Source organism: Pedobacter insulae, assembly GCF_900113525.1.
Taxonomy (GTDB): domain Bacteria; phylum Bacteroidota; class Bacteroidia; order Sphingobacteriales; family Sphingobacteriaceae; genus Pedobacter; species Pedobacter insulae.
In genome coordinates this window covers 346029-403699 of the sequence record NZ_FOPP01000003.1, presented here as the reverse complement: position 1 = coordinate 403699, position 57671 = coordinate 346029, and the positions used below count along the sequence as shown (strand labels likewise).

Annotated in this window: 58 protein-coding genes, 1 tRNA gene and 1 pseudogene (2 of these 60 cut by a window edge); 26 read left to right on the top strand and 34 right to left on the bottom strand. The window is 37.9% G+C overall.

Annotated features, from left to right (window positions below):
• Together BM207_RS07020 and BM207_RS07015 are read left to right on the top strand one after the other, a co-directional pair.
• A protein-coding gene (locus BM207_RS07020; RefSeq protein ID WP_090992858.1) for a hypothetical protein crosses the window boundary here: on the top strand, positions 1-1293 show its 3' portion. It extends 792 nt beyond the left edge of the window; 1293 of the gene's 2085 nt are visible here — the last part of the coding sequence; its start codon lies off the left edge, out of view; its stop codon occupies positions 1291-1293.
• On the top strand, positions 1293-1904 hold the full coding sequence (locus BM207_RS07015) for a trimeric intracellular cation channel family protein (protein ID WP_090992857.1): 612 nt from the start codon (positions 1293-1295) through the stop codon (positions 1902-1904). The genes BM207_RS07020 and BM207_RS07015 overlap by 1 nt, the downstream gene beginning before the upstream one ends.
• 5 nt (positions 1905-1909) lie before the next feature.
• Here BM207_RS07015 and BM207_RS07010 read toward each other — a convergent pair whose 3' ends face one another.
• The 7 genes from BM207_RS07010 to carA all read right to left on the bottom strand — a co-directional run bounded on the left by BM207_RS07010 (position 1910) and on the right by carA (position 7879).
• Positions 1910-2404 (bottom strand): hypothetical protein, encoded by a 495-nt coding sequence (locus BM207_RS07010; RefSeq protein ID WP_090992856.1) that lies wholly within the window; start codon positions 2402-2404, stop codon positions 1910-1912.
• Between the two features lie 40 nt (positions 2405-2444).
• A complete protein-coding gene (locus BM207_RS07005) occupies positions 2445-2747 on the bottom strand; it encodes an FtsB family cell division protein (RefSeq protein WP_090992855.1) in 303 nt (100 codons plus the stop codon).
• Between the two features lie 120 nt (positions 2748-2867).
• Complete coding sequence (eno, locus tag BM207_RS07000; RefSeq protein WP_090992854.1) at positions 2868-4163, bottom strand: phosphopyruvate hydratase; 1296 nt, start codon at positions 4161-4163, stop codon at positions 2868-2870.
• Between the two features lie 112 nt (positions 4164-4275).
• Entirely contained in the window at positions 4276-4839 is a 564-nt protein-coding gene (locus BM207_RS06995; RefSeq protein WP_090992853.1) for an NADPH-dependent FMN reductase, read from the bottom strand.
• A 25-nt stretch (positions 4840-4864) separates the two neighbouring features.
• The gene (locus tag BM207_RS06990) at positions 4865-5956 is read right to left on the bottom strand and encodes an ABC transporter permease (RefSeq protein ID WP_090992852.1); all 1092 of its coding nucleotides are present in this window, start codon (positions 5954-5956) and stop codon (positions 4865-4867) included.
• Between the two features lie 15 nt (positions 5957-5971).
• The gene (locus BM207_RS06985) at positions 5972-6733 is read right to left on the bottom strand and encodes an ABC transporter ATP-binding protein (RefSeq protein ID WP_090992851.1); all 762 of its coding nucleotides are present in this window, start codon (positions 6731-6733) and stop codon (positions 5972-5974) included.
• 33 nt (positions 6734-6766) lie between these two features.
• The gene (carA, locus tag BM207_RS06980) at positions 6767-7879 is read right to left on the bottom strand and encodes a glutamine-hydrolyzing carbamoyl-phosphate synthase small subunit (protein ID WP_090992850.1); all 1113 of its coding nucleotides are present in this window, start codon (positions 7877-7879) and stop codon (positions 6767-6769) included.
• A gap of 332 nt (positions 7880-8211) precedes the next feature.
• Here carA and panB point away from each other — a divergent pair, with 332 nt between their 5' ends.
• Genes panB through BM207_RS06965 form a run of 3 tightly spaced genes read left to right on the top strand, consistent with a single transcriptional unit; the run spans position 8212 to position 10265 of the window.
• Positions 8212-9027 carry a 3-methyl-2-oxobutanoate hydroxymethyltransferase gene (gene panB / locus BM207_RS06975; protein WP_090992849.1) on the top strand — a complete coding sequence of 272 codons (816 nt, stop codon included), beginning with the start codon at positions 8212-8214 and terminating at the stop codon, positions 9025-9027.
• Between the two features lie 38 nt (positions 9028-9065).
• A complete protein-coding gene (locus tag BM207_RS06970; protein WP_090992848.1) occupies positions 9066-9752 on the top strand; it encodes an RluA family pseudouridine synthase in 687 nt (228 codons plus the stop codon).
• Positions 9753-9797: 45 nt separating this feature from the next.
• Positions 9798-10265 carry a hypothetical protein gene (locus BM207_RS06965; protein ID WP_090992847.1) on the top strand — a complete coding sequence of 156 codons (468 nt, stop codon included), beginning with the start codon at positions 9798-9800 and terminating at the stop codon, positions 10263-10265.
• Between the two features lie 60 nt (positions 10266-10325).
• Here the strand turns inward: BM207_RS06965 and BM207_RS06960 are convergent, their stop codons facing one another.
• From BM207_RS06960 to BM207_RS06935, 6 genes are all read right to left on the bottom strand, one after another.
• The gene (locus BM207_RS06960; RefSeq protein WP_090992846.1) at positions 10326-10772 is read right to left on the bottom strand and encodes a hypothetical protein; all 447 of its coding nucleotides are present in this window, start codon (positions 10770-10772) and stop codon (positions 10326-10328) included.
• Between the two features lie 46 nt (positions 10773-10818).
• Positions 10819-12273, bottom strand: coding sequence for a glycoside hydrolase family 30 protein (locus tag BM207_RS06955; RefSeq protein ID WP_090992845.1), 1455 nt, complete (start codon positions 12271-12273; stop codon positions 10819-10821).
• A complete protein-coding gene (locus tag BM207_RS06950) occupies positions 12263-14581 on the bottom strand; it encodes a glycoside hydrolase family 3 N-terminal domain-containing protein (protein ID WP_245768051.1) in 2319 nt (772 codons plus the stop codon). The genes BM207_RS06955 and BM207_RS06950 overlap by 11 nt, the downstream gene beginning before the upstream one ends.
• Before the next feature lie 362 nt (positions 14582-14943).
• Positions 14944-15411 carry a hypothetical protein gene (locus BM207_RS06945; RefSeq protein ID WP_090992844.1) on the bottom strand — a complete coding sequence of 156 codons (468 nt, stop codon included), beginning with the start codon at positions 15409-15411 and terminating at the stop codon, positions 14944-14946.
• Entirely contained in the window at positions 15411-15764 is a 354-nt protein-coding gene (locus BM207_RS06940; RefSeq protein ID WP_090992843.1) for an MmcQ/YjbR family DNA-binding protein, read from the bottom strand. Before BM207_RS06940 ends, BM207_RS06945 begins: the two co-directional genes overlap by 1 nt.
• Positions 15765-15778: 14 nt before the next feature.
• The gene (locus BM207_RS06935) at positions 15779-16558 is read right to left on the bottom strand and encodes a DNA alkylation repair protein (protein ID WP_245768050.1); all 780 of its coding nucleotides are present in this window, start codon (positions 16556-16558) and stop codon (positions 15779-15781) included.
• Between the two features lie 174 nt (positions 16559-16732).
• Here BM207_RS06935 and hemA point away from each other — a divergent pair, with 174 nt between their 5' ends.
• The 15 genes from hemA to BM207_RS06860 all read left to right on the top strand — a co-directional run bounded on the left by hemA (position 16733) and on the right by BM207_RS06860 (position 30761).
• On the top strand, positions 16733-17959 hold the full coding sequence (hemA, locus tag BM207_RS06930; protein ID WP_090992841.1) for a glutamyl-tRNA reductase: 1227 nt from the start codon (positions 16733-16735) through the stop codon (positions 17957-17959).
• Positions 17960-18060: 101 nt separating this feature from the next.
• Positions 18061-19632 carry a hydroxymethylbilane synthase gene (hemC, locus tag BM207_RS06925; protein WP_090992840.1) on the top strand — a complete coding sequence of 524 codons (1572 nt, stop codon included), beginning with the start codon at positions 18061-18063 and terminating at the stop codon, positions 19630-19632.
• Positions 19633-19661: 29 nt separating this feature from the next.
• Positions 19662-20630 (top strand): porphobilinogen synthase, encoded by a 969-nt coding sequence (gene hemB, locus BM207_RS06920; protein ID WP_090992839.1) that lies wholly within the window; start codon positions 19662-19664, stop codon positions 20628-20630.
• A gap of 99 nt (positions 20631-20729) precedes the next feature.
• A complete protein-coding gene (hemL, locus tag BM207_RS06915) occupies positions 20730-22100 on the top strand; it encodes a glutamate-1-semialdehyde 2,1-aminomutase (RefSeq protein WP_090992838.1) in 1371 nt (456 codons plus the stop codon).
• A complete protein-coding gene (locus BM207_RS06910) occupies positions 22097-22963 on the top strand; it encodes a sensor histidine kinase (protein WP_090992837.1) in 867 nt (288 codons plus the stop codon). The genes hemL and BM207_RS06910 overlap by 4 nt, the downstream gene beginning before the upstream one ends.
• A 1-nt stretch (position 22964) precedes the next feature.
• Entirely contained in the window at positions 22965-23678 is a 714-nt protein-coding gene (locus tag BM207_RS06905) for a response regulator transcription factor (RefSeq protein WP_090992836.1), read from the top strand.
• Positions 23671-24189: a tetratricopeptide repeat protein gene (locus BM207_RS06900; protein ID WP_090992835.1), complete on the top strand. Its 519-nt coding sequence runs from the start codon at positions 23671-23673 to the stop codon at positions 24187-24189. The genes BM207_RS06905 and BM207_RS06900 overlap by 8 nt, the downstream gene beginning before the upstream one ends.
• Before the next feature lie 7 nt (positions 24190-24196).
• Positions 24197-25222, top strand: a complete 1026-nt coding sequence (gene hemE, locus BM207_RS06895; protein WP_090992834.1) for a uroporphyrinogen decarboxylase — start codon at positions 24197-24199, stop codon at positions 25220-25222.
• 7 nt (positions 25223-25229) lie between these two features.
• The gene (locus BM207_RS06890; protein WP_090992833.1) at positions 25230-25778 is read left to right on the top strand and encodes a CopD family protein; all 549 of its coding nucleotides are present in this window, start codon (positions 25230-25232) and stop codon (positions 25776-25778) included.
• Complete coding sequence (locus BM207_RS06885) at positions 25771-26340, top strand: hypothetical protein (RefSeq protein ID WP_090992832.1); 570 nt, start codon at positions 25771-25773, stop codon at positions 26338-26340. Before BM207_RS06890 ends, BM207_RS06885 begins: the two co-directional genes overlap by 8 nt.
• Before the next feature lie 30 nt (positions 26341-26370).
• Positions 26371-27486, top strand: a complete 1116-nt coding sequence (locus BM207_RS06880; protein ID WP_090992831.1) for a hypothetical protein — start codon at positions 26371-26373, stop codon at positions 27484-27486.
• 96 nt (positions 27487-27582) lie between these two features.
• On the top strand, positions 27583-28152 hold the full coding sequence (locus BM207_RS06875; protein ID WP_090992830.1) for an RNA polymerase sigma factor: 570 nt from the start codon (positions 27583-27585) through the stop codon (positions 28150-28152).
• Positions 28133-28855: a hypothetical protein gene (locus BM207_RS06870; RefSeq protein ID WP_143095924.1), complete on the top strand. Its 723-nt coding sequence runs from the start codon at positions 28133-28135 to the stop codon at positions 28853-28855. The genes BM207_RS06875 and BM207_RS06870 overlap by 20 nt, the downstream gene beginning before the upstream one ends.
• A gap of 32 nt (positions 28856-28887) precedes the next feature.
• Positions 28888-29694 carry an outer membrane beta-barrel protein gene (locus tag BM207_RS06865; protein ID WP_090992828.1) on the top strand — a complete coding sequence of 269 codons (807 nt, stop codon included), beginning with the start codon at positions 28888-28890 and terminating at the stop codon, positions 29692-29694.
• A gap of 74 nt (positions 29695-29768) precedes the next feature.
• Positions 29769-30761 carry an ABC transporter ATP-binding protein gene (locus tag BM207_RS06860; protein WP_090992827.1) on the top strand — a complete coding sequence of 331 codons (993 nt, stop codon included), beginning with the start codon at positions 29769-29771 and terminating at the stop codon, positions 30759-30761.
• Positions 30762-30766: 5 nt separating this feature from the next.
• On the opposite strand, the gene BM207_RS06855 is transcribed toward BM207_RS06860, so the two are convergent.
• Positions 30767-31183 (bottom strand): hypothetical protein, encoded by a 417-nt coding sequence (locus BM207_RS06855; RefSeq protein WP_090992826.1) that lies wholly within the window; start codon positions 31181-31183, stop codon positions 30767-30769.
• Between the two features lie 82 nt (positions 31184-31265).
• Between BM207_RS06855 and BM207_RS06850 the strand changes: the two genes are divergently transcribed.
• Complete coding sequence (locus BM207_RS06850) at positions 31266-31643, top strand: hypothetical protein (protein ID WP_090992825.1); 378 nt, start codon at positions 31266-31268, stop codon at positions 31641-31643.
• Positions 31644-31648: 5 nt separating this feature from the next.
• Here BM207_RS06850 and BM207_RS06845 read toward each other — a convergent pair whose 3' ends face one another.
• The 16 genes from BM207_RS06845 to atpD all read right to left on the bottom strand — a co-directional run bounded on the left by BM207_RS06845 (position 31649) and on the right by atpD (position 50512).
• The gene (locus tag BM207_RS06845) at positions 31649-31996 is read right to left on the bottom strand and encodes a cupin domain-containing protein (RefSeq protein WP_090992824.1); all 348 of its coding nucleotides are present in this window, start codon (positions 31994-31996) and stop codon (positions 31649-31651) included.
• A 12-nt stretch (positions 31997-32008) separates the two neighbouring features.
• On the bottom strand, positions 32009-33253 hold the full coding sequence (gene ilvA / locus BM207_RS06840; protein WP_090992823.1) for a threonine ammonia-lyase IlvA: 1245 nt from the start codon (positions 33251-33253) through the stop codon (positions 32009-32011).
• 3 nt (positions 33254-33256) lie between these two features.
• Positions 33257-34315: a 3-isopropylmalate dehydrogenase gene (leuB, locus tag BM207_RS06835; protein ID WP_090992822.1), complete on the bottom strand. Its 1059-nt coding sequence runs from the start codon at positions 34313-34315 to the stop codon at positions 33257-33259.
• 45 nt (positions 34316-34360) lie between these two features.
• Positions 34361-35878 (bottom strand): alpha-isopropylmalate synthase regulatory domain-containing protein, encoded by a 1518-nt coding sequence (locus BM207_RS06830; RefSeq protein ID WP_090992821.1) that lies wholly within the window; start codon positions 35876-35878, stop codon positions 34361-34363.
• Positions 35879-35913: 35 nt separating this feature from the next.
• Complete coding sequence (gene leuD / locus BM207_RS06825; protein WP_090992820.1) at positions 35914-36510, bottom strand: 3-isopropylmalate dehydratase small subunit; 597 nt, start codon at positions 36508-36510, stop codon at positions 35914-35916.
• A 17-nt stretch (positions 36511-36527) separates the two neighbouring features.
• Entirely contained in the window at positions 36528-37934 is a 1407-nt protein-coding gene (gene leuC, locus BM207_RS06820) for a 3-isopropylmalate dehydratase large subunit (RefSeq protein WP_090992819.1), read from the bottom strand.
• A gap of 13 nt (positions 37935-37947) precedes the next feature.
• Positions 37948-39111 (bottom strand): 2-isopropylmalate synthase, encoded by a 1164-nt coding sequence (locus BM207_RS06815; RefSeq protein ID WP_090992818.1) that lies wholly within the window; start codon positions 39109-39111, stop codon positions 37948-37950.
• Positions 39077-40573: an ATP-binding cassette domain-containing protein gene (locus BM207_RS06810; protein ID WP_177217074.1), complete on the bottom strand. Its 1497-nt coding sequence runs from the start codon at positions 40571-40573 to the stop codon at positions 39077-39079. The genes BM207_RS06815 and BM207_RS06810 overlap by 35 nt, the downstream gene beginning before the upstream one ends.
• Before the next feature lie 9 nt (positions 40574-40582).
• The gene (locus tag BM207_RS06805) at positions 40583-41344 is read right to left on the bottom strand and encodes a class I SAM-dependent methyltransferase (protein ID WP_090992967.1); all 762 of its coding nucleotides are present in this window, start codon (positions 41342-41344) and stop codon (positions 40583-40585) included.
• Positions 41345-41404: 60 nt separating this feature from the next.
• The gene (gene ilvC / locus BM207_RS06800) at positions 41405-42886 is read right to left on the bottom strand and encodes a ketol-acid reductoisomerase (RefSeq protein ID WP_090992816.1); all 1482 of its coding nucleotides are present in this window, start codon (positions 42884-42886) and stop codon (positions 41405-41407) included.
• Positions 42887-43018: 132 nt separating this feature from the next.
• Entirely contained in the window at positions 43019-43657 is a 639-nt protein-coding gene (ilvN, locus tag BM207_RS06795) for an acetolactate synthase small subunit (protein ID WP_090992815.1), read from the bottom strand.
• A 23-nt stretch (positions 43658-43680) separates the two neighbouring features.
• Positions 43681-45423, bottom strand: coding sequence for a biosynthetic-type acetolactate synthase large subunit (gene ilvB / locus BM207_RS06790; RefSeq protein WP_090992814.1), 1743 nt, complete (start codon positions 45421-45423; stop codon positions 43681-43683).
• An 18-nt stretch (positions 45424-45441) separates the two neighbouring features.
• Positions 45442-47124 carry a dihydroxy-acid dehydratase gene (gene ilvD / locus BM207_RS06785; RefSeq protein ID WP_090992813.1) on the bottom strand — a complete coding sequence of 561 codons (1683 nt, stop codon included), beginning with the start codon at positions 47122-47124 and terminating at the stop codon, positions 45442-45444.
• A gap of 49 nt (positions 47125-47173) precedes the next feature.
• Positions 47174-48064: a branched-chain amino acid transaminase gene (locus tag BM207_RS06780; protein WP_090992812.1), complete on the bottom strand. Its 891-nt coding sequence runs from the start codon at positions 48062-48064 to the stop codon at positions 47174-47176.
• A gap of 583 nt (positions 48065-48647) precedes the next feature.
• Positions 48648-48893 carry an ATP synthase F1 subunit epsilon gene (gene atpC, locus BM207_RS06775; RefSeq protein ID WP_090992811.1) on the bottom strand — a complete coding sequence of 82 codons (246 nt, stop codon included), beginning with the start codon at positions 48891-48893 and terminating at the stop codon, positions 48648-48650.
• Positions 48894-49009: 116 nt separating this feature from the next.
• On the bottom strand, positions 49010-50512 hold the full coding sequence (gene atpD / locus BM207_RS06770; RefSeq protein WP_090992810.1) for a F0F1 ATP synthase subunit beta: 1503 nt from the start codon (positions 50510-50512) through the stop codon (positions 49010-49012).
• Positions 50513-50852: 340 nt separating this feature from the next.
• Here atpD and BM207_RS06765 point away from each other — a divergent pair, with 340 nt between their 5' ends.
• The 5 genes from BM207_RS06765 (at position 50853) to obgE (ending at position 54450) form a co-directional block, all read left to right on the top strand.
• Positions 50853-51761: an SDR family oxidoreductase gene (locus BM207_RS06765; protein ID WP_090992809.1), complete on the top strand. Its 909-nt coding sequence runs from the start codon at positions 50853-50855 to the stop codon at positions 51759-51761.
• A gap of 255 nt (positions 51762-52016) precedes the next feature.
• Positions 52017-52481 carry a redoxin domain-containing protein gene (locus BM207_RS06760; RefSeq protein ID WP_090992808.1) on the top strand — a complete coding sequence of 155 codons (465 nt, stop codon included), beginning with the start codon at positions 52017-52019 and terminating at the stop codon, positions 52479-52481.
• A 102-nt stretch (positions 52482-52583) separates the two neighbouring features.
• Positions 52584-52657 (top strand) — tRNA-Arg (locus BM207_RS06755).
• A gap of 210 nt (positions 52658-52867) precedes the next feature.
• Positions 52868-53437: an adenylate kinase gene (locus BM207_RS06750; protein ID WP_090992966.1), complete on the top strand. Its 570-nt coding sequence runs from the start codon at positions 52868-52870 to the stop codon at positions 53435-53437.
• 17 nt (positions 53438-53454) lie between these two features.
• The gene (gene obgE, locus BM207_RS06745) at positions 53455-54450 is read left to right on the top strand and encodes a GTPase ObgE (RefSeq protein ID WP_090992807.1); all 996 of its coding nucleotides are present in this window, start codon (positions 53455-53457) and stop codon (positions 54448-54450) included.
• Between the two features lie 73 nt (positions 54451-54523).
• Here the strand turns inward: obgE and BM207_RS19440 are convergent, their stop codons facing one another.
• The 4 genes and pseudogenes from BM207_RS19440 to BM207_RS06730 form a co-directional block, all read right to left on the bottom strand.
• Positions 54524-55147: a carbamoyltransferase C-terminal domain-containing protein gene (locus tag BM207_RS19440; protein WP_394332967.1), complete on the bottom strand. Its 624-nt coding sequence runs from the start codon at positions 55145-55147 to the stop codon at positions 54524-54526.
• Positions 55148-55201: 54 nt separating this feature from the next.
• Positions 55202-56236: pseudogene (locus BM207_RS19435) on the bottom strand (carbamoyltransferase family protein); the annotation flags it as partial.
• Between the two features lie 11 nt (positions 56237-56247).
• Entirely contained in the window at positions 56248-56832 is a 585-nt protein-coding gene (xrtY, locus tag BM207_RS06735; protein ID WP_090992805.1) for an exosortase Y, read from the bottom strand.
• Positions 56833-56852: 20 nt separating this feature from the next.
• Positions 56853-57671, bottom strand: the 3' portion of a protein-coding gene (locus BM207_RS06730; protein WP_090992804.1) for a glycosyltransferase family 2 protein. It continues 30 nt past the right edge of the window; only the last 819 of its 849 coding nucleotides appear in the window; its start codon lies off the right edge, out of view; its stop codon occupies positions 56853-56855.

Below are 57671 nucleotides of genomic sequence, written 5' to 3'. Positions count from 1 at the left end.
GTTGGGGTTCAAAAATATAACGTTTCTGTTTCAAGCTTGAAAAATGAAATAACAACTAAAAATAACAGTCAGACTATATTTGTGGAGGTTATCGATGGTCGACAAAAGATTTTAATAGTTTCAGGAACTGCTCATCCAGATGTTACAGTTTTAAAACAGGCAATAGAAATAAATAAGCACTATGAAGTAGCGTTAGCTTTACCCGACGACTTGAATCAAGTTGAACTAAATAAGTATAGTTTAGCTATACTTTATCAATTTCCTGGCGACAACAATTCCAGTCTTAACCTTCTCAATCAAATCAAGGGTTCGAGGATCCCGATCTGGTGCATTCTAGGTGCGCAAACAGACATGAGTGGTTTGGCGCAACTACAGGGCTTAGTGAAACTAAATAGAGCCACTGGTGCTATCCAGGAAGTGTTTCCTTTAATAGCGCCTAATTTCACTTTATTCGCCCTTGAGACGAATGCTGATGCTCAACTAAAGGATTACGATCCTTTGCAAATGCCTTTTGGTAATCTGATTATAAATGGAAGCTATTCGGCCATCTTGAACCAAAAGATAGGTAAAGTTAATACGCAGTCGCCATTATGGTTTTTTATGGACAATAATGGTCGTAAAATTGCTTTCTTATTGGGTGAGGGTATTTGGAAGTGGAAGCTGGAAGAAGCAAAGAATGTACAAAGCTTCCCGTTGGTTAATGAACTTGTTTCAAAAACGCTACAGTATCTTTCTGTTAAGGATGATAAGCGAAAGTTTAAAGTGTATGCGAATAAGTCGACTTTTGACGAAAATGAACAGGTGATATTGAATGCTAGCTTATATAATGATGCGTATGAGCCAATTAATACTTCGGAGGTTGCCATTAAAATTAGACCAGAAAATGGTAAGATATTTAACTATAATTTTTCAAAATTTGGATCTAGTTATCGTTTAGATGCAGGGTCATTGCCCGAAGGGAATTATACTTTTATAGCTACCACCAATCTGGGCGATAAAAAATATAGTTTTAATGGTTCGTTCTATGTAAAAGCATTAATTACCGAATTTCAACAAACCACAGCTAATCATCAATTGCTGTACACTATGGCACAGCAAAATAACGGTAAGATGTTAATGCCTAGCAACTTGTTAAGTGTCTTGGATGAAATAAATAAAAATGAGCAGATTAAAACCATTCGGTATGAAGATCGTAAATATGAAGAGCTTATTAATTTTAAATTCTTGTTCATATTTATTTTACTTTTACTAAGTCTCGAATGGTTTTTAAGAAAGCGTAACGGGGAAGTATAATGGAAATAACAACTACCTATGCCATTGAAACTTTAGGAACTATAGCTTTTGCTATTTCTGGCTCTTTTGCCGCCATGCAAAGAAGGCTAGATCCTTTTGGAGTGTTGATCATTGCTTTCGTAACTTCTATTGGTGGAGGTACTGTTCGAGATCTTTTGTTGGGAGATACGCCTGTTGCATGGATGAGGGATGTAAATTATTGCCTGTTGATTTTAATTACCTCACTATTGACTATTTTTTTTAAAACCCATATCAAAAAGTTTAAAGTAACGCTCTTTTTGTTTGATTCGCTAGGTTTAGGGCTGTTTACCTTAGTGGGAGTCCAAAAGGGGATTGTGTTTGGGTTAAGTCCTGGTATTTGCGTAGCACTAGGTACGATAACGGGTTGTTTTGGAGGAATAATTAGAGATACTTTGCTCAACACAATTCCACTAATATTTAGAAAGGAAATTTATGCAACCGCTTGTATTTTAGGAGGAGTTTTATATTTTGCTTTAGTTTACTTTAACGTAGAGGCGGATTTGGCTAAAGTTTTGGTAATTGCTTTTATTTTTACCCTAAGAATTGTGGTTGTTAAATATAAGTTGGCACTACCTAAATTTGGATATTAGTAATTTTATAAGTCTAAAAAATCAACTAGTTTTCCATTTTTATAGGAATCAACTAGTTGCCAAAGTTCTTTTGACCAAGATTTCTTATGCTCTTGCTTGTCGAGGTATGGCAAAACCAACTGCATAGCGCCTATCACCTTTTCTTTCTGATTAGTTACTGATTTATTTTGTAAGGTAAACTTGGTAAGCGCTGCCATGTACATCAGCATTAATTCAGTGTCCGTATTGAAGAAATTTGTTTGTTTTTCCTCTAAATAGAAGGTATCGTATGGCGTACCATTCATCCATTTTAGTAAAAACTGACCTGCCTCTCTTCGCGAATCATTCTTTTCACTTACAGTAGTGCTAAACAAGTAGTCAGTTACCTTCAGAACTAAGGGGTCAATGTCTTTATAATGAGATTTCTTATTTAGTTTGATGTGCTTTAAGTTGGGTAATTCTTGGGCAACAATTGAAGAGTTAACCAAAATAAAAAGAGAGAATAGTAAGATTTTTTTCATCCGGATCAATTTATTTTGATAGGTTCTCTAACTAATAAGCTTAGTTTTCTTTTTTTGAACTTTTAATAACAATGAAAACATCTTCGTTGTCTTTTTTCATAAAATATTTTTCTCGAGCAAATTTTTCTATGGAATTTAAGTTGCTATCCAGTTCTGTTAAATCTTTTTTAACAGCAGCAATTTGAGTAAGATAAAAACCTTTTTCTTGTTGAAGTTTATTTACTTGCGAACTGTAACCATACTGGGAAACCATATCATTTCTATCAAAAAATAACATCCAAACCGCAAATATAATCACTGCTAAAAAATATTTATTTTTAAAAAGAGCTAATAAATGTTTCATAATTACACTGTTATATGCAAATATAGTATTAAAATAAAAAAAAACATCAAACAGTTTGACACTGCTAAGTTGTCATACTATTTGATGTCTTACAAATTTGTTTATCAACTTATTAACACGTTATTTCTTCGCGTATTTGAAGTTCTTGCCAATAAAACGGGCAGCATCTCCAAGTTCTTCTTCAATACGTAGCAATTGATTATATTTTGCAATCCTATCCGAACGTGACGCAGAGCCAGTTTTAATTTGACCGCAATTCAATGCAACAGCCAAGTCTGCAATTGTAGTGTCTTCAGTTTCTCCACTACGGTGGCTCATTACCGAAGTATAGCCACTATTTTGCGCTAAACTAACTGCATTAATCGTTTCAGTTAAGGAACCAATTTGATTAACTTTTACTAAGATTGAATTAGCTGTATCTGTATCAATTCCAGTTTGTAAACGTTTAACATTCGTTACAAATAAATCATCTCCAACTAATTGAACTCGGTCTCCAATTTTTTCGGTTAATGTTTTCCATCCTGCCCAATCATTCTCGTCCATGCCATCCTCAATAGAAATGATAGGATATTTTGCCGAAAGATCTGCTAAATATTGCGCTTGTTCTTCACTAGAACGAACGGCTCCTTTCTCGCCCTCGAATTTAGCATAGTTGTATTTCCCGTCTTTGTAAAATTCAGAAGATGCGCAATCCAAAGCTAAATAGATATCTACTCCTGGTTTGTAACCAGCTTTTTCAATTGCTTTCAAAACAGTTTCAATTGCATCTTCAGTGCCATCAAAAGTAGGAGCAAAACCGCCTTCATCACCTACAGCTGTAGATAAGCCCCTATCATGTAATATCGCTTTTAAGTTATGGAAAACTTCAGTACCCCATCTCAAAGCTTCAGAAAAAGAAGGAGCGCCCACAGGCATGATCATAAATTCTTGGAAAGCAATTGGAGCATCTGAATGCGAACCTCCATTAATAATGTTCATCATCGGGATTGGAAGGGTGTTTGCATTTACTCCCCCAATGTAGCGGTATAAAGGCTGTCTGCTCTCTTGTGCAGCAGCTTTAGCAACAGCTAAAGACACTCCTAATATCGCATTTGCACCTAATTTACCTTTATTTTCAGTGCCATCTAAATCAATCATTAACTGATCAATTAAGTTCTGTTCAAAAACATCAACGCCTTGCAACGCCTTAGCAATTGTAGTATTTACATTATCTACTGCTTTTAAAACGCCCTTACCTAAGTAGGTCTTTTTATCGCCATCACGAAGCTCAACCGCTTCATGTTGCCCAGTACTCGCTCCAGATGGAACGGCAGCACGGCCTAAATTGCCATTTTCTGTAATTACTTCAACTTCTATTGTGGGATTACCTCTCGAATCGAGGATTTGCCTTGCATGGACATCAATTATTAAACTCATTTTATTTTCTATTATGATTGTAAATTACCCTTAGTGTAAAAAGTACAATTAGCTAGGGGTTTTCCAAAGTTAAAATAATTTTTAAATTATCAGGATGGATGAGATCTTTTTTTTAACCAAGTTCTTGTTTTGCTTTCGCTTCCATCCACCAAATCAATTCTTTAATGAAATTAGCTACTCTTTTATTGGTTGGTTCAGGATCTGTAGGTTGGCCTTTTTCATCAAAGGTTTTATCTACCGTTGCAACTGGAAACATTGCCGGAATAACTAATGCTCCTATTTTCCATAAACTGAATTGGAGTGAGGTAATAACCTGCGAACCGGCAAAGGCGCCTTCTGAAACAGTGCTAATGGCAATTGGCTTCCGTTTCCATTCTGCATATAGCAAGTCGATCACATTTTTTAAACTTGCAGGATAACCACCATTGTATTCTGGTGTAACAATGATAATTCCATCAGCTTCACTTACTGCCGCTGCAAATGCTAAAGTTTCTTGATTAGGTTCGGGAATAAGCCTTAATCGTTCTTCAAAAATGGGAAAGTTACACGTTGCTAAATCTATGATATTAACATTACCTAAATTGTTTTCTTCTAAATAATTTTTAAGAAATAAGGCTACACGATGACTTTTTCGACCTAACCGTATACTTGATGAGATGATAGAGATGTTTTTCATGCACGAATATAACTCAAACTACTCACTATTCCCACTTGAATGTTTTAACAGCTACGCTATAAATTACAATTCCCCAGATCAAAATAATCAGCATTTGGTGTCTTACTTCCCAAAGACCCGCTCCCTCAAAAGCAACTTTGCGCATAGCGTCATTTAAGTAAGTAAGTGGCAATGCCCTGCTAATGGGTTGTAGCCAAGTCGGAAAGGCCTCAATACTAAAAAAAGTACCAGAAAGCAGAAATTGTGGTAAGGTAATGATATTCGAAATTGGAGGAATTGTACTTTCACTTTTTGCGATCCCTGAAACAACAAAACCAAAACCCATAAATACAATCACGCCCATTGTTGCTAAAATAAGCATATTGGCAACGGTGGTAACTCCATTTACCAATGTGAAACTAAAGAAGAAATGTCCAATTAAGATGATGAATAATGCCCCTAGTAATGCAAAACCAATTCTTGCAATTGCCTCACCCAATACAATACTTGAGCGTTTTACTGGGGTTGCAAAAAAGCGCTTTATTACAAGATTCTGGCGCAGACTAAAAAATACAAAGGCAGTACCAAATACTCCTGTACTTAATAAAGAAAAACCTAACTGACCAGGCAGAATAAAGTCGATAGTCCGATATAGTCGCCCATTAACGGTGCTGGATCTAATTTCTGTGACAGTAGGCTTAATATTTTGGCTGTTTAAATTGTACGAGAGTTCGTTAAGGATTGATTTTAAAATATTTCCTTTATCTAATGATGCGGAAGTATATTTAACCGTGGTAAAATACGCAGGAACCCCATTTTTGTTTCTTTCAACAGTAATCAACGCATCGTAATTTCCTTTTTCCAGCGCTTTAAGAATGTTGCCTAACTCATCATTTTTTGTGAGCCGGATCACCGGCATTTTTTCGAGTGAAGCAATTACTGGGTTTTGGAGATCAGAACCTGGCGCAACGGCTATATCAAGTTTAGTACCACCACCACCTAAAAAACCGAATACCAAAATGAAAATTAAAGGAAATGCCAAGGTAAACACTACCGCAGAAGGGCTACGCATGATAGATCTAAAGCTAGCTTTGGCTAAGGCTAATGTAGCTCTGGTGTGACTATAAGGTGATTGCATTTTCTTTGTTATAATTTAATTTTCTCTCCACTCTTTTCCAGTGAGGTTGATGAATACATCCTCCAAATTGGCTTTTTTCACTTCTTTTTTTCTTTCAAAACCATTCGCAATCAAATTATCAATTAACTGATCAGGTGTGTCTAACGCAATAATTTGTCCCCGCTCTACAAAGGCAACCCTATCACACAACTGTTCTGCTTCATCCATATAATGTGTAGTGATTACCACTGTTGTACCGTTATCCCGTATTTGGGTAATTAAGTCCCATAAATTTCTCCTTGCCTGAGGGTCTAAGCCAGTTGTTGGCTCATCTAAGAATATAATTTTAGGTGAATTAATCAGGGTTGTAGCGATGGAAAAACGTTGTTTTTGGCCGCCAGACAGCGCTTTATATTTTGCTTTTGCTTTTTCCTGTAAGTTTACTTTTTCAAGCATTTCCATAGGATTCACCATCACACCGTACAAGCCGGAAAAGAGCTCCAATAGCTCTACTAGGTTTAAATTGGGGTAATATCCCGCTGCTTGTAGTTGAACTCCAATAATTCGTTTTATAGCACTCGCATCCTTATCGATAGAAAAACCATCTACTGTTACTTCTCCAGAAGTTTTTTGACGGAGGGTTTCAATTATTTCTAAAGTGGTAGTTTTTCCAGCGCCATTGGGACCTAATAATCCAAAAATTTCGTTTTCATAAACCTCAAAACTTAATCCTTGAACAGCTTTAAAATCATCATAATTTTTTACGAGATTTTTTACGTCAATAATTACCTTGTTCATAAACTAGGATTAAAAAATCATTAGAATTATGGACTACCAAGCAAGCTTACCCTTAACCAAATCAACAAAGTCATCAAATAAATAACGAGAGTCGTGAGGACCTGGAGAAGATTCAGGATGATATTGAACCGAAAATGCTTTCTTGCCCTTTACGCGTATGCCTTCAATAGAATCGTCGTTTAAGTTAATATGTGTAATTTCTACTTTGTCAGATTTTCTTACCTCTTCAGGTATTACGCCAAAACCATGATTTTGAGAAGTTACTTCACAATGATTTTTGATAATGTTTTTTACCGGGTGATTTAATCCTCTATGGCCATTGAACATCTTCATTGTGCCAATTCCATTAGCTTCGGCTAGTAATTGATGTCCCAAACAGATGCCAAACATAGGTTTATTCGCGTCTAGGATTGATTTAACAGTTTCTATTGCATAAGGCATTGCTGCGGGATCACCAGGGCCATTGGAAATAAAATATCCATTCGCTCCCCATTTATCCATTTCGGCAAAGGTAGTTTTAGCCGGATATACTTTTACATAGATATCTCTATCGTCGAAATTTCTTAAGATATTTTTCTTAATTCCCAAATCTAGGGCTGCTATTTTATAGCTGGCATCCGGGTTTCCATAATAATAAGGTTCTGTAGTAGAAACTTGTGATGAAAGTTCCAATCCATCCATAGAAGGAACTGCAGCTAACTGTTTTTTTAATTCTTGTAAATCTGTGATCTCAGAAGAAATAATGGCATTCATTGCACCTTTATTTCTAATATGACGAACTAAGGCACGGGTATCTATTTCAGAAATACCCACAATGTTTTCATTCTGAAAATTATCTTGTATAGATTCTGTTGCTTCTTTTCTGCTGTATATAATGTTGTAATTTTTACAAACCAGGCCAGCAATCTTAATAGATCCAGATTCTATTTCATCTTTGTGCATTCCATAATTGCCAATATGAGCATTGGTTGTTACCATAATTTGCCCATAATAAGATGGGTCGGTGAAAACTTCCTGATAACCTGTCATCCCAGTATTGAAGCAGATTTCCCCAGTTGTTGTGCCGATTTTTCCGGCAGCTTTGCCATAGAAAACAGTGCCGTCGGCCAATAACAATATTGCAGGTAACTTGGTGTAGTTAGTCATGTGTATTACGATAAATTTTCAATGTAAATAATTGTTTCTCGCCAGAGAAAATGTTTGATGGATTCCGTAAAAAATGAAAATTGGGAACGGTTAAGCCCTTTTGATTCGGAGATAAGTAACGCTGATTGAACTCATTCATTTCAGGATACAAAGATATAGAATTTTAAGTGTTTCTCAAGAGAAAAGATGTTTTTTTTCGTTGAGCGTTCGGTGTACTTCCGGTATTGCGACGATTAATTGTATTGCAGTTAAAAATCTCCTTACAAAACGCTTTTCGCTTTAACACAAAAATCTCAATTCTAAAACCTAATTTTGTACTCAAATCAAAGCACATGTCTGTAAATAAGGAAATAAAAAGAGTAACCACCCATATCTTGCAAGAGATGAAGCAGCGTGGAGAAAAAATTGCTATGCTCACTGCATATGATTATTCAATGGCAACTATTTTGGATGATGCAGGTTTAGATGTTTTATTAGTTGGTGATTCAGCTTCAAATGTGATGGCTGGGCATGAAACTACGCTGCCTATTACGTTAGATCAAATGATTTACCACGCACAAGGGGTAGTGCGTGGAGCGAATCGGGCTTTTGTAGTAGTTGATTTGCCTTTTGGTTCTTACCAAGGGAATTCGAAAGAAGCATTAAATTCTGCAATAAGGATCATGAAAGAATCTGGTGCACACGGCGTTAAGCTGGAAGGGGGGAGTGAGGTGTGCGAATCAATTCAGCGGATTATTACTGCTGGAATTCCCGTAATGGGACATCTGGGTTTGACCCCTCAATCTATTTATAAATTTGGCACTTATACCGTTAGAGCAAAGGATGAAGAAGAAGCTAATAAATTGAAAGCGGATATTTTAGCCTTACAAGATGCTGGCTGCTTTGCTGTTGTGCTAGAGAAAATTCCAGCAAAATTAGCAAATGAGGTAACTAAGAGTGTAAATATTCCAACCATAGGGATAGGAGCTGGAGCAGATTGCGATGGGCAAGTTTTAGTTGTTAATGACATGATTGGATTAACAAAAGGATTTAAACCTCGTTTTTTGCGTCAGTATATAAATTTATACGATGGGATTTTAGGAGCTGCAAAAGCTTATATCGATGATGTAAAAGGAAATGATTTTCCTAATGAAAAGGAACAATATTGATTAGCTAATCAGCTAATTCGAAAATTAACTAGTTATAGATGCCAATTACTGAAGCAGACATATTATATGAAGACAATCACTTAATCGCTATTAATAAACGGTCGGGTGACATTGTTCAAATTGATGAAACAGGCGATGAGCCATTAGATGAGAAGGTGAAAAAATACATAGCTGCGAAATACAATAAACCAAACGGTGCTTTTTTAGGGGTGGTGCATCGACTGGACAGGCCCGTAAGCGGGGTAATTCTCTTTGCGAAAACAAGCAAGGCCCTAGAAAGGATGAACGCCATTTTTAAAAACAGGGAAGTTAGTAAAACCTACTTTGCCGTGGTGCGCAATAAACCAGCGCTAACGGCAGGTAAATTGGTTCACTGGCTAATTAAAAACCCAAAAAAGAACTTGGTCACCGCTTATAGCCAAGAAGTTGTTGGAAGTCAGCGCTCAGAACTCGACTACAAATTGATCGGAGAAGTAGGGGGTTTTTATTTACTTCAGGTTAATCCGTTAACTGGTAGATCACATCAGATAAGGGTTCAACTTTCTACCATGGATTGTCCGATTGTTGGCGATAATAAATATGGATACCCTCGCGGAAGTAGAAAAGGAAGCATCTGTTTACATGCCAGAAGATTAGAATTTGTTCATCCGGTTCAGAAAGAACCTGTTAAAATTTTTGCACCCCTACCTATTGATGGTTTTTGGGAAAGATTTGAAAAATTTTAACAAATAAGTATTTTTGCAAAAATTAATTTAATAGATTATAAGCACATGAAAAAAGTATTATTTTCACTAGTAGCGATAAGTTTTCTTGCTACAACAATCATTTCTTGCCAGAGTAATCAAAAAGGAACTGCAGAATCTGATGCTGATTCAACTAAACCAGACTCTCAGGTAATTGACACAACTGCGACACAAGCCAAAACAACATCGGAAAACAAGGTTAAGTCTATCTTGGATGTTTCTCCAACTGTTAAAGTAAAAACGCCACAGTTTTCTAGTGAGGAAGTAAATGAAGGCTTTGAGAAATTTGAGCCGATTAAACAAGCTTATATCGCAGCTATAAATAGCAAGGATGCTGTAAAAATAAAGGATGTAACTGCTGAATATTGGAAATGGGTGGAGTCAGCTTCAACATGGGGAAAGAAATTAACAAAAGATGAAAATCAGATTTATATTGATCATTACACTAAGCTAGTATCCCAATGGGATCAGCTAACCCCAAAAGTTAAAAAATAGTAGTTTAAAATGCTCAGTAAAATGCCCCATATAGCTTATAGCTGTTTGGGGCATCGTTTTTTATTGACAATTTACTTCAGTAAATATAATCCCATCTCCAAATTTCAGTGTTGAAATGTCGTTAAAAATAATTTTACCCTGCTTCTCAGTTATTTCTCCATAGCCCTCAAGCAATTTCCCACCCTTTTTAAGAAATGCAACCTGCCGGGTTGATTGTCTTCCTTCTGAGTCGAAAAGGTAATCAGCAACTAGGGTATCTCCTCTCATTTCTCCTTTCATAGTGCCTTTGTTGCCATCTTTTTCAAATAGCCGATAACTTAATTCACCCGTAATAACGTGTCCACTAGTGATGATGGTTAAACTAGCGGTGTCTTTATTATTAAAATAGGCATAACAAGACTGCTTGGTGGTGGAAGGTGTCTTATGATCGACAGTCTTACTTTCTCGAGGCTGACAGGCGGAAAAAATGCCAATTATGGCAAATGGTAAGTATTGATGTAATTTCATTCGCGAATTTTTATATACCAACAATAAATTTTAGCAAATGTTTGCTTTACCAAACGTAGGTGCCTACAGCGCCCCCCGGTAAACTACTGGTTACTATTTTTCCGCTATGTTTGATGTTGAAATTTTGAGAATCTGAACTCGTATTCATCACTATCAGTACTTTTTTGCCATCTGGTGTTTTAAAAGCCACATTGCTAAGTGTTCCGACGATTGGCGATCCTATGCGCACAGAACCTGGTTTAACAAATTTCGATGCGTGCGCAATAACATAATAAGCAACATTTCTGCTAATTGCTGGAGCAATAGTAATGGCTCCCAAGCAGGTAGTGCAGCCACCATCTGGGGTATGAGGATTATAATTTGCATCTGCAGCCAGGTTCCATTCTAACACATTTCGACTCCAATTCCTTGTAGCACCCACAATTAGTGTAGAAATATGCCATTTTAAATCCTCTGCAAAATTTCCTGGACCCCCAACCCATTGCTCAGTAAAATAGATATGCTTTGTGGGATAGGCATTATGAACAGTGGACAAGGCCGAAATATTACCGCCATATAAATGAAAGGCCGATCCATCCACATACGCATTCGCCACAGGATCCGCTAAAATAGACATTGGGTAATCTGGCCTATCAGCATTATGATCATACAATATTATTTTAGTCTTAATACCCTCCGCTTCAAATGCAGGCCCCAAGGCAGTTTTAATAAAAGCTGCTTGCTCTGCAGCCTCCATAAACATACTTGGTGTATTTCCAGGGTGTAGCGGTTCATTTTGAATAGTTATAGCATCTATGATAATCCCCTCAGCTTTCATAGCCTGAATATATTTTACGAAGTATTTTGCGTAAGATTGATAATATGCTGGTAATAAACTCCCGCCTTTGAAAGCTTTATTGTTTTTCATCCAAGTAGGGGCGGTCCATGGCGACCCTAAAATCTTTATTGTGGGATTAACTGCTAAGATTTTTTTTAGCACGGGGATTAGATCAGCCTTCTCCACTTGTATAGAAAAGTTATCTTGGTTTTCGTCAGTTTGCCCCAAAGGCCTTTCATTATAAGTAAAAACATTTGCACTTAAATCTGAAGCTCCAATGCTAACTCTTAAATAACTAACACCTATTGCCCCCTCTTCTGTGGAGAATAATTCCTTAATTAACGCATCTTTTTCAGTTGCCCCTAAATTATTTATCAAGGTGGCGCTTCCTCCGGTTAAGGTGTAGCCAAATCCATCTATGGATTGATAAACCTGCGATTCGTCGACCTCAATTGTAGCATTTGCATTATTGCCAGCCGTAAAATTCAGTGCAACATTTTGCTTTGCCAATAAGGCAGATCGATCGGCTTTAGTTAACCATAAGCTAACATCACTCGCTAATTGTGGAACCTCAATAGGTGGCGTTTCGTTTTTAGATGTAGGTTTCGTTCCTTTTTTACAGGCACAAGAAACGGCAATAATGGTGAATACACAAAATGTTGGAAGTAGCAGCTTATTGTTCATAGTTAAATTTTATTTTTTTATCGGCCAATTGAACAGAGAATTCTCCTGCTTCTGTAACCCATTTATTAGCGGGGTTTACATACGCTATATTGTCTGAGTTTATTTTAAAACTAACCGTTTTCGTTTCTCCTGCCTTAAGTTCAATTTTTTCGAACCCTCTTAATCTTTTAACATCCGGACTAATATCATTAGCAACTAAGTCGGAAATGTATAATAATACAGCCTCTTTGCCACTTACTTTTCCTGTATTGGTAATGTTAACAGTAATGGTCAAATTCTCTCCTTTTTTAAGAATGTTGTTACTTAATTTAATATCGCTGTATTTAAAAGTTGTATAACTTAAACCGTGTCCAAATTGATATTGTGGGTTATAGTCCGCATCGTAATTGTATACTCCTTCAGTTGTTTCTCTGGCTTCAGATGGCTTATGGTAATAAGTAAATAAGGCATTTGGGTATTGGGGATAGGTATATGGCAGTCTGCCTGAAGGATTAACGTCACCATATAAAATATCGACCAATGCATTGCCGCCAAAGTTCCCAGGTAGATAAGTTTGAATAATAGCATTCATTTTCTTTTCGAATTTGCTAATTACCCTTGGCCGACCCTCATTTAAAATCAAGATGATTGTTTTTCCAGTGGCAGCAAGCTTTTGGGCAAACTCGGTTTGAAGGTCACTTAGGTAAAGGTCGCTTAAATTCCCTGGTGTTTCTGTATAGGAGTTTTCTCCTAGACATAGTAAAACGACATCTGCATTTTGGGCTGCTGCAATCGCTTCTTCCATCTGATCACTATATTCTTCCCAATATTTTCCATCCATTTTATAACTCACCCCCGGAACAAAGGAAACATTTTCTTTTCCTATCTTGTTTTGCATGGCCTCTAAAATGGTGTTGTATTGACCGGCAAATTCTTCAACTTTCTCCCCTTGCCAGGAATAGGTCCAAGCGCCATTCAATGTCCTCATTGAATTCGCATTTGGGCCGGTAACTAAAATTTTTGAAGACTTATTTAAGGGTAGCACATTGTTGGAATTTTTCAATAAGGTGATTGATTCTGCCGCAGTATTTTGTGCGGCTTGTTCAAACTTCTTACTCCCAAACTCAGGATAATCCCTAATGTGTGTAGTTGGCCTATTGAAAAGATCTAGTTCAAATTTTAGCGTTAAAATTCTTCTAACGGCATCATCAATGCGTTCCTGTTTTACTTTTCCTTCTTTAACCAGGGCAATTAGATTATCGCAAAATGGCTCATAGTTATAAGCAATCATACTCATGTCAATTCCAGCATTAATAGCAATCTTAACTGCCTCCTTATGGTCTTTTGCCACATGATCTCTGGTATGCAGATTTTCGATATCACCCCAATCGGTAATGACCAAGCCATTAAAGCCAAGGTCCCCTTTCAAAAGTTTAGTTAATAATTTGTAATTTGCATGCACGGGAACACCATTAATTAAACCAGAATTAATCATGATCGTTTTAGCCCCCGCTTTAATTGCTGCTTTAAAAGAAGGTAAATGATATGCTATTAATGCTTGGTCCGATATAACCGCAGGTGTCCTGTCTTTGCCCGAAAGGGGTACCTGATATCCTAAGAAATGTTTAATTGAACTAGCTACTTTATAAGGATTGGATATCTCATTATTTTCACCTTCCAATCCTTTAACCATTTGTATTCCCAACTCCGAAACCACATAAGGATCTTCGCCAAAGCTCTCCCATTGGCGAGGGAAACGAGGATCGGCACCTAGATCAAGCAAGGGAGAAAATGCCCATGGAATAGAACTTGCGCGGGTTTCATACGCTGTGATTTCGGCACCTTGTCTGACTAAAACACGATTAAATGTTGCCGCTTGACCAATTTGCTGCGGAAACATCGTTGCTCCGGCGGTGTAGGTTTCCCCATGAATAGCATCAATTCCATATAAAACCGGAATACCATTCTTATTTTTAGACATTGCGGTCTTTTGAATTTTGTCGATGATATTGAACCATACTTGGGGTGTTCTGGCTCTATTATTTGAAGTATTTAAAACAGATCCCAATTTGTATTGAACCAAAGCTTTTTCCAAGGCTTTATCATCAAGCGTAAAAGGCTCGTCGCTGCTGAAGCGATCTTTTCCTTTGCCTATCACATCTAAAGTAATCTGTGCCATCTGACCAACCTTTTCTGCTAAAGTCATCCTTGCCATTAAGGCATCAACCTTTTGTTGTAGGGGAGTAGTAGGCTTTGTCTTTTGCGCGAGCGTTTGGAAACTTGTTATAATAAGCAATAAGGAAAAGCTGTAATATTTAAACTTCATCATCAATTATATATTTTGCATAGTAAACCGCTAAATTAATTGGATTTTACGTTAAAATCTAGCTAATGCTCCCTCTTTAGCACTGATAAATGTTTGATTTTTAATAGATTATGAAGTTTTTGATACGCTTATTCCGCAGTAAATAATAAGAGTTACTGATTGATAATCAGTACTTAACAGTTTCGTAATAGCATTTTATCGGCTTGATATTAATCCTAATGAATAGCAGTGCTTGTTGTGGTAAAATGCAGGTGCTTTTTAGGAGAAAAATCGGGAAACTTTTGAACAAACTAACTAAAAGGTTGGTACAGTTGGTGAAGAGATTTTAATTTCTTTAATAAATATAAGATATATATTGATTTTACTTAGTTATTTTTACGGTTAGGTATAACGGTTCCTGCATAAAGTGAAAGCGGTATTCCAATGCACACTATTAATATTAAGATTGCGGTTATTGCGCCTTCAACTTTAAGTTTCATAATGGGTGCACGTGATAAGGGCACGATTACAAATTGCATCGTTAGCCAAATAAATAGGCCATAAAGGGACCCTAAAAAGAATTTATTTTGAATGAGCGCTTTTAACTTAGGATATAGTACAAAAAACAGTAAGGTGAAACCTAATGCAATAAGATAATGAAACAACAGTCCAAATGCAGCCATTTTGTTTCCACCAGAAAAAGCTTCTTTCCCAAAAACTCCGCTTGCAATAAAATTTAATACTGTAATGGGATTCTTCTGGGTTTTAAGGTAATACTGAACCAGTGCCGCTAGTATATCAAACGTACCAACCAATACCCCAAATTTGAGGGTGTTAAAAGCTAGATTCTTCATTATATGTTGTTTAGGTTTTTGAGATAAGGTTCTGCTAATCTTTTTGGTGCAACCGTACAAAACGCTGTTGTTAGTGCGTCTGTCAACAAGTCATACTCCATTTTGTCCAGTTCTATAATGGTCCATCCTTGTTTGCCCCACTTATTTGGAACTGGGTAAATACTTGGTTTTCCTGCGATAGCAAAAACATCCTGATCTACTAGCGACAATTTAATGCAGGCTTGATTCTTTTGCTCGTTCAGTGTAACAAAAATCTTTTTTGAAACCTTAAATGCAATGTTCTCAAAGTGCTTATGTTCTTCTGTTTCAGGAAAGCTCAAAGCCAACACTTTAAATTCTTTTAATTGGATCATTCTTCAGGAGTTAGTCACTTTGATCTTAGTTTTTTTAAGCTCAAATAATATTTACGTTGTTCCTTAGGTAGTTTTTCTATTGTATATCTTAGCATGGTTCTAGGCATCGTTGCCGCAAAGGCGTCTAAAAAAGCTAGCAAACGAAATTTGTCCTTATCGCCTGCAAATCGTAACATCCAGCCAACGCCTTTATGAATTAAATCTTCTTTGTCTTCTAATAAAATCTCTGCAAGAGCAAAAGTGTCTTTTACATCTCCCTTTTTAATGAAAAAACAAGTTCCCAAAATAGCGGTTCGCCTCTCCCAAATAGAGTTAGACTTCGCTAGCTCATAGAGTATAGTTCTTGGTTTGTCAAATAAATAGCTTCCAGTCATATATAAACAGCCCAAATCAACCAAATCCCAATTATTTATACGGTCATGCCTGCGGATATATAGCGCAAATAAATCTTTTAAACGTTCTGGGCTTATTTTTTTGTCCCTAGATGCCTTATCCATTATGCTAACCGCTCCCGTTCGGATTTCGTGGATTGGACTTTCAAGCATTTTTTCCAATTCCGCTACCGGCATATCTATAAATTCTTTCGCCGTTTGAAACACCAGCCCCATTTTTACCCCCATAAATTCATCACCTTCCCCGTATTGGCCCTCGTCCGACTTAAAATAGCGCTGAATCTTCTTTAGTTCTTCATCCGACTGATAGGTGGCCAGTTTATCCGTAAAAGCAGCAGCTGTTAAAAATTGGGTCGACATTTTATTGATCTGTAAATCTTTAGTTAAAGATAAATATAACACTTATACGGTAAATTTATAACTTGAAATTGTTCTAGTATGCTGTAAAGCAATTACTTTACTAAAACAGCATTAATTTAAAATCTTTCTAAATTAGCCTAAATTACAGGGTAATGACAGTGATATGAACCCGCGTTGTTACTTTTGTTACGCAAAAAATAATAGGCTGTACCCATTTTGGAATATTTAAAAATTATTGCATTTACACATAAGCAAATTGATCTAAAAGCATTAGGTAAATTAGTGATATGTGATCAGACGCTGGATGATAGGTTGAGGAATATTCAATCAAAGTTAAATATTAAGGAAATATTTTACGTTGGTACTTGTAACCGGGTGGAATTCATTTTTACTTCTGTTGATGTAGTAGATAAAGCTTTTATCACACATTTTTTGACAGTTTTAGATATGGGCCTCCCAGCAGAGTACATGGATCAGTTTGTTGAGAATGTATCTACTTATGAGAAAGGTGAGGCCTTTAATCATTTGCTTCGTACTTCTTGTTCTTTAGAAAGTTTAGTTGTAGGGGAAAAGGAAATCTTAGCTCAGGTACGCAAAGCCTATGAAGCATGTAGAATTGCAGGATTTACGGGTGATTATATGCGGATGATTATGAATAGGGTTGTTAAAACAGCTAAAGAAGTCTACACGCATACCAATATTTCAAAAAACCCTGTATCAATAGTTTCTTTGGCTTACCGTAAGCTCCGCCAATTAAACATGAGCGCTAATTCCAGGCTACTGATTATCGGAGCCGGAGAAACTAACAGAAATATCGCTCAATATCTAAAAAAGCATAAGTATGCTAATTTTTCTGTTTTCAACAGAACTTTAGAAAAAGCCGAATGCTTAGCTAAAAGCTTGAATGGTAAAGCGTATCCATTGGCTGATCTGCAAAGTTTCGACAAAGGCTTTGATGTAATCATAACTTGTACGAGCTCGGTGGAGCCCATTATCACAGAAGAAGTTTATGCTAAATTGCTGAACAATGAAACTGGTAAAAAGGTAATCGTAGATTTAGCAATTCCAAACGATACTGATGCAAAGGTTATCCGAAATTTTCCAGTACATTATATCGAAGTAGAATCTTTAAAAGAAATTGCCCGTAAAAATATTCAGGAGCGTTATGATGAACTTGTTCACGCAGAACATATCATTGATGCCAATATCAAAGACTTCGAATTGGTATTGAGACAGCGCAAAATTGAGATCGCTATGAGTGACGTTCCTAAGAAAATAAAGGAAATCAAACATACTGCAATTAATGGCGTTTTTGCTGAAGAGATTAATACCCTGGATGATAATTCCAGAGCTGTATTAGAGAGGGTGATGGACTATATGGAGAAAAAATGCATTAGTGTTCCTATGGTTATGGCGAAGGAAATACTTGTAAAAAATAGCTAACGTTAACCGTTGGGCGCTTGGCGATGATAAGATTTTTCGCAAACGTTCATACCTAAGATCCTTTAAAAAAAATCATTAAATTTGTCGAAAAACTACTTAAGGTGAAAAAGATAATTATTGGTACGCGCGGAAGCGATTTAGCATTATGGCAGGCTAACTATACGAAAGATAGGTTAGCAGAAATAGGACTTGATGCAGAACTAAAAATCATTAAAACGCAAGGCGATAAAATATTGAACCTTCGCTTAGATAAACTTGAGGGTAAAGGTTTTTTTACTAAGGAGTTGGAAGAAGAATTGTTGAATGGCTCCATCGATATTGCTGTTCATTCCCATAAAGATTTACCCACAACAAACCCGCCGGGACTAATTATTGCTGCTGTTAGCGAACGTGAAGATCCATCAGAGTTATTGCTGATCCTTAAAGATTGTGTTGAAATAAGCCAAAGACTGTCTTTAAAAAAAGGAGCAATGGTAGGAACATCATCTAACCGCCGTAAAGCTCAATTACTAGCTTTAAGACCTGACCTCAATATCGAAGATCTACGTGGAAATGTTCCTACACGCATTCAGAAATTACGTGATGAAGATTACGATGCTATTTTACTTGCAAAAGCAGGTGTTAATAGGTTAAATATAGATCTATCCGAATTCCATGTTGAAGTTGTAGACACGACCGAGCTTGTTCCGGCACCAGCACAAGGAGCACTAGCTTTTCAGATCCGGGAAAACGATGATGAGCTTTTTACGGCTTTACAAGCTTTAAATCATCAGGTTACAGCAGAAGAAATTGCAGTGGAGCGTAAGGTGCTAAATTTATTCGAAGGTGGATGTCATATGCCACTCGGATGCTACTGCAAAAAAGAAAATGATCTTTTCGAAGTATGGACTTCCAAAGCAGAAACAGATGAGCACTTTCCCGATCGATTGTTTTTAAGAACACCAACTACTGAGGGTTTAGCAGAAAGAATCGTAGCTAAATTTGATAAAGGAAGAAAAATGCCTGCTAAAGTCTTCATTTCGAGAGAAATCGGAGAACACAGTTATTTCAGAAAAGCCTTAGAAAAACATCAAATAGAAATAGATGGAAGATCGCTGATACGGACGTTTCCTATTGTAAATATTTTGGATCCCTTTTATTTAAAAAATATAGACTGGATTTTCTTTAGTAGTAGAAATGGTGTGGAATATTTCTTTAAGCTTAAACCTCTTTTGGCAAAAAAGGTAAAATTTGGCGTGGTTGGAAGGGGATCTGAAGATACGCTGAGAAAATTTGGACACCTGGCAGATTTTGTAGGAGAGAGCGGAGATATTACCGAGGTAGCGGAAGAGTTTGCTAAGTTGGTGAAAAATGAAACAGTAATGTTTCCTCGAGCACAAGATTCGTTATTGAGTATTCAAAAATCATTAGGTGCCGACACTAAAGTTATAGACTTACCTATTTACGAAACAGTAACGGAAGACAATATCGATGGTACAGCTGCTGATGTGTTAATTTTTACAAGCCCTTCAAACGTTGATGCTTATTTTGCGGCTAATTTGTTAGAACCTGGGCAAAAAGTGATCGCTATTGGAAATTCTACCGGGAAGAAATTTGAAGAAATGGGCGTAAGCTATAGTTTACCGTATTCACCCGATGAAATTGGGCTTGCGGAAGCTGTTTTTGGAATATAAAACACAATACAGAACCCACAACTCGTAACATTATGCAGAGACCAAGAAGGTTAAGAAAAAATCCTGTCGTGAGGGAGATGATCGCCGAAACCCGAATATCGAAAGATATGTTTATCTATCCCTATTTTGTAGTACCTGGATCCGGAGTTAAAAAGCCTATAGAGGCCATGCCTGGGATTCATCATTTTTCTACTGATAACTTATTAAAGGATGTAGAAAAAGGAATAAAGTTAGGCGTAAATAAAATTATGCTTTTCGGAGTGGGAGATGAGAAAAGTGATGATGCACATGCTGCATATGATCCAAATTCATTAGTACCAGTTGCAGTTAAAGCCTTGAAGAAGAATTTTGGCGACGATTTATATGTGGTTACTGACGTTTGCGTTTGTTCTTATACCACACACGGTCACTGTGGCATTATCAAAGATGATTATATTCAAAATGACTTATCGGTAGATTTAATTGCAAAAATGGCCTTGAATCACGCAGCAGCTGGTGCAGACATGTTGGCGCCTTCTGATATGATGGATGGCAGAGTATCAGCAATTAGACGCCAATTGGACCAACATGATTTTGTAAATACCGCAATTATGTCTCATGCCACCAAATTTGCCTCAGCTTATTACGGTCCTTTTAGGGAAGCGGCCGACTGTGCGCCTAATAAGGGGGACAGAAAAACATATCAAATGGATTTTAGAAATAGCACCGAAGCTATTCGTGAGGCAAGACTTGACGAAGGAGAGGGAGCTGATGTGTTAATGGTTAAGCCTGCCTTGGCTTATTTGGATATTATTAGTAAATTAAAACAAAATACCGACCTGCCAATTGCCTGCTACAATGTATCTGGAGAGTATTCGATGATCAAGGCTGCAGCACAGAGAGGATGGATAGATGAACAAAAAGTGGTAATGGAAACAATGCATGCCTTTGCAAGAGCAGGAGCAAGTATCATCACTACCTATCATATAAGAGATATTGTAGAGAATAATTGGATGTAATTTGAGTTAAAAGCTTAAAGCAAAAAGGCTAAAGCACCAAATTTGGCGCATGGCTTTGAGCTTTTTGCTGTGGCCTTTTATCTTTTAGCTTAAAAAGAAATGTTAGAATCAATAAAAAAAATATTTTCAGGAAACGAAGAGGAAATGCCGGTAAATTCGAGTAGTAAGCCGGATATTAGCCGTGCAAAATCTGCAGAATTATACGAGAAATCGAAAACTTTTTTTCCAGGAGGGGTAAATTCGCCTGTTCGTGCGTTTAAATCTGTTTATGGAACACCGCTTTTTATCCAAAAGGGAGATGGTTGTTTCATTTGGGATGCTGATGGAAACCAATTTATAGATTTTTGTGCCAGCTGGGGGCCACTTATCTTAGGACATAACAATTCAAAAATAAGGGAAAAGGTTATAGATGTGATGCAAAACGGAATGAGTTTTGGTGCGCCAACAGCACTTGAGAACGAATTGGCGGAGCTGATCATTAAACATAATAAATACGTTGAAAAAATACGTTTTACCAGTTCTGGTACCGAAGCGGTAATGTCGGCCATTCGACTAGCAAGAGGTTACACTAAACGTGATAAAATCATCAAATTCGAAGGTTGCTATCACGGTCATAGTGATTCATTGTTAGTAAAGGCCGGATCGGGGTTGGTTACTTTTGGCGAAACTTCCTCGGCAGGTGTTCCAAAATCTTTTGCCGAAGAAACAATTGTTATTGCCCTACATGATAAAGCTGCGATTACGCAGGCTTTCCAACAATTTAAAGATCAAATCGCCGCAGTAATTATTGAAGGAATCCCGGCAAATAACGGATTGCTTATCCAAGATCAAGATTATATCGAGTTTTTAAGGGCTGCCTGTACCGAAAATGGTGCCCTCCTTATTTTTGATGAAGTAATTACAGGTTTTAGAGTAGGCTTGGAAGGCGCTGCTGCATATTATGGTATTAAGCCTGATATATTAACCTATGGGAAAATAATTGGCGGTGGCTTGCCTGTAGGGATGTATGGTTCCTCGGCCGAAATAATGGGACATATATCTCCTGATGGAGGAGTCTACCAGGCAGGAACGCTATCGGGAAATCCGGTTGCTATGGCCGCAGGTATCGCTACATTAACCGAATTAACTAAGTCTGGGTTTTATAAAGATTTGAATGCTAAGACGCTTGAATTTGCGGAAAGTATTCAGCGTTTTGCAACTGCAAGAAATTATAAGTTTAAAGTATTTTCGGTAGGCTCGATCTTTTGGTTTGCATTTACTGAGGCAGAGAAAATTCAAACAGCCGAAGCCATTGATGCTTCAAGTATGGAGAAGTTTAAAATAATGCACCGTGAGCTTTTAAATAGAGGAATTTATTTAGGGCCCTCAGGCTATGAAGTAGGTTTTGTTTCTGCTGCGCATACGAAAGTAGAGCTTGAGAAAGCAAAAAGAGCTATTTTTGACGCCTTAGATTTAGTATTCAAGAAATGAAAAAGTCGCTTTTGATATTTTATTTTCTCCTACTCTATGCCCTAATAGAAATGTTTTGGTGGGGAACAGAACTCATTAGGGTGCTGCCTCAACGAATGGGAATGGTGATTGGCGAAGGGGCGGTTTTCATCTTTTTATTAGGTGTAGGAGCTTATTTTATTCACGCCTCGATTAAGAAAGAAGATAAATTACACGAGCGGCAACAAAATTTTTTGCTTTCTGTTACACATGAACTAAAATCTCCTTTAGCTGCCATTAAACTATCCTTGCAAACCATTGTGAAAAGAGATTTAGAGCGACAAATGCAAACATCGCTGTTAAATAATTCGTTAAAGGACATTGAAAGACTCGACGACCTAGTTGAAAACATGCTACTTGCGACCAAAATTGAGAGTCGAACCTACTCGTTCCCAAAAGAAGAGTTTGACTTTTCTGAATTAGTTACTAAAATTACAGATCGTTTACAGATTCATTCGTGTGGAAACGAGCAATTAATCAATACAAATATACAGGAGGGCCTTAACCTTGTAGGAGATAAATTTGCACTATCATCTGTAGTGACTAACTTAGTAGAAAATGCAGTTAAATATTCGGGGCCGTGTGCCGAAGTTGCAGTAGAACTCTGTCAAATTGGCGGCAAGGCGGTTTTAACGGTTTCTGATAAAGGTCTGGGCATTCCTGATGAGGAGAAAATGTTAATTTTTGATAAATTTTATCGCATTGGCGATGAAAATGTTCGGAAATCTAAGGGTACGGGACTTGGCTTGTTTATTGTTAAAGAAGTATTACAAAACCACGACGCAGATATTAGCGTTAAAGATAACGTACCGCAAGGTGCAATTTTTGAAGTAACATTTAATTGATATGCCACAAAAATTAAGAATACTTTTGGTTGAAGACGAAGATCATTTGTTGGATGCCATCAAACTAAACCTCGAATTAGAAGGTTATAAAGTTCATGCCGTAAAGGATGGGAAAACAGCACTTAAAGTTTTTAAGGAAGAACGATTTAACCTGATTATTTTAGATGTAATGTTGCCAGAAATGGATGGATTTCAGGTATGTGAAACCATTCGCTTAGAAAACACTGAAGTACCGATTTTGTTTTTAACTGCGAAAAACACAAGCGAAGATCGCGTTATGGGTCTTAAGAAAGGAGCAGATGACTATCTAGTTAAGCCATTTAATTTAGAAGAATTAATTCTACGCGTTGGGATTTTGGTTAAACGTAGCCTTAAGCCCGATGACTTGAAAGAGTTAAACTCGTATAAAATTGGTGATAAAACAATCTATTTCAATTCCTTTGAGTTAAAACAGGATGATGGTGTGGTTGTGCCTTTAACTAAAAAGGAAACTATGCTTTTAAAGTTGTTAATTGAACGTAAAAATGAGGCTGTTTCCCGTGAGCAAATTTTAGAAACTGTTTGGAATTATGACGTTTATCCCTCAACCAGAACCATTGACAATTTTATTTTAACCTTCCGTAAATATTTTGAACCTGATCAAAAGAACCCGGTCTATTTTCATTCCATAAGAGGTGTTGGTTATAAATTTACAGATTTAACGGTTAATGTATAACGCAAAGGGTAGATATGCTTTAATGGGAGTTTTTGCCCTGTCTGCATTGGTAAGTTTATATTTTATGCAGTATCAGCTGGCAGCAATTGCTGGCTTTCTTTTAATCTTTGTCCTGTATTCCCATTACAAACAGAGTTCTGTGCTATTGGCATCTAAATATTTTAAAGATGCCAATTATGATCGTGCCGAAAAGGTTCTTTCCGAAATCGCAAACCCAGATCGACTGGCAAAGAACAGACGGGGATATTATGAGTTTATGCGTGCAAATATTGCATTACAGCGCGAGGATTTTGAAACGGCTGAGTTTCATTTTCAAATTGCAAGCCGTTTCCCTTTGGGTGGAAAAAATGATAAAGCTTTCGTTTTAATTCATTTAGCTAATCTCGCTCTGCGAAAAAAGGATGCAGAACGTGCAAAAACATATATAGAGAAAGCCAAAGAATTAGCAACAAGCACCAGAGCACAAGAAATTATTAAAATTATAGAGAAAGAAGCGAATAGCTTTGCCTAACATCAGAATGAAGAACAATCTATTTTTAGACGCCGCATTTTCAAAATCTACAGAACGTCCTCCAGTATGGATGATGCGCCAGGCGGGTCGATTTATGCCACAATATTGGGAAATTAAAAACAAGTACTCTTTTTTGGAGATGTGCAAAAATCCTGAAATTGCAGCAGATGTAACCATGCTACCGGTGGACTTACTAGGGATCGATGCCGCAATATTGTTTTGTGATATTTTGGTAACAGGAGAGGCTATGGGTGGCGATTTGAGCTTCACACAAGGAGTAGGCCCGAAATTCGCTAATCCGATTAGAAATGCTCAGGATATCGATAACTTAGCAACTGATGTTATTGATCGCTTGCAATATGTAGCTGATGCAATAAAAGTGATCCAGCAACGTCTGGATAATACTATTCCGTTGATCGGATTTGCGGGTGCACCTTTCACGGTGATGAGTTACTTAGTGGAAGGGGGATCTTCAAAAGATTTTAAGCTAACAAAGCTTTTGATGCATAATCATCCTGAACTGGCACATCGCCTATTAGCAAAAATAGCCAAAGTGACGACCGATTATTTAAACTTGCAGATTGCTGCGGGCGTAAATGCCGTTCAGTTATTCGACAGTTGGGCATTGGCCTTATCCTGGAACGATTATCAAGAATTTTCTCATCAGTATAACCAACAGATTATTGCAGGGTTAAACAGAACGAACGTTCCGGTAATTTCTTTCTGTAAAGGAAGTTCGGTTTTTGCGCCGATTATGGCAACCGCCAAACCTGATGTAATTTCGGTAGACTGGAACGCTGATTTGTTGAATATCAAGAATGCTTTGCCAAACGGAATTGCCGTACAGGGAAACCTGGACCCACATATCTTATATGCGGATAAACCCGTTATCAAAAAACATATTTTGCAGCTATTTGAACGCATGAGAGGTGAGCGAGGATTTATATTTAACTTAGGCCACGGTATCATGCCTGATATTCCTTTCGATAATGTGAAATATGCAATCGACGTAGTAAAAGAGTTTAGGTATTGAGATAAAAATGGAGGAATACTATAGATATTTTCTAGCGGTACACATCATCTTCGTCGTGAGTTGGATGGCCGGTTTGTTCTATGGTGTTCGCTTATTTATTTATCATACCGAAGCCAATGACAAGCCGGAGGTAGAAAAGAACATATTACAGAGGGAATTCGCGAAAATAGAAGGCAGACTCTGGAATATCATTACCATACCTGCTATGATATTAACAATAGCTGCAGGCGGAATGATGTTATATTTAAACCCAGCCTACTTAAAGGTGGATTGGATGCAGGTGAAACTTGGCTTCGTAGGGCTGTTGATTATTTATCATTTCATCTGTCAAAAAATTATGAAACAGCTACGAAGAGGAATATTCAAGTTCTCTTCCAATCAACTTCGTTTATGGAACGAGGTTGCTACCATCTTGCTGGTAGCAATCGTATTCACCGTAATTTTAAAAAGCGCCGTAAATTGGGTGTATGGTTTAATTGGTTTAGTTGCATTTTCTGTTGTCATTATGACAGCGGTTAAAATTTACAAACGTTATAGAGAAAAAAGCCATGATTAGGACTTTGTTTGCTCTATTTTTGGTGATTTCTGTTGGGTTTAAGCTTCCTGCGCAAGAATCTTTGACCACAAGTACTGAGGCCAAGAAATATATTAAAGAGGCAGTTGAGTTTTTAACTAATGTTAAAAAGAAAGAACTTGCTGATCCTGCTTTTACCTTGGTAAATGTTCCAAAATATACTTGTTTTCTTTACACCGTTGATGACAGCCTCAGCTTCAATAATGAAGAATTAGCACAGATTGCGAATGAGATAGAATTCCCAAAGGTAACCAGTTGGAGAACAATTTTGCCAAGTAATATTCGATTTTTAGAGGAAAATTTTGTGAAAGCCAATTCGAAATCGATAAAAAACCGTCAAAGAGAAATAAAGTTTTTTAAGAAGAAATTTGGTGGATGCTATCATAATTTTTCGGCACCAATTTTTCTCAGAAACTATAGCTTTTGCTTATTTTACATGGATAAGATTTGTGCTGGAGGAGAGTCAAAGGGGGAATTGCAAGTATTTGAGAAACATGACGGCGTTTGGAAGCAATTGACTTCCCGCTGTGAATGGACAGAATAATCTCGTACTTTTGTTAGGACATTAAATCCAATGAAGAAAATTCTACTTGTTCTAATTACTTTTCTAATCCCGTTGTTATCAAAAGCCCAGTTTAACAACAGTGAGATTTTTAATCGCATCAGGCCATCCGATAGTCTGAACAAAACACTCCATTTTAATTTCTATACATTTAATTATGTGAGAAATTACGAATATTCGAACAAGTTTCACGACGGCTATACCTTATATGGAACGCAGTTAGAACCCCAATTAGTTTACTATGCCCATCCGAATTTAGCCATTTCTGTAGGGGCCTACTTACGGAAGGATTTCGGCGAGGAAGGATTGCATGAGGCCAAGCCACTATTTAGTTTAAAGTACAAAAAAAGAAACTTGACTTTAATTTTTGGAGCGCTAGAAGGCAATATCCAACACAACTATATTGAACCCCTTTATAATTTTGAGCGTAAAATAACAACACCAGTCGAATATGGAACGCAACTGCTGGTTGAAAGAGAAAATTTTAAGTTAGATAGCTGGATAGCCTGGCAAAAAATGATTTATAAAGGTGAGGCTGCAAAAGAGGAAATTGTTGGCGGATTAATTACCGAGGCGACTTTACTGCGGAATGCGTCCTGGAAGTTGAGTATTCCTGCGCAATTTTTAGCCTATCATCAAGGCGGACAAATCGACGTGTTAAAGGAAATCCCTTTAACTACTTTGTTCAATGGAGCAACCGGATTAAAATTCCATAAAACCATTGGTTTAAATGTAAAGGAAATTTATACTGACAATTATATCTCAGTATATAAAGATTTTTCTCCAACCAAAGTGAGGGCTTATCAAGGTGGTTTCGGTTTATGGTTAAATGCTGGTATTGTTACCAAATGGGGCGAACTTGTTGCTTCTTATTGGAAAGGAAATAATTTTATAACAATTAAAGGAATGCCTCTTTATCAATCGGTCTCAGAAACCGTGTATGATCACGGTTTTAAACAAAGTAACAGAAACATTTTAGCAGTAAGATACAGATATCAAAAGGAACTGGTTCCGAAACTGTACTTGGATGTTCGATTTGAACCTCATGTAGACCTGAATAATACTGCCAAGAACTTAGAATTTAACCATTCGTTATTTTTGACTTATAAGGAAAACTTTAAACTTTGACAATCTTTTAAAAATTGTCAAAGTTATCAAAGTTTATTTTTTCAAGCTCATGCAACCTTTTACCGCTAGGGTTCATCTACCCTATACAAACAAACAATGAAGGTGACTAAAACATATACAATTGATGATTTGATGGAGGGCTGCAAAGCAGGCAATCGGCAAATGCAGGAAATGCTTTATAAGCAAACTGCATCGAAGATGATGGCTGTTTGTATGCGCTACGCCAAAGATAGAATGGAAGCCGAGGACGTATTACAAATGGGATATGTTAAGGTTTTCCAGAAGGTTAAAGAGTATCGTGGAGAGGGATCATTTGAGGGCTGGATTCGTAGAATAATGGTTAACACGGCGATTGAAAGCTATCGTAAAAATTTACGGATGTTAAATGTAGTTCCGATAGAGGATGCTTACGAACAACCATCACAAGGGTTTGATTTCAGCAGTCTTGGTATGCAAGATTTGATGAAGGTTATACAAAAATTAGCCGATGGTTATCGCATGGTGTTTAACATGTACATTATAGAAGGATACTCTCACAAGGAGATCGCAGAAACATTAGGTATCTCGGAAGGCGCTAGTAAATCTCAGCTGTCGAGAGCGAGAGCAATATTGCAACAGGAAATTATAAAAATGGAGGGCTTTGGTTATGCAACACATGCCGGATAAAGATTTTGATAAATTGTTTAGAGACAAATTTATAGACGCTGAAATTGAACCGTCTGCAAATTTATGGGATAAGATTGAAACTCAATTAGCACCAAAACCTAAACGTATTTTGCCTATATATTGGGTGGCAGCTGCGAGTGTAGCCATTGCATTTACCGCCATGCTGGCTTTTCAAAAAACAGAAAAGATACAACTTCGCCTAGACGATGCAACGGTTGCAGTTACTAAACCTGTTGAACAGGAATTGTCGAATACGATCGAGGTAACCGCTAGCTCTGGCGTTAACGAAAAAGTTGAAAAAGCCAATTTCGTTCCAACAGCAGCAAGCAGCGCAAAAGCAGTTTCGGTGGTAACGGTAAAAAATAATGAAGCAAGCTTGCAACCGATTGAAACGCTTGCTCGTCTACCCATTAAGCAAGCAGATCCAAAACCGATAGATATTTTGCCGGTTGTGGTAGTCGAAAATCCAATTGTAATTGCACAGGTTGATAACCAACAAGTTGAACCAAATGTAATTAATGAAACAGATCTCGTACAGGAGCGCAAAGGATTTAGGAATGTGGGAGATCTTGTAAACTATGTGGTAGACAAAGTGGACAAAAGAGATAAAAAGATAGTAAGATTTAACACAGACGACGATGATAATTCATCGATAGTAGGAATAAACATCGGCTTCTTGAAATTTAATAAAAAGAACAAATAGACAACAAACATAAACCAAACAAACACACACAAATGAAATCTTTAATATTAGCAGCAGTTTTGGTAAGCGGACTTACCTTTCTGACAGGAACAAGTGGAAATGCACAAGAGGATTCTACCAAAACTAAAAAAATAAATTATGGTAAAAGTATTAACATTGGTCCTGTAGTTTTTTCTAGAGACCGCGATTCGGTAAAAAGACCTGACCCAAACAGAGCACGTTTTGTAGGTGGGGTTACCTTTACACGCTTAGATATTGGCTTTTCGAAGTTGATAGATAACGGGCAGTTTGACCTTTCTCCAACCAATGAATTCTTAGATTATAGAGCGGGTAAAACGAGTAATGTATCTTTCGATGTTCTGCAATTTGGTTACAGATTTGGCTCAAACTTTAAAATCTATATCGCCGGTGGTTTCGATTGGACAAACATTCGCTTAAAGAAAGATATTACTATTGTCAAGGACGTTCCTGAACTAACTTACACCAATGATCCTGTTCATTATTCAAAAAATCGTTTCTCAAGCAGCTATGTGCATGTTCCTTTAAATTTTGAATTCAGAACTGGTGAAAGTAACAAGGGTAATCGTTTTTATTTCGTTATAGGTCCGGAAGTTGGTTTCTTGTTAAACGGAAAAGTAAAACAAATTAGTGAGGAATCCGGTAAAGTAAAGATCAAGGATGATTACAATTTTGCACCTTTCCGCTACGGAGGAACTGTTAGAGTGGGATGGAGTAGTTTAGCTTTCTTTGCGAAATACTATGCGAGCGATATGTTTGACAGTGCTCCCCAAAAAGGATTAAAAAATATGGCTTTTGGTTTAACCTTCGGACTTAATTAATAAACACACAAACACACAAATGAAGGAAAATCCTGCGGCGAAAGCTTGCAGGATTTTTTTATTATCTTTACCGTGTGAATGAGCATATAATCACCGTTAACAATCTATCCAAGCAATATCAGCAAACACAAGTATCCGGTATTCAGCAGATCAATTTTTCTATTAATAGGGGAGATATTGTCGCCATCATTGGAGAAAGTGGAAGTGGTAAATCAACCCTGTTAAAATGTATTTATGGCTTGCTAAAACCAGACGACGGAGAGATCCAGTTTAATGGCATCAAGGTGAAGGGACCTGATGAACAGCTTATTCCGGGCCATCCAGAAATGAAGATGGTAACCCAAGATTTTTCGCTAAACATTTATGCAAAAGTTTACGATAACATAGCTTCCATGCTATCAAATACTGATATCGCAGCTAAGCAAGCAAAAACAATGGAGATGATGGAGCATTTACACATCACCAAACTAAAAGATAAAAAAGTTATCGAGCTAAGTGGGGGCGAACAGCAACGGGTAGCCATTGCAAAAGCTCTGGTGAGCGATACTAAAATCTTATTACTGGATGAACCATTTAGTCAGGTCGACTCCCTATTAAAAAATGAATTAAGAGCAGATATTAAGCGCCTGGCTCGCGAAACCGGTGTGACGATCATCATGGTTTCACACGATCCGACTGATGGGCTCTTTTTAGCGGATCAATTACTAATTTTGAAAGATGGAAAGCTGTTGCAGAACGATACTCCATTTAATACTTACCAAAATCCATCTGCCATTTATACTGCCAGGATTTTGGGAAATGCTGTAGTGCTAACGAATGCAGAAGCCGAACAGCTAGGAATTAAAACTACTGCGAAAAATGTAGTATTTTATCCGGAATGGGTTGAGCTTAAAAACACATGGAATAGCAGGAGATTCGAAGTTAAAGAAGTTTATTATAAAGGTTTTTTCGATGAGTTATTGTTGGAGCGTAATGGGGTTACTATCCGCAGCCTGCAGCTCAATAGCGGTGAGCATAAAAAAAACGACCACGTTCAGGCGAACATTGGTCGTTTTTTAGTGTTTTAAAAATCTTAAGTCACGTTTTCAGCAGCAATAAGTACTACTTTAACCCTAACGTTTCCAGTAGGTTTAATAGGTTGGGTTGCTTGATTATCAGAGCTTTGAATATCTATTTCTACTTTTCCTTTACTAATTACCGTACTGTAAGCATCTACGTTGTATACAAATGGCATTTGTAAATAAGTAGCTCCATTGTCATACGAAATATACACCAACACTGCTTCATTGTCTAAGGAAAACTGATCTATTTCGGGTACATTTAAAATGGTGTAATAAGTGAGGTTGTCGGAAGTCAAAGTCCAGGCCGATGAAGCTACGTCTAAAACGATTGTTCTGTTCGGTGTAGTTTGATTAATAATAGTGTCTTTTTGGCAAGACGCCAAACCTAGTGAGGCGATGCAGAGGAGGATTAAGGTGAGGTTTTTCATGTTTGTGTGTGTTTTAAAAAATACTATGCAAATTTTCTGCCAACTTTGTTTAACTTGCCATTCTATTAACGCTCAATATAATATGTTTCGATATTTGTTACGCCTACTGCTAGTGGGGGCTATTGTTAGCGGCAACCTTACCAATGTATTCGGACAAGAACAAACAGGTTGTTTATTGCCAAATGGAAGAATCCATTATCAAGAGAATGGGGTACACGGCGGAAAAACGAATTACAACACTAACCCAAATGTGCTGATAAGTACAGTATTCTGTGTAACAGTAGTGACTACCAATCCAAATTGTAGGGTAAATAAAAAAAAGAATGCGGCTAACCAAGGCACCAAGAGAAAATTTTATCTCGTGCAGTGTCCTTTAGACGACTACGTTCCATTAATTATTTTAGCTATTGGCGGACTTGGATTTTTTAGTATTCGCAAATTAAAGCCGGCAGCTATTTAGCTTTTTTATAAAAAATCTTCTCTTGCAGGATTGAAAACATCAATCAATAAACCTTCTTCAGTACAAACTACTCCGTGTACAATATTAGACACTGCAAAGAATACATCACCTTTTTTTAGTACTTTTTTGTGATCTCCAACAGTCACATCAAAACTTCCTTCAGCAACGTAACTCATTTGCAAATGTGGGTGCTGATGTAGTGTACCAATGGCACCTTTTTCAAAAGCAACTTTCACCAACATCAACTGCTCATTGTGCGCCATTATTTTGCGCTTAATTCCTCCACCCAAATCATCCCAAGATAAATCGTTATCGGAGATTAAAGCTTTATCGGTTAATTCAATGTAATTCATCTATAATAATCGTTAAACTAGATATTCAAATAAAGTTTGGTCCTGGTTTAATTCAATAATCTCAAATTTAAATTCTTTCATTCTTGAAACCAAGCTGGTATAGTCTTCTGGGCTTTTCAGCTCTATTCCTACCAATGCCGGACCGCTTTCTCTTTCTGTTTTTTTAATAAATTCGAAGCGTGTAATATCATCATGCGGACCAAGGACCTCATTTACGAAAAGCTTCAATGCTCCTGGCCGTTGCGGAAAGCGTACAATAAAGTAATGTTTTAATCCTTCAAACAGTAAAGATTTCTCTTTGATTTCCTGCATCCGCTCGATGTCATTATTACCCCCGCTAATAATACATACTACCTTTTTGCCTTTAATTTGGGCGGCACATAAATCTAAGGAAGCCACGGCAAGTGCACCTGCCGGTTCAGCAACAATCGCCTCTTCATTGTAAAGTCTTAAAATCGTTGTACAAACTTTTCCCTCCGGAATCAATAAAATCTCATCCAATATTTCTCTGCATATTGGATAAGTTAATAATCCTACAGATTTAACTGCTGCACCATCAATAAATCTATTGATTTGTGCTAATTTAATTGGTCTGCCTGCTTTAAAAGCTGCATCCATGGAAGGAGCGCCTTCGGGTTCAACACCAATCAACACCATATTAGGATTAGTTTGCTTAAAGTAAGTTCCAGCTCCTGATGCCAAGCCTCCACCGCCAATTGGCATAATTACTACTTCAGTATCGGGTAAATCTTCCAATATCTCCACACCAACGGTTCCTTGTCCTTCAATTACATGATAGTGGTCGAATGGCGGTACAAAGGTCATTTCGTTTTCGGCGGTATAGCGTAGTGCTTCAGCGAGGCAATCATCAAAAGTATCACCAACTAAAACAATGTCAATCCAACCATTCCCAAATAAGGTAGTTTGATTTATTTTTTGCTTTGGTGTAATTTCGGGCATAAAAATAGTACCCTTGATTTTTAACGCCTGACAAGAATAGGCAACTCCTTGGGCATGGTTACCGGCGCTGGCACACACAATTCCATTTTTAATTTGCTGGGTAGGAATTTGGCTGATCATATTATATGCACCGCGTAATTTATATGATCTTACCAGCTGTAAATCCTCTCGCTTTAGGTATACCTCGCAATCGTATTTTTCCGAAAGCCTTGCATTATGCTGAAGAGGCGTACGTTTAACAACGCTTTTAATACGATTTACAGCAGCTAAAAAATCAAAGTTATGGGGGTTTAGCATATATTAAATGTTTTTAGCTAGCCAATCCCCAACTTCAGAGGTTTTGTAGGCCTTACTGGCACCAGCTAAGTCTTCGGTAACAATACCTTCGGCTAATGATTTGTTTACTACAGCCCTTATCAGTTCTGCCTCTTCCTTTAAACCAAAAGCATCTTCAAACATCATCGCTGCTGATAAAACAGTAGCCAGGGGATTTGCAATATCTTTTCCTGCAGCTTGCGGATATGAACCGTGGATGGGTTCAAAAAGCGAGGTATGCACGCCAATAGATGCAGATGGCATCAAACCCATTGAACCTGAAATCACAGAAGCTTCGTCAGTTAAAATATCACCAAAAAGGTTTTCAGTAATCAAAACATCGTAAGAACTTGGCCATTGAACCAAACGCATTGCTACTGCATCCACAAATTCATAGCTAACAGTAACTTCTGGATAATCTTTTTCCATGTCCTGAACAGTTTCCCTCCACAAACGTGACGACTCAAGCACATTAGCTTTATCTACACAACAAAGTTTTTTGCTTCTTGTCATCGCCATTTCAAAGCCTAACTTCGCTAAACGCTGGATCTCTGAACGTGTATAAGTACAAGTATCGAAAGCCGTATTTCCATCATCTTTTCTACCTCTTTCACCAAAGTAAATTCCGCCTGTTAATTCTCTTAAAATAATTAAATCGGTTCCCTCAATTCGCTCTCTTTTTAATGGAGAATTATCAATTAAGGATGGAAAAGTAAAGGTTGGACGAACATTGGCGAATAAGCCTAGTTTCTGACGCATTTTTAATAAACCTTGTTCTGGGCGAACAGTTGCTTTTGGATCATTGTCGAAACGGGGGTGACCAATTGCGCCAAAGAGTACCGCATCGGCAGCCATGCATATTTCGTGAGTAGAATCTGGGTACGGTTCGCCTACTTCATCAATTGCTGCTGCACCTGTTATGCCTGCAGTCCACACAATCTCGTGGTTAAATTTTTTTGCTATCGCATTTGATACTTTTACGGCCTGATCTATAACTTCTGGTCCGATTCCATCGCCGGCTAAAAGTGCAATATTTAGTTTCATGTTTTCTGTTTTAATGGGTTAACTACTTAATGGGTTAACTGTTATTTATATAATGTTCAGCATTTTTTGAGTTGCTTTGATCGCTGAAACGGTTTGATCTGAGTCAAGCCCCCTTGTAATAAATATTTTAGTTGGTACCTCCCAAGTGATAATCGTTTCGCATAAGGCATCAGAATTACTACCGGGTGCAATTCTTACCGCATAGTCGATCAGTTTTGGAAGCGTTCTATTTTTCTTGGTATAAACTTTAGTAAGGGCATTCATAAATGCATCGTACTGCCCATCACCCTGCGCGTTTTCTTCGAATTGCTCACTTTCAATGGTTACTCCAATGGTGGCCGATGGTCTTAAGCCCATGGAGTTGGTCAGTACATAAGAGTCAACTACCACGGTTTGCTCGTATAAGTTGCTATCAAGCACATCTGAAATAATATAAGGAAGATCTTCTTTGGTAACCGTTTCTTTTCTGTCGCCCAGTTCAATTACCCTCTGCGTTACTTTTTTCAGATCTTCATCATTCAGTTTCAAGCCTAATTCCAACAGGTTTTTTTCAATGTTCGCCTTGCCCGAAGTTTTCCCTAAAGCATACTGTCTTTTTCTTCCGAAACGTTCAGGTAGTAAATCATTGAAATAGAGGTTGTTTTTATTGTCACCATCCGCATGAATTCCTGCAGTTTGGGTAAATACATTATCTCCCACCACAGGTTTATTAGTTGGAATTCTCACACCCGAAAATGTTTCTACGAGTTTGCTCACTTTGTAGATGGATGATTCTCTTACACCTACCTCAACTTCAGGTACAAAATCTTTAATTACTGCAATTACGCTTGCTAATGCCGCATTTCCAGCCCTTTCGCCCATTCCATTTACCGTAAGATGAAGACCATTGATGCCTGCTTTTACGGCTTCCAGTACATTAGCAGTTCCTAAATCGTAATCGTTATGTGCATGAAAATCAAAATGAATATGGGGATATTTACCTAATAATTCATTAATAAATTGAGTGGTTTCTGACGGGGTTAGAATTCCCAAGGTATCAGGTAATAGAATGCGCTTAATTTTTTGAGTAGCTAAGAAATCCAAAAACTGAATTACATATTCAGGAGAATTGCGCATCCCGTTACTCCAATCTTCTAAATACACATTTGTTGCGATACCATTGGCGCCGGCTAGGTCAATTACCTGTTTGATTTCGGTAAAGTGTTGCTCAGGTGTTTTCTTGAGTTGATAAGTTAGATGATTTAAAGAACCTTTAGTTAATAAATTTTGAACCTTTACACCGGCATTGATCATCCACTCTACAGAAACACCGTTATCAACAAAAGAAAGCACCTCAATACGGTCAATATATCCATTTTCTCCAGCCCATTTCGTAATTGCCTTTACTGCCTGAAACTCACCGTCTGATACTCTTGCAGAAGCAACTTCAACGCGGTCAATGTGTAATTCCTCGATGAGCAGTTGACTAATCGTTAACTTTTCGGAAATGGAAAACGATACTCCAGATGTTTGTTCCCCATCTCGAAGTGTAGTATCCATGATTTCTATTTTTCTTTTTTCCATTGAGGGATGTTCGAATGTAATAATTAGCTGATTACTTAAAACGGAAGTTTAGTGGCGAACTCTTCGATTTCTCCTTTGATGCTTTGGAGATAATCGATGTCATCAAAACCGTTGAGCATATTATGTTTTTTGTAGGGACTAATGTCGAATGATTCTTTTTCATCTGTTCCCGAGATCGAGATCGTTTGTGCCTCCAAATCTACTACGAGTTCCGTATCAGGGTTAGCTAAAATCGTGGTGAATATTTTGTCGGCAAACCCCGCACTCACTTGTACGGGCAATACCCCAATATTTAGGCAGTTGTTTTTGAAGATATCAGCAAAAAAGCTCGACACTACACATCTGAAACCATAATCGTATACCGCCCATGCGGCGTGTTCTCTGGACGAACCAGAACCAAAATTCTTTCCCCCAACTAAGATTTTTCCCCGGTAAACAGGATTATTCAGCACAAAATCTTTTTTAGGGGTATTATCAGGGTTATATCTCCAATCGCGAAATAAGTTATCGCCAAAGCCAACTCTTTCTGTTGCTTTTAAAAAGCGTGCTGGAATTAACTGATCGGTATCTATGTTTTCTATCGGTAGAGGTACGGCGGTACTTCTTAAGACGTTGAATTTATCGTAAGCCATTTTAAATATCTTTCTAATTAAACAAGTTCTTCAATTAATGTTCTTGGATCAGTCACTACGCCAGTTACAGCGGCGGCAGCGGCAACAAGCGGACTGGCCAGTAAAGTTCTGGATCCCGGCCCTTGTCTGCCTTCGAAATTCCTGTTCGAAGTACTCACTGCATATTTTCCTGCTGGAATCTTATCATCGTTCATCGCTAAACAAGCAGAGCAGCCTGGTTGACGTAGCGTAAAGCCGGCCTCCGTAAAAATATCCAGCAATCCCTCTTCTTTAATTTGGCTTTCTACAATGTGCGATCCAGGCACTAGCCACACGGTTACCCCATCTGCTTTGCGCTTTCCTTTAACAATCGATGCGAACGCCCTAAAATCTTCAATACGACCATTGGTGCAGCTCCCTACAAATACGTAATCTACTTTTTTGCCAATCATTGATTCTCCTTCAGAAAAACCCATATAACCTAATGACTTGTTATAAGTTGCGATGCCGCCTTCCACATTTTCCGCATCAGGAATATCTTGCGAAATCCCAATTCCCATACCCGGGTTGGTACCATAGGTAATCATGGGCTCAATTGAAGCGCCATCAAAGGTTAGTTCTTTATCGAACACAGCACCTTCGTCTGTTTTTAAGGTTTTATAGTAAGCAAGTGCTTTTTCCCAAGCTTCACCTTTTGGACTAAATTCACGTCCTTTCACGTAATTGATGGTTGTTTCGTCGGGAGCAATCATTCCACCACGGGCACCCATTTCGATACTTAGGTTACAAACGGTCATCCTTCCTTCCATAGTCATGTTTTCAAAAACATCACCGGCATATTCTACAAAATATCCAGTAGCGCCAGAAGTAGTGAGTTTCGAAATAATGAACAGAGCTACATCTTTAGGGGTAACACCAAGACCTAATTTCCCATTTACATTGATACGCATTTTTTTTGCTTTTGGCTGCATAATGCACTGGGTGGCCAAAACCATTTCCACTTCGGAAGTTCCAATGCCAAAAGCAATCGCCCCGAAGGCACCATGCGTAGAAGTATGCGAATCACCACAAACAATAGTAGAACCTGGTTGAGTAATGCCATATTCGGGACCAACTACGTGTACGATACCATTTTTTTGATGACCTAAACCCCAGTGACTAATACCGTATTCGTTGGAATTCGATTCAAGTGCGGCTAACTGATTGGCAGAAAGGGGATCTGTAACTGGTAAATGTTGGTTTATAGTTGGTGTATTGTGATCAGCTGTTGCGAAGGTACGTTCAGGATATAATACTTTAGTTCCCCTGCTTTTTAATCCCAGGAATGCAACCGGACTGGTTACTTCGTGAATAAGATGACGATCAATAAAAAGTACATCGGGTCCACCTTCAATTTGACGCACCACATGTGCATCCCACACCTTATCAAATAATGTCTTGCTCATATTTATGTTTTATTTATTTTACATAGATTTCACTCATCATCATAGTGAGATCTTCATCATTAATGTCTAGTTTACGATCGGCAATAGTTAAAAAGCGATGATAGGCATCAGCTAATTCTTCTTTGCTCAAATTATGTCCCAAGCGTTCCAAATGGAATTTCAAGGCATGCCTGCCACTTCTGGCGGTTAGTACAATAGTTGCATCTGGAAAACCCACATCCTCCGGACGAATAATCTCGTAGTTTTCACGATTTTTTAAAAATCCATCTTGGTGAATACCGGAGCTATGGGCAAAAGCATTACTTCCTACAATTGCTTTATTTGGCTGTACAGGCATCCTCATTTGTGAACTTACCATTCGGCTTAGTTCATAAAAGTTTTTAGTATTAATGTTAGTATGCAATCCGAGGTATTGATGCGTTTTTAAAATCATCACTACCTCTTCAATCGAAGTGTTTCCCGCACGCTCCCCTATTCCGTTAATGGTACCTTCAATTTGGCGGGCTCCGTTTTGTAAACCAGCAATTGAATTCGCTGTAGCTAAACCTAAATCGTTGTGACAATGAACGGATATAATCGCTTGGTCGATGTTTTGAACATTATCTTTCAAAAATTTGATCTTTTGTCCGTATTGATCGGGTAAACAATAACCATTGGTGTCAGGGATATTCACTACTGTGGCACCAGCGGCAATTACGGCTTCCACCATTTGCGCCAAGAAGTTGATATCTGCTCTACCTGCATCTTCAGCATAAAACTCAATGTCCTCTACAAATTGTTTGGCATATTTTACAGCGTCAACCGCTCTCTTTAGAATTTCTTCACGAGTGCTGTTAAACTTATGTTTGATGTGCATATCTGACGAGCCGATACCCGTGTGGATTCTTGGCCTTTTTGCGTATTGTAGCGCTGCAACTGCCGAATCGATATCACCTTTATTAGCGCGTGTTAAAGCGCAGATTATAGGTTGTGAAACAGCTTTAGACAGTTCCACTACGCTCTGGAAATCGCCAGGACTTGAAATCGGAAAACCTGCTTCGATAATATCAACACCCAGGGTTTCGAGCTCTTTGGCAATTTCAATTTTCTCAGGGGTTGTTAACTGGCAACCTGGTACTTGTTCTCCATCACGCAAGGTGGTGTCAAATACATAAACTTTGTTCGGATCGTGTAACATAATTTTTATTGCTAATATTTTCTATCACTTGTACTTCGCCATTTTCCAAAACAATTCTTTTTTCAATACAATCCGGCAGCTGAGATTCGAAATGGCCTACATAAATTAAAGTAGTTCCATTTTTACTTAACTCATCTATCAATTTGTTAAAGTGAAAAGTTTGTTGTTGGTCTAAACCCTGACAAGGTTCATCTAGAATTAATAATTCAGGATTTTTAATAATTGTTCGACCTAATAGAGCCAAACGTTGCTTTCCTAAGGGAAGCTGGTTCATTAAGGTATTTTTATAATCATCTAACCCAAAAAAATGGATCAGTTCATCGGCTTGTACTCTTTTGGTATATCCGGGATCGCAAAATAGCCCCGAGCTGTCATAAAAGCCAGAAACAATGCTTTGCCATACGGTGGCGGTCGGATCAAAATACCAGTGTAACTCTGGCGAGATTAGTCCGATCCGTTCTTTGATTTCCCAAATGCTTTCCCCGCTTCCCCGTAAATTGCCAAATAAGTAAAAATTATTGGCAAATGCCTGAGGGTGATCTGCACAGATTAAACTCAATAAGGTTGATTTGCCTGACCCGTTTGGACCTTGAAGTGCCCATTTCTCTCCAGCCTTAACTTCCCAGTTTATATTTTTTAATACTTTTTTATTTCCATAGCTCACATTTACGTCTATCATTTTAACAAGATGGGACTTAGTCGACGACCATTGTTTTTCTTGAAAAAATGCTGGTAAGGGCTTTTCAATTTTTGTTAAATTGTTCACATATTGCATTGCTGCACTTGCTACTAGTTTTCCATCTTCAATTCTTGCAAAACGATTAATGGATGACGGCATTTCCGCTTCATTGGAAATTAAAATCAATTGGGCTCCATCCTCAACTAATTGGTCTAACAATAAGTTTAAATTTTTCCGAGATGCTGCGTCGAGGCCATTATAGGGGAGGTCTAAAATCAACAATTTCGGTTTTAACCAAAGAGCTTTAATCAATTGTAATTTTTTATGCTCTCCGCTTGATAACTCAATTAAAGTAGCACTTAGTAAGCTTTTGAAACCTAGCGCCTCTACTATCGGATTTAATGTATCTTGCTCCAGGCTATTTTGTTGACCAAAATGTTTTAACTCGCTACTAACCGAATTGGTGGTAGTGGCAGCTTGTTTATGGTAACGTTGTTGATAATAGAAATTGGCTTGTCCTTCTAAATCTTTGAATTGATACCAATTGGCAACATAGTGAACTCCATCAACTAAATTATTTAGCGGATTGAGATTAAGTTCGATAGTACCGTAACTAGGAATTAAATTGGCGATTGCTTTAGCTAGTGAAGTTTTCCCGTTACCACTTTCGCCAGAAAGTAACCAGTTTTCACCACTATTAATTGTCCAGCACAAATCTTTAAGTACAGATTTATCCTTAAACTTTAAATTAAAATTGGTGATATGGACGACGGGTTTTTTCATCAAGTTGTTCTAATTTTTATAAGCTTTAACTCTTAAGCGTTTATAATCTGCAATCCATTGGTCATTCTTATATTGACTTGGTTTTAAAATTTCTACTGCAAAATCTTTAACGGCATCAATCTCTTCAGTATTCATGTTTTTGAAAGCATAAGGTGCAAATTGCGTAATCCAATCACGCATACCATTTATACCTTTTAGTGGAGTGGGGCGATCAAAAAGCCAAGCTTGCTCCACCTCGAAACCATTTTTTTCTAACAAGGTAGTGTAGGTACTGATCGTTGGAAAGAACCAAAAATCTGTGGTAAGCTTCGAATCTAACCCAAGGTTTTTAGCGGCTAATTTAACAGCATCGGTAATTTTTTTTACATTTCCTTTAGCACCAAATTCTGCTACTAATCTGCCGCCAATCTTCAAACTGCTAAAAAGCCTTTTTGTTAATTCCTCTTGATTGTCAATCCAATGGAAGGTAGCGTTGCTAAAAATGGCGTCAAATTCTTCTTTATAGGGCAGCTTAGTTCCATCAATTACTTCAAATTTTAAAGCTGGATAATTTATTCTTGCAATTTCGACCATGTTTTCTGAAGCATCTGTCCCTAAAACCAAGGCTCCGGTTTTAGCAATTTGAGCAGCTAATTGTCCTGTTCCACAACCAACATCCAATATATGTTCATCATTTTTTGGGGCAAGCCATTGCACTACATCTGCACCATAATCAGATACAAAGTGATGTTGTTTGTCGTATAATTTATTGTCCCAACTAATTTCTGGCATATTGTTCATTTTAAACCTATGGGGTTGAAAAAATCCCATAGGTTGTATTTTACATTTTTATTAGGCTGTTTTAATTGTTTTCATGGCCGTCATGGCTTTTCTCAATTCTGCGCCAATAATTTCTACTTCATGGTTTCTGATAGCATGGTTCACAGCGATTAATGTTTTATTGTCTACCGCCCCATCTTTGCCTTCATTAAAGTTTTTACCAACTAGGTCGGTGTCAACTTTTTTCATGAAATCAGCTAACAAAGGTTTACATGCCTGGTCAAATAAATAACAACCATATTCAGCAGTATCAGATATTACCCGATTCATTTCGAATAATTTTTTACGTGCAATGGTATTGGCAATTAATGGCGTTTCGTGTAACGACTCATAATAAGCAGATTCAGGTTTAATACCTGCTTGAACCATTGTTTCGAAGGCTAATTCGACCCCGGCTCTTACAAAAGCAACCATTAACGTATAGTTATCGAAATATTCTTGTTCGCCAATTTTTACGTCGCCAGCAGGCGTTTTCTCAAAAGCAGTTTCGCCAGTTTCAGCCCGCCATGCCAGTAAATTTTTATCTCCATTTGCCCAATCTTCCATCATAATACGGCTAAACTCACCGCTCATGATATCATCCTGGTGTTTTTGGAATAATGGACGCATAATATCTTTTAGTTCTTCCGAAATCTCAAAAGCTTTAATTTTTGCCGGATTACTTAGCCTGTCCATCATGGCGGTAATTCCGCCTTGTTTTAACGCCTCTGTAATTACTTCTACGCCATATTGAACTAGTTTAGAAGCATAGCCTTTATCGATTCCTTTTTCAACCATTTTATCAAAAGACAAAATAGAACCTGTTTGTAACAAACCGCATAGAATTGTTTGCTCCCCCATTAAATCAGACTTAACCTCTGCCACAAATGAAGATTTTAAAACACCTGCTTTGTGTCCGCCAGTACCTACACAATAGGCTTTTGCTTGTGCCAATCCTTTTCCTTGCGGATCATTTTCTGGGTGTACAGCAATTAAAGTGGGTACGCCAAAACCTCTTACATATTCGGCTCTAACTTCACTGCCTGGGCATTTTGGGGCAACCATAATAACAGTAAGATCTTTACGAATTTGTGTGCCTTCTTCCACGATGTTGAAACCATGAGAGTAGGATAGGGTAGCACCTTCTTTCATCAATGGCATGATTGCATTTACCACTGCAGTGTGTTGTTTATCAGGAGTGAGATTGATAACCACATCAGCCGTAGGTATTAATTCTTCATAGGTTCCCACCTTGAAGTTGTTTTCTGTAGCATTTTTCCATGAATCCCTTTTACCTTCAATTGCCTCTTTACGTAATGTATAAGAAACATCTAAACCACTATCTCTTAAGTTTAAGCCTTGGTTTAAGCCTTGTGCGCCACAGCCAACGATTACTAATTTTTTTCCTTTAAGTGCATTAACCCCATCTAAGAATTCGGCGCTGTCCATGAAGTCGCAAACACCCAACTGGTTAAGTTTTTCTCTGAGTGATAGTGTGTTAAAATAATTTGCCATTGTTTTTGTTTATTTGGTGATTACACCGATTTATGTTTATGTTTTTTGTTGTTCGTCATTGCGAGGTACGAAGCAATCTCAAAAATAGATTGCTTCGTACTTCGCAATGACGTTCGTATCTCGCAATGACGCTTACATTGTGAATATCTTGTCTCCTTTTTCTAGGAATTCGTTTTCTACCAAGTCTTCACCTGGTTCAACTGCTTTAAACTCTTTCAGTTTTTCGTGGAAGCCTGCGCTGTCCTTAATAATAGCTACCCTTGCTGAACGAACAAACTCTATCAAATCATAAGGTTCCAGCGCTTTTACCAAGGCATCTGTTTCTTCTTTATGACCAGTTACTGCAAATACGGTATAGTCTTTTCTAATGACTACTGCACTTGCACCGTATTGTCTTAAAAGGCGTTCCACTGTAACTTTTTCAGTAATTTCTTCTGTTGAAACTTTATAAAGCGCTAATTCTTGCCAAATTACTTCATCATTGGTAACGAAATAAGCTTTTAACACTTCCACCTGTTTCTCAATCTGACGAGAAAGTTTGCGAACCACTTCATAGCTTTCGGTAATTAAGATGTTAAACCGATGGATCCCTTCAATTTCTGATGGGGAAGTGTTCAAGCTTTCGATATTGATTTTTCTCTTAGAGAAAATAATAGCAATTCTATTTAACAAGCCGATTCGGTTTTCAGCATATACGATAATGTTATATTCCTGTTTTCCCTCATAATCTGGGGCAGCAGGTCTATGCAATATGGTGTCTTCTGTACTCATGTTTAATCTTTTTAATATGCTAACTATTTTAATCTAATTTCACTTACACTGCAACCTTGCGGTACCATCGGAAACACGTTATTTTCTCTACCTACCATTACCTCTAATAGATAAGATCCTTCGTGGTTAATCATCGTTTCTAATGCAGTTCTTAGGTTGGCGCGGTTATCAACCATTTGCCCTTCGATATAGTAGGCCTTAGCCAATGCTACAAAATCAGGACTTGTGATGTTTACGAATGAATAGCGTTTATCGTGGAATAGCTGTTGCCATTGGCGCACCATTCCAAGGAATCTATTATTTAAGATCAGTATTTTCACCGCAGCACCAAACTGCATGATGGTGCCCAATTCTTGTGGGGTCATTTGAAAGCCGCCATCACCAATGATCGCAATTACGGTTTTATCTGGTGCGCCATATTTTGCGCCTATTGCTGCGGGTAATCCGAAGCCCATTGTTCCTAAACCTCCCGAGGTAACATTGCTTCTTGTATTATTGAATTTGGCGTACCTACATGCTACCATTTGGTGTTGGCCTACATCGGTTACAATAACGGCGTCTCCGCCGCAAATTTCATTGATATTACGCAGTACCTCGCCCATGGTCATCTCCTCGCCAGTTGGGTAAAGTTCAGCAGTAATTACCTGGTCAATTTCCTGTTGATTATAATCTCTAAATTTAGCCAACCAGTGTGGGTGGCTATTTTTGTTTACCAGATTGGTTAACAGGGGTAGGGTTTCTTTACAATCTCCCCAAACACCTACATCTGCTTTCACATTTTTATCAATTTCAGCAGGATCAATGTCCAGGTGGATAATCTTTGCCTGTTTTGCATATTTATCTAATCTGCCGGTTACGCGATCGTCGAAGCGCATACCGATAGCGATTAACACATCACACTCATTCGTTAATACATTGGGTCCGTAATTCCCGTGCATACCCAACATACCTACATTTAAAGGATGGTCTGTTGGAATTGCGCCTTCACCTAGGATTGTCCAAGCGGCGGGAATGCCACTTTTCTCTATAAAAGCTTTGAATTCTTGCTCTGCTGTACCTAAAATTACACCCTGACCGAACAACACGAAAGGTTTTTTTGCAGCATTGATTACTTCGGCCGCTTGTTCAATGTATTCGACCCTAATATTTGGTTTTGGGCGGTAACTACGGATATGATTGCATTTTACATAAGCCGGAAAGTCTTCCAGTTGTAATTGCGCATTTTTGGTAATATCTATTAAAACCGGTCCCGGTCTTCCGCTTTTCGCAATGTAAAATGCCTTGGCTAGCACCTCCTGGATTTCTTTAGCATCAGTAACCTGATAATTCCACTTGGTAACCGGGGTCGTGATATTAATTACATCGGTTTCCTGAAAGGCGTCAGTACCTAAAAGATGAGCGAAAACCTGCCCGGTGATACAAACCAGAGGTGTGCTGTCAATTTGTGCATCGGCCAGGCCGGTCACTAAATTAGTGGCTCCCGGACCGCTGGTTGCAAATACAACTCCCACTTCTCCACTGGTTCTTGCGAAACCTTGGGCAGCGTGGATGCCCCCTTGTTCATGGCGGACTAAAATATGTTTTAATTTATCGCTATAATCATATAATGCGTCATAAATGGGCATGATTGCACCGCCTGGATAGCCAAAAACGGTATGTACACCTTCTTCTATTAAGCCGTTTAACAGCGCCTGAGATCCAGTCCCTTTGAAAGTCTTTTCGGCTTGCGCCGTTTTTGCTTCTGCTAATATAGTTTCTTGTATCATTCTGCTTTGAATTTTAATTTAAGCCTCATCGGTTACACAGCCTTCTGCTGCGGTGGTTACTGTTTTGGCATATTTATACAGCACCCCTTTTTTAACTTTTAATTCAGGTTGCTGCCACGCTAGTTTTCGTTTTGCAATAATATCATCACTCACTTTGAGGGTAATGCTATTCGCTCTTGCACTAATTTCGATTCTATCTTCATCTTCTACGAATGCGATTAATCCACCGTCAAAATATTCTGGCGTAATGTGGCCAACTACAAAGCCATGTGTACCACCACTAAATCTTCCATCGGTTATTAAAGCAACACTGCTACCTAAACCTGCACCATATATTGCGGACGTTGGTTTAAGCATTTCTGGCATACCTGGGGCGCCTTTCGGACCAACATCGCGAATAACAACCACATCTCCAGGTTGAACTTTTCCGCTAGAAATACCATTGATCAATTCATATTCCCCGTTGAATACGCGGGCAGGGCCTTCGAAAAATTCACCTTCTTTACCGCTTATTTTCGCAACACTTCCACCTTCGGCTAAGTTTCCGTACAAAATTTGCAAGTGGCCAGTAGCTTTGATAGGGTTTTCGGAAGGGAAGATGATTTTTTGCTCATTAAAATCTAATTCCGGAATTTCTGCTAAGTTTTCAGCAATTGTTTTTCCAGTTACCGTTAAACAATCTCCATGTAACCAACCTTTCTTTAAAAGATATTTCATAACAGCAGGCACACCACCAATTTTATGAAGATCTTCCATCATATATTTGCCACTAGGTTTCATGTCGGCCAAAACTGGGATACGATTGCTAATGGTTTGAAAGTCATCCTGACTTAACGGAACATTCACGCTTTTTGCCATTGCGATTAAGTGAAGCACAGCGTTTGTTGAACCGCCCAACACCATAATCGTTACAATTGCATTTTCAAATGCCTTACGAGTCATGATATCGCTTGGCTTAATGTCTTTCTCTAATAGCACTTTAATCGCTTTCCCGGCAGCAATGCATTCCGCTTTTTTTTCTGCGCTTAAGGCTGGATTTGAAGAAGAAAAAGGTAAACTCATTCCAAGGGCTTCTACTGCTGCAGCCATGGTATTTGCGGTATATATTCCTCCGCAGGCTCCTGCACCCGGACAAGCGTGTTTTATAATTTCTTTGAAGTCAATTTCATCCATTTGACCGGCAATTTTTTTACCTAATGCCTCAAATGCTGAAACAATATTTAGATCTTCACCTTTATAGTGACCCGGTTTAATTGTTCCGCCATATACCATAATTGAAGGGCGATTTAATCGACCCATTGCCATAACCGAGCCTGGCATATTTTTGTCGCAACCAGGAATGGTGATTAATCCATCATAATATTGACCTCCACATACTGCTTCAATAGAATCGGCAATAATATCGCGACTAACCAAAGAATAGCGCATTCCGGCAGTCCCATTACTCATTCCATCACTCACGCCTATGGTATTAAAAATTAGGCCTACTAAATCATTTTCCCATACTCCTGTTTTAACAATTTGCGCTAGGTCATTTAAGTGCATGTTGCAAGTGTTTCCATCATAGCCCATGCTGGCAATGCCTACCTGTGCTTTTTCCATATCGGCATCGGTTAAACCAATTCCATATAGCATTGCTTGTGCTGCAGGTTGCGTAGGATCTTGTGTAAATGTTTTACTGTATTTGTTTAGTTCGTTCATTTCTTAGGTTAATCGTTGGTTAATTGTTTTAGTCGGTTAGTTGGTTAAACTAAATAATCACTTCGTAGTTAACTTTTTCTAATACTAAATTTTTATAGGCTCTTTGGATGGTGGCGCCTATACTATCATGCCATCTTTGTTTAAAAACAGTGTCGTCAAGTGTATGAATGCCAATGATTTCGGCTGCAGTTCCACAAAAGAATGCGCTATCTGCACTTTTAAGTTCTTCCACACTTATGGTTTTCTCTATAACCTCAATGTCTAGTACTTTACACAGTTCAATTACCGTTGCCCGGGTAATACCTGCTAATATGTTGCCCAATGTTGGGGTATATAGTTTGCCATTTTTCTCTAGGAATATATTAGCACCAGATCCTTCAGCCACGTTTTCGTGCATATCAAGTAATAATGCTTCATCAAAACCTTTATTTTTTGCGTCTGTTGTAGCCAGGATAGAGTTTACATAATGACCACTTATTTTTGCTTCAACAAAAGTTGATTTCGGATTAGGTCGTTGAAAAGGAGAAATGCAAACTTTTAATTGTTTGTCGCCCAGGTACGCACCCCATTCCCAGGCGCAGATCATAATTGATACTTCTTGGGGAGCGATTAAGGTCATATTAGGTGCGCTATAAACAATTGGGCGGATGTATGCGTCCTTTAAGTTGTTTAACTTTAAAAGTTGATAAGTTTGTTTAATTAGCTCATTATTATCCCATGGATAGGGCATGTTAACGAGTTCACAAGAACGCTTTAGCCTTTCAAAATGCTCTTTGATCTTAAAAATCCGTGTATCATTGTGTGTTTTATAGGCTCTTATACCTTCAAATGCAGCCAAACCATAATGTAATGATTGTCCGTATAAATCGGTCTTAGCATCTTGTGCTTTAACAAAGCGACCGTCTAAGTAAATTACGGTGTTTGAGTTGTAGTATTGCATTTTGTTTTATTTAAAAAAAGCGTCCCGAGTAATCGGGACGCTTTAGGTAATTTGAGTATTAAAATTCATTTTATAGCGACCCGTATTGCTTATTTAGCAGCAGAATAATAATAATAAGAATGACATATAGCGTAGCGATATTGGCTTCGTTATTTGTTACACTTAATGTTATGATTCTTGGGTGGTTCATTTATCGTTTTTTGTTAAAACCAATTTAGTCCATGCTGATTAAACTATCAATAGTAAACTAAAAATAATTGAAAAAAAATTTAATTCTGTTATTTTTATTTTTTCGATATTTAATATTAAAATATTCAAAATATACGCTATATATGTCAGTTCATGGTAGACTAAATATGTTTTGGGTATTCGGTATACTTATTATGCTTGCATTATATTTGAAGCGTTTTCGGCGTAAAATTGGAAAGTCTCTCAAATTATTTGAAAAATTACCCGGGTTAATGACTTACGAAGTTGGGTTAGCACGATCGCAATAAACTTTGTAGGTTTTAATAAGTTTTGACATAAAAAAAGGCTGATGTTTTAAACACCAGCCCTTTTTTATGTAATGTTTTAAATATACCTATGCAAGTACCGCTTCAGCTAAGACAATAATTTTATTATCTAATACTTCTACAACACCACCTTTAATGGAAAAGGTATCTTCGCCAGCAGCACTTTTAATAATTACAAGGCCATCTTCTAAAGTGGAAATAATAGGAGCGTGGCCTCTCAAAATTTGAAAAGAACCCAAAGTTCCAGGAACCGTAACTGATGTTACTTCCCCTTCGAAAACTTTTTTATCTGGTGTTAATATTTCTAAAGTCATTTTTTTAGTAGTTAGTATTTAGTAGTTAGTATTTAGACTAATCAACTAAATAAATTAATGAGATAGTACTTAGGCTAGAGATAGGTATCTATATACTAAGTACTAACTACTAGGTACTAGTTAGATTCTGCTAATAATTTTTTTCCTTTTTCGATAGCTTCTTCAATGCTACCAACTAAGTTAAATGCAGCTTCTGGATATTCATCAACTTCACCATCCATAATCATGTTAAATCCTTTGATGGTATCTTTAATGTCGACCAAGACTCCTTTTAAGCCTGTAAATTGCTCGGCTACGTGGAAAGGTTGAGATAAGAAACGTTGAACACGACGTGCACGGGATACAACTAGTTTATCTTCTTCAGATAACTCGTCCATACCAAGGATCGCGATAATATCTTGTAATTCTTTATAACGTTGTAAAGTTTCTTTCACACGTTGTGCAGTATTATAGTGTTCATCACCTAAAACAGCTGGAGAAAGGATACGTGAAGTAGAATCTAGTGGATCTACTGCTGGATAAATACCAAGCTCAGCAATTTTACGTGAAAGTACAGTTGTAGCATCTAAGTGGGCAAAAGTAGTAGCCGGTGCAGGGTCAGTTAAATCATCTGCGGGTACATATACAGCTTGAACTGAAGTAATTGAACCGCGTTTAGTTGAAGTAATACGCTCCTGCATCAAACCCATCTCAGTTGCCAATGTTGGTTGGTAACCTACCGCTGATGGCATACGACCTAATAGTGCCGATACTTCAGAACCTGCCTGGGTAAAACGGAAGATGTTATCAACGAAGAAAAGGATATCTTTTCCCGCGCCTTCACCGTCACCATCACGGAAATATTCAGCAACTGTTAATCCTGATAATGCTACACGAGCACGTGCACCAGGAGGTTCGTTCATTTGACCGAATACCAATGTTGCTTTTGATTCTTTTAATTTTTCGGTATCAACTGCTTTCAAATCCCATCCACCTTTTTCCATTGAGTGCAAGAAATCATCACCATAGTTGATTACACCTGATTCGATAAACTCACGAAGTAAATCGTTACCCTCACGAGTACGCTCACCAACACCAGCAAATACCGATAAACCAGCATAAGCTTTCGCGATGTTGTTTACCAACTCCATAATCAATACTGTTTTACCAACACCAGCACCGCCGAACAAACCGATTTTACCACCTTTAGCATATGGCTCTAATAAATCGATAACTTTAATACCTGTAAAAAGTACTTCAGTTTCCGTTGATAAGTCTTCAAATTTAGGCGGAGCGTTGTGAATTGGGCGGCCACCTGTTTTATCAACAGCAGAAATACCATCAATTGCTTCCCCAACTACATTAAACAAACGACCTTTAATTTGATCTCCAACTGGCATTTTGATAGGTGAACCAGTATCTAATGCTTTCATACCACGTACTAAACCGTCTGTAGAGTCCATCGCAATTGCGCGAACACGGTCCTCACCAAGGTGTTGTTGAACTTCTAGAACAATTGTTTGTCCGTTTTCTTTAGTAATCTCTAATGCAGAGAAAATTTTAGGTAAATGGGCATCGTTAGCAAAACTTACGTCAACTACCGGTCCTATAATCTGGGCTATTTGTCCAATGTTAGGCATATACTGTTTTTGGTAAAATTATAAAAATCAAAATGTTAAAGACGCTTTTACGCGCCCGCAATTCGGTCTGCAAAGTTATGATTTTCCAATGTATATTTTATATATAAATAAAAAATTTTTCAACAGCTATGAGAATAGGGTTTTTTAGTTGATTTGCCCGGGGTAAGTCGTAGTTTTTTATAGCACTTTATGAAGTAGTAGCTAAGTAGTAGGTAAGTAGTAGGTAAGTAGTAGGTAAGTACTAGGTAAGTGGTTCGTTCGTAAATTTGATTTTTTTCTTCTTTCTTTGTTAAGCTATTACAAGTGTAAAGTGGAATGTTTATAATTTTAACCTTTTTTAATGAAAACCATATTAGTAACAGGAAGTAACGGCCTTTTAGGACAGAAAATAACAGAAAAAGTTTTAAAAGAAAGTGGGATAAACTTAATCGCTACGGCAAAAGGTGAGAATCGTTTTCCGATTAAGGAAGGTTATACCTATGTGACGATGGATATTCTCAATGCAGAAGAAGTGAGGGCAGTGGTTTCAAAGTATCGGCCTGATGCAATTATTCACACCGCTGCTATGACCAATGTAGATACCTGTGAAGAGCAAAAAGAGTTAGCTTTTGAACTAAATGTTGCGGCAGTAATTACCTTGGTTGCGGTGTGCGAGGAGTTCAATGTTCGTTTAATTCATTTATCGACCGATTTTATATTTGATGGGGAAGATGGTCCGTATGATGAAGAGGCGGCTCCCAATCCGTTGAGTTATTATGGTGAGACTAAATTGTTGGCTGAAGAAGCAGTTAAGCAATCGACCGGCAAATGGGCTATACTGCGTACTATTATCGTTTATGGTATTGTAAGTGATATGAGCAGAAGTAACATTGTACTTTGGGCAAAAGGCGCTTTAGAGAAAGGTAATCCTTTAAACATTGTGAACGACCAATGGAGAATGCCCACTTTGGCAGAGGATTTGGCAGACTGTTGTTTACTGGCGGTTGAGCACGATGCCCAAGGTGTATATAATGCTTCGGGAAAAGATATGATGAGCATTTCCGAGTTGGTGGCAAAAGTAGCCGATTTTTGGGGCTTAGACAAAAGTTTGATCAATGAAATCAGTGCGGCTACTTTAAATCAGACTGCAAAGCGGCCAGCCCGGACTGGCTTTATTTTAGACAAAGCTATGACTGATTTAAAGTATCAACCGCATAGCTTTGACGAGGGATTGGCGATTTTGGATCGACAACTTGGTGAGAAGTTCTGATTCTTTCGTCTCGAGTGTTTAGTCTTGGGGGTAGGGTCTGAGAGTCGGGAAGTTCGTGATGAGGAATTCAATTCGAAGAAAGTTATCGTCATTGCGAGGTATGAAGCAATCTCCTTAATGCGTTTCTTTAAGATTGCTTCGCTGCGCTCGCAATCACCGGTTATTGGCCGGCAATGCAGGGCTATTATCTCATGATGACAGTGGATGAAAAAGGTCAACTGAAAATAAATTTAAATTAAACTAAAATAATAATATATGTCATTACAAGTAGGCGATAAAGCGCCAGATTTTAAATTATTCAATTCAGAATTAAAGGAAGTTTCCTTAAATGATTATAAAGGGAAACAGGTAGTCGTTCATTTTTTCCCAATGGCATTTACTGGCACTTGTACTACACAACTATGTACCATGAGAGATAGTTTTGGTTATTATGATGGGATGAATGCGGCAGTTATTGCTATCTCAGTTGATTCGCCTTTTACTCTGGCGAAATTTAAAGATGATCAATCTTACCAGTTTCCATTGTTGTCGGATTTTAATAAAGAAATTTCACAGGCTTATGGCGCTTTTTATGAAGAATTTGTATTCAATTTAAAAGGTGTTTCTAAAAGAGCGGCTTTTGTAATTGATGAAAATGGCTTAATTACTTATGCCGAGGTATTGGAGGTTGCGACGGATTTACCTGATTTTGAAGCAATTCGTAAGGTTGTAAGCGAATAGAGTGTTGCTCATCAGTATGAGAATCGAATTATTCTTTAAAAAAAATTGTTAAATTGAATAACAAGCATTACTTTTGCAATCCGTTAATCATACGGAATGTTTGCATTTGTAGCTCAACTGGATAGAGCATCTCACTACGGATGAGAAGGTTTGGGGTTCGAATCCCTACAAGTGCACAGAAACAAAAGCCTTAGAGAAATCTAAGGCTTTTTGCGTAAAACGCTTAAATCATTATCATTTTTAGAAAATTTAGCCCAATAAGCTAATTAAATTATATATTTGCAACTTTTAAAGGGCAAGGCTGTTTACTCGATAAATTGCTGCCTTTATTATCAATTAAATGTTTTCAAATAAAATTGAAGACGATTCACCATAAAGAAAGACAAATGCTGAATTTAGTTCTCTTTGGCCCTCCGGGTGCAGGTAAAGGCACCCAATCTGAAAAACTGATTAATAAGTATCAGTTGGTACATATTTCTACTGGAGACCTTTTCAGAGCACACATTAAAGATCAAACTGCTTTAGGTAAAAAAGTTAGTAAATTAATTGCTAATGGAGAATTGGTTCCAGACAAGATTACGATCGATATGTTAGAGGAAGAAATTGATAAAAATCCAGATGCAAAAGGATTTGTATTCGATGGTTTTCCAAGAACTATACCACAAGCTGCTGAACTTGACCAATTTTTAGCAGGAAAAGGGAGCCAAATTACTGGTGTAATCGCATTAGATGTAGATAAGGAGGAGTTGGTTAAACGTGTGGCATTGCGTCAGAAAGAAACTGGCAGATTAGATGATCAGGCAGAGAAATCTCAAAAACGTATTGAGGAATATTTTAACAAGATCGTTTTAGTTTTACCTTACTACGAAGCACAAAATAAGCTTACAAAAATTAATGGTATCGGCGAAATTGACGGTATTTTTAATGAATTGTGTGCTGTTATCGATCAATATTAATTCACTTTCCCACCGAGATGTCGCAAGGTTCAAATTTTGTAGATTATGTAAAAATATGCTGCCGTTCTGGTAAAGGCGGAGCCGGATCTGCACATTTGCATCGCGACAAACTTACTTCAACAGGGGGACCTGATGGTGGTGATGGAGGCAGGGGTGGACATATCATCTTGAAGGGAAATGCTCAATTCTGGACTTTACTTCACTTAAAATACCGAAAGCACATTATTGCTGAAGATGGCATGAGTGGTGGAAGTAGTCAGAAAACAGGTAAAACAGGTGCCGATGAAATTCTAGAAGTCCCATTGGGTACGATTGCCCGAGATGCTGAAACGGGCGAGGTGCTATTTGAGATTACGGAAGATGGGGAAACGAAAATCCTCACCGCCGGTGGTCGCGGGGGCTTAGGGAATTGGCATTTTAAAACGCCTACACTACAAACTCCCCGTTTTGCACAACCCGGTGAACCAGGAAAAGAGGAGTGGATGGTTTTAGAATTAAAGGTATTAGCTGATGTAGGTTTAGTTGGATTTCCCAATGCGGGTAAATCAACGCTTTTATCTGTTTTATCTGCAGCGAAGCCAGAAATAGCCGATTATCCTTTTACTACTTTGGTGCCTAACCTTGGAATTGTTTCCTACAGAGGAGGAAAATCTTTCGTAATGGCAGATATCCCCGGTATTATCGAAGGCGCATCAAAAGGCAAAGGATTAGGATTTAGATTTTTACGTCATATTGAGCGCAATTCTGTTTTACTTTTTATGGTTCCTGCTGATACCAGTAGAAGTATTAAGGAAGAATATGAAATTCTTAAGAATGAACTACAGCAATATAACTCAGAGTTAATGCAAAAGCCCCATTTGCTGGCTGTTACCAAAGCAGATATGCTTGACGAAGAACTGAAGGAAGAAATGAAAAAGGAACTTCCGCAAGTTCCTGCTATTTTTATATCATCTGTAGCTCAACAAGGTATAACCGAATTAAAGGATATGCTTTGGAAAGCGATCAACGACTAGATTGCTTCGTCGACTTCGTCTCCTCGCAATGACGGATCTGTACTTCGCAATGACGGATCTCTACTCGCAACGCTTACCTAGTCAGCACAATATTCTCCATTACCAACATATCCATTTGCGTGCGTAAAAAGCAGGCTATTGCTTCTTCGGGTGTATTTACAATGGGCTCATTTTCATTGAACGAGGTATTGAGTAAAATGGGTACGCTGGTTTTATCATAAAAAGCTTTGATCAAGGCATGGTACCTAGGTTCAACTTTTTGATCAACCGTTTGTAGTCTCCCGGTTCCATCAACATGTGTAACTGCTGGAATTTCTGCTCTTTTCTCTTCTTTAATGATAAATACTTTCTCCATAAAGGGAACGTCATCCACCAGTTCAAAATAATCAGCCGTATGGTCCATTAAAATAGAGGGCGCAAACGGCCTGAAAGACTCGCGACGTTTTATTTTGGTATTCAAAATTTCTTTTGCATCTGTCCTGCGAGGATCCGCAATAATCGAACGGTGACCGAGTGCTCTTGGGCCGAACTCTGCCCTTCCTTGGAACCAACCCACAACACCCCCGTTAATTAAGCAGTTTGTTACCGTATCATATAGCTCGTCATCGTTAAGTTTTTGGTAGTTGACGGCGCTTTCTTTTAAAGTGGCCTCTATTTCATCATTAGTAAACCTACTTCCAAAATAACCATGTAGCATAGGTTTTGTTCTTGGCTGTTTAAGCACTTGGTTATACACCCAGAGCGCAGCTCCAATCGCGGTACCTGCATCGTGACCTGCGGGTGGGATATACAATTTTTTAAAGGGTGTATTTTGAAGAATTTTTCCATTGGCAACAGAGTTTTGCGCTACTCCTCCAGCAATACACACCGAATCGAGCCCTGTTTCTTGATGCAATGCGTTGAGCATATGAAAAATCACCTCTTCCGTAATACGCTGTACAGAGGCTGCCATATCAAAATGGTAGTCGGTCAGTTTTTCCTCTTTCTGGCGTACCGGTCCAAACGCTGCTACTAATTTCTCCGTAAACAAGCTATCCATTGCAGGGATACCACCTTCCCAAACCATATTTACGCCTTTTTGGGGATGATTGAAATAAGTAAGGTTAAGTTCGAAAAGCCCATTGTCTTTAAATATCAATACATCTCTAAGCTTGTCTACATACTTAGGTTTACCATATGGGGCAAGCCCCATTACTTTATATTCATCACCGTAATGAGGGAAGCCAAGCCACTGCGTAAATACCGTATAAAATATCCCGATAGAATGCGGATAAGAGACCGTATCCATTACCGTAATTTCATTTGCATTCCCAGTTCCTCTCATAGTGCTGGTAAAATCGCCCATCCCATCAATCGAAATCAATGCTGATTTTTCAAATGGAGAGGCAAAAAAAGCACTAGCTAAATGACTTCTATGATGTTCCACATTCACAATTTGTGCCTTAAAGGAACCAAAGTGTTCTGTAAATTCATCTTCTATGGAAGAGGCTTTTTTTAAGTTTTTAACACGGTTGATGATATTGGAGATACTTAACTTGTTTTTGATGGCTGTCAATACTTTCTTCTGAAAGTTGGCTTTCGGATCTCTAGAAATTGCAATATAATCAACCTCCTGCATAGAAATTCCAGCTTCTTTTAAGCAAAATGCTATGGCTTGAGAAGGAAAACCAGCCCAGTGTTTAATTCGGCGAAATCTTTCTTCTTCGGTTGCAGCTATTAAATTTCCGTCTTGATAAATGCAGGCAGACGAATCTCCATGGTAGGCATTAATTCCCAGTATATACATTGGTAGTCTAATTAAGATTTATTGATTGCGGTGTTTTTCTTGATCCAAAAATAAAGGAGTGCGAAGACACATAGGTAAACGATCACATTAAATATCTCATGGTGATAGGTAAAATTACTCCGTTGCGATTGGAAAAACCCAAGTAAAACACCTAAACCTGCAATGCGTAAAACGTTAAGCACATATATCATCACAATGCCAATTGCGAACAATTTTAACTTAGATTTTAATTTTGCCGGGAAGGCTATGATAAAAGCCGTAAGAAAGCTCATCACTCCCAAGCCTACGCAAGAATAATTAACCCGTAAATAAGGGCCATCTACTACCATTATGTCCATTTCGTTATGAATGGCGTAAAACCCAAAGAGTTTAATCAGCCAGGTAGCGGGAATTAGCAGGGCAGATTTAATCCATTGGATATAATTAAAGTATTCCGCAATGTATGGGTTATAGTATCGACTGCCAGCGCTTGTGACGCTGTTCATAAATAGATTTCCCTGACTAAATAAAAGGTATAGTCCAACTAACAACACTATAAAGCGTATCGCAACTTTATTGGCTTTCTTTTTGGTTTCTTTAGTCGATAATTCATCCATAAATTGAAATGTATTAAGTTTTATTTTGCTTTTAGGGCTACTATTTTCTTATCTATTAATTTGCGAAACCAGAGTGCATGTAAATAATGAAAGTATATCCCTTTCCTTCCATCTAAGATACCAAGTTTAAATAACATACGGTATGTAAAATATAAATATGGGCGCAATCCGAGGGGTAATTTCCACCATAATCTTTTAAGCCAGGCAGTTCTTTCATCTGGATTTCCGAACAAAGTAGGATTTAAAGTTTGCGATCTTAAACCTTGTAGGCGTTCAAACTCTTCTTCCGCAACGCGGTCGCTATAACGTTTGTGCTTTTCGATCCAAAAATCCAGGTCGTTTTCTTTGAGGTTTTCTTCTATTAAGTATCCTTTTTTCCAGATTGCCGTATTACCGGGAACGATAAAACGATGGTCCATGTTTTCATTCAAATCTGAATAACCTATGCCCGTTCTAAACATTTTAAGGAGGTAGAATGGGAAATATCCACCATGTTTAATCCAAGTACCCTGGAAGTAATTTTTTCTATTAAAATAGATGCCATTTATTTCCTTAAAGTCTTCGTCTTTAAAACTTGCCAGCATCTCGAATAGCTCGGGTGAAACAATTTGATCTGCATCGAGGCCAATGGTCCATGGCGTATCAATCTGAAAGTTATTTAACGCATAATGCCATTGTTTAGGGTGATTTTCGAACTTGTTGGTTTTAACTTCTGCGCTAAATTGGTCTGCAATTTTTAAGGTATTATCGGTGCTTCCACTGTCGAGAATATAGATTTTAGCACCTAGTTTTTCGATGGACTTTAATAGGCGTGGAAGGTGAACCTCTTCGTTGTAGGT

Excerpts from the sequence above, each read along its gene's own strand:
- BM207_RS07015 (WP_090992857.1), top strand. The coding sequence starts at position 1,293 with ATGGAAATAACAACTACCTATGCCATTGAAACTTTAGGAACTATAGCT.
- BM207_RS06905 (WP_090992836.1), top strand. The coding sequence starts at position 22,965 with ATGCCACAAAAATTAAGAATACTTTTGGTTGAAGACGAAGATCATTTG.
- BM207_RS06805 (WP_090992967.1), bottom strand. The coding sequence starts at position 41,344 with ATGCCAGAAATTAGTTGGGACAATAAATTATACGACAAACAACATCAC.
- ilvD (WP_090992813.1), bottom strand. The coding sequence starts at position 47,124 with ATGAACGAACTAAACAAATACAGTAAAACATTTACACAAGATCCTACG.
- BM207_RS06750 (WP_090992966.1), top strand. The coding sequence starts at position 52,868 with ATGCTGAATTTAGTTCTCTTTGGCCCTCCGGGTGCAGGTAAAGGCACC.
- leuD (WP_090992820.1), bottom strand. The coding sequence starts at position 36,510 with ATGGCTTACGATAAATTCAACGTCTTAAGAAGTACCGCCGTACCTCTA.
- carA (WP_090992850.1), bottom strand. The coding sequence starts at position 7,879 with ATGACTAACTACACCAAGTTACCTGCAATATTGTTATTGGCCGACGGC.
- atpD (WP_090992810.1), bottom strand. The coding sequence starts at position 50,512 with ATGCCTAACATTGGACAAATAGCCCAGATTATAGGACCGGTAGTTGAC.
- ilvN (WP_090992815.1), bottom strand. The coding sequence starts at position 43,657 with ATGAGTACAGAAGACACCATATTGCATAGACCTGCTGCCCCAGATTAT.
- eno (WP_090992854.1), bottom strand. The coding sequence starts at position 4,163 with ATGAGTTTAATAATTGATGTCCATGCAAGGCAAATCCTCGATTCGAGA.
- hemL (WP_090992838.1), top strand. The coding sequence starts at position 20,730 with ATGTTAGAATCAATAAAAAAAATATTTTCAGGAAACGAAGAGGAAATG.
- BM207_RS07005 (WP_090992855.1), bottom strand. The coding sequence starts at position 2,747 with ATGAAACATTTATTAGCTCTTTTTAAAAATAAATATTTTTTAGCAGTG.
- obgE (WP_090992807.1), top strand. The coding sequence starts at position 53,455 with ATGTCGCAAGGTTCAAATTTTGTAGATTATGTAAAAATATGCTGCCGT.
- BM207_RS06760 (WP_090992808.1), top strand. The coding sequence starts at position 52,017 with ATGTCATTACAAGTAGGCGATAAAGCGCCAGATTTTAAATTATTCAAT.
- BM207_RS06850 (WP_090992825.1), top strand. The coding sequence starts at position 31,266 with ATGTTTCGATATTTGTTACGCCTACTGCTAGTGGGGGCTATTGTTAGC.
- BM207_RS06985 (WP_090992851.1), bottom strand. The coding sequence starts at position 6,733 with ATGAACAAGGTAATTATTGACGTAAAAAATCTCGTAAAAAATTATGAT.
- BM207_RS06875 (WP_090992830.1), top strand. The coding sequence starts at position 27,583 with ATGAAGGTGACTAAAACATATACAATTGATGATTTGATGGAGGGCTGC.
- xrtY (WP_090992805.1), bottom strand. The coding sequence starts at position 56,832 with ATGGATGAATTATCGACTAAAGAAACCAAAAAGAAAGCCAATAAAGTT.
- BM207_RS06830 (WP_090992821.1), bottom strand. The coding sequence starts at position 35,878 with ATGGAAAAAAGAAAAATAGAAATCATGGATACTACACTTCGAGATGGG.
- BM207_RS06885 (WP_090992832.1), top strand. The coding sequence starts at position 25,771 with ATGATTAGGACTTTGTTTGCTCTATTTTTGGTGATTTCTGTTGGGTTT.
- ilvC (WP_090992816.1), bottom strand. The coding sequence starts at position 42,886 with ATGGCAAATTATTTTAACACACTATCACTCAGAGAAAAACTTAACCAG.
- leuB (WP_090992822.1), bottom strand. The coding sequence starts at position 34,315 with ATGAAACTAAATATTGCACTTTTAGCCGGCGATGGAATCGGACCAGAA.
- panB (WP_090992849.1), top strand. The coding sequence starts at position 8,212 with ATGTCTGTAAATAAGGAAATAAAAAGAGTAACCACCCATATCTTGCAA.
- ilvB (WP_090992814.1), bottom strand. The coding sequence starts at position 45,423 with ATGATACAAGAAACTATATTAGCAGAAGCAAAAACGGCGCAAGCCGAA.
- BM207_RS06880 (WP_090992831.1), top strand. The coding sequence starts at position 26,371 with ATGAAGAAAATTCTACTTGTTCTAATTACTTTTCTAATCCCGTTGTTA.
- BM207_RS06940 (WP_090992843.1), bottom strand. The coding sequence starts at position 15,764 with ATGATCCAATTAAAAGAATTTAAAGTGTTGGCTTTGAGCTTTCCTGAA.
- BM207_RS06845 (WP_090992824.1), bottom strand. The coding sequence starts at position 31,996 with ATGAATTACATTGAATTAACCGATAAAGCTTTAATCTCCGATAACGAT.
- hemE (WP_090992834.1), top strand. The coding sequence starts at position 24,197 with ATGAAGAACAATCTATTTTTAGACGCCGCATTTTCAAAATCTACAGAA.
- BM207_RS06765 (WP_090992809.1), top strand. The coding sequence starts at position 50,853 with ATGAAAACCATATTAGTAACAGGAAGTAACGGCCTTTTAGGACAGAAA.
- BM207_RS06900 (WP_090992835.1), top strand. The coding sequence starts at position 23,671 with ATGTATAACGCAAAGGGTAGATATGCTTTAATGGGAGTTTTTGCCCTG.
- BM207_RS06855 (WP_090992826.1), bottom strand. The coding sequence starts at position 31,183 with ATGAAAAACCTCACCTTAATCCTCCTCTGCATCGCCTCACTAGGTTTG.
- ilvA (WP_090992823.1), bottom strand. The coding sequence starts at position 33,253 with ATGCTAAACCCCCATAACTTTGATTTTTTAGCTGCTGTAAATCGTATT.
- BM207_RS06970 (WP_090992848.1), top strand. The coding sequence starts at position 9,066 with ATGCCAATTACTGAAGCAGACATATTATATGAAGACAATCACTTAATC.
- BM207_RS19440 (WP_394332967.1), bottom strand. The coding sequence starts at position 55,147 with ATGCTACATGGTTATTTTGGAAGTAGGTTTACTAATGATGAAATAGAG.
- BM207_RS06865 (WP_090992828.1), top strand. The coding sequence starts at position 28,888 with ATGAAATCTTTAATATTAGCAGCAGTTTTGGTAAGCGGACTTACCTTT.
- BM207_RS06815 (WP_090992818.1), bottom strand. The coding sequence starts at position 39,111 with ATGTTACACGATCCGAACAAAGTTTATGTATTTGACACCACCTTGCGT.
- BM207_RS06960 (WP_090992846.1), bottom strand. The coding sequence starts at position 10,772 with ATGAAATTACATCAATACTTACCATTTGCCATAATTGGCATTTTTTCC.
- leuC (WP_090992819.1), bottom strand. The coding sequence starts at position 37,934 with ATGAGCAAGACATTATTTGATAAGGTGTGGGATGCACATGTGGTGCGT.
- BM207_RS06780 (WP_090992812.1), bottom strand. The coding sequence starts at position 48,064 with ATGCAATACTACAACTCAAACACCGTAATTTACTTAGACGGTCGCTTT.
- BM207_RS06890 (WP_090992833.1), top strand. The coding sequence starts at position 25,230 with ATGGAGGAATACTATAGATATTTTCTAGCGGTACACATCATCTTCGTC.
- BM207_RS06945 (WP_090992844.1), bottom strand. The coding sequence starts at position 15,411 with ATGAAGAATCTAGCTTTTAACACCCTCAAATTTGGGGTATTGGTTGGT.
- BM207_RS06965 (WP_090992847.1), top strand. The coding sequence starts at position 9,798 with ATGAAAAAAGTATTATTTTCACTAGTAGCGATAAGTTTTCTTGCTACA.
- BM207_RS06910 (WP_090992837.1), top strand. The coding sequence starts at position 22,097 with ATGAAAAAGTCGCTTTTGATATTTTATTTTCTCCTACTCTATGCCCTA.
- BM207_RS07010 (WP_090992856.1), bottom strand. The coding sequence starts at position 2,404 with ATGAAAAAAATCTTACTATTCTCTCTTTTTATTTTGGTTAACTCTTCA.
- BM207_RS06950 (WP_245768051.1), bottom strand. The coding sequence starts at position 14,581 with ATGATGAAGTTTAAATATTACAGCTTTTCCTTATTGCTTATTATAACA.
- BM207_RS06955 (WP_090992845.1), bottom strand. The coding sequence starts at position 12,273 with ATGAACAATAAGCTGCTACTTCCAACATTTTGTGTATTCACCATTATT.
- BM207_RS06870 (WP_143095924.1), top strand. The coding sequence starts at position 28,133 with ATGCAACACATGCCGGATAAAGATTTTGATAAATTGTTTAGAGACAAA.
- BM207_RS06810 (WP_177217074.1), bottom strand. The coding sequence starts at position 40,573 with ATGAAAAAACCCGTCGTCCATATCACCAATTTTAATTTAAAGTTTAAG.
- BM207_RS06990 (WP_090992852.1), bottom strand. The coding sequence starts at position 5,956 with ATGCAATCACCTTATAGTCACACCAGAGCTACATTAGCCTTAGCCAAA.
- BM207_RS06995 (WP_090992853.1), bottom strand. The coding sequence starts at position 4,839 with ATGAAAAACATCTCTATCATCTCATCAAGTATACGGTTAGGTCGAAAA.
- atpC (WP_090992811.1), bottom strand. The coding sequence starts at position 48,893 with ATGACTTTAGAAATATTAACACCAGATAAAAAAGTTTTCGAAGGGGAA.